The organism is Paraburkholderia caffeinilytica (assembly GCF_046030355.1).
GTDB lineage: Bacteria > Pseudomonadota > Gammaproteobacteria > Burkholderiales > Burkholderiaceae > Paraburkholderia > Paraburkholderia caffeinilytica_B.
In genome coordinates this window covers 402554-460224 of record NZ_JAQQCQ010000001.1, presented here as the reverse complement: position 1 = coordinate 460224, position 57671 = coordinate 402554, and the positions used below count along the sequence as shown (strand labels likewise).

The following is a 57671-nucleotide window of genomic DNA, read 5'->3' as shown; positions in this document are numbered from 1 at the left end:
ATGAGGATCAAGCCCCACCAGAAAATCGGCATCGAATAGCCGGTCAGCGCCGTACCCATCACGCCGTGATCGACCACCGTGCCGCGCCTGAGCGCCGCGAACACGCCCGCCGGCAGGCCGACGATCAGCGCGAACAGCATGGCGCAGATCGACAGTTCGACGGTAGCGGGAAATCGTGCGAGGAATTCGCCCATCACGCTGGTATTGGTGATGATCGAGGTGCCGAGGTCGCCGTGCATGGCGCGACCGATGTAGTGAACGTATTGCATCGGCAAGGATTCGTCGAGCCCGAGGCGGTGCATCGCGGCGGCATGCATGGCGGGATCGACGCCGCGCTCGCCCATCATCACTTCGATGGGGTCGCCCGGAATCAGGTGAATCAGCGCAAACGCGAGGATCGTGATGCCGATGAATGTCGGTATCACCATGCCGATGCGGCGCAAAACAAAGCGGAACATGGTTCGTCCCTATGGTCTTGATGAAGAAAAAACGCAACCGGCGACGAGGGCTTGTGACCCCGGTCGCCGGACCATTTCGACCAGTTTTCTAACCGTGCGAAAAGCTACTGCGTAAGCTTTACTGTATGACTTTTACTTGACGCTAACGCCGTCAAAGCGCGCGTAGCCAAGCGGCTCGATACGCATGTCGACGACCTTCTTGCTGACCGGCTGATAAACAGTCGAGTGCGCAATCGCCGAGAACGGCAGTTGCTGCGCGAAAATCTGCTGCGCCTGCATGTAAGCCGTCGTGCGCGCGCCCTGATCGGACGTGACGCGACCCTTCTGGATCAGATCGTCGAACGGCTTGTAGCACCACTTCGAGAAGTTGTTGCCGTTCACCGCTTCACAGCCGAGCAGCGTGCCGAGCCAGTTGTCCGGATCGCCGTTGTCGCCGGTCCAGCCGATCAGCATCGTGTCGTCTTCCCCTGCGTGAGCGCGCTTGATGTACTCACCCCATTCGTACGTGACGATCTTCGCCTTCACGCCGATCTTGGCCCAGTCGGCTTGGATCATTTCCGCCATCAGACGGGCGTTCGGGTTGTAGGCGCGTTGCACCGGCATCGCCCACAGCGTGATGTCGAAGCCGTTCGGATAACCGGCCTTGGCCAGCAGCGCTTTGGCCTTGTCCGAATCGAAGGATGCGCCCTTCAGATTCTTGTCGTACGACCATTGGGTCGGCGGCATCGGATTCGTCGCGGCCTGGCCTGCGCCTTGATACACCGATTCGATGATCGCCTTCTTGTTGATCGCCATGTCGAGCGCCTGACGCACTTCGACCTTGTCGACCGGCTTGTGGGTCACGTTGTACGCGAGATAGCCGAGGTTGAAGCCCGGCTGCGACGGCATGTCGATATTCGCTTCAGCCTTCAGCGGCGCGATGTCGGCCGGACGCGGGTAGCTCATCACCTGGCATTCGTCACGCTTGATCTTCTGCACGCGCACGCCGGCGTCCGGCGTGATCGAGAAGATCAGCTTCGAGATCTTCACTGCGTTCGGCTTCCAGTAATCCGGATTGCCGTCGAAGCGGATCGTCGCGTCTTTCGTATAGCTGCGGAAGATGAACGGGCCCGTGCCGACCGGATACTGGTTGATGTCGGCGGCCTTGCCGGCCTTCAGCAACTGGTCGCCGTATTCGCCCGACAGAATCGACGCGTATTCCATCGCCAGATTCTGGATGAACGGTGCGTTGACTTCCTTCAGCGTGAACTTGACCGTGTACGGATCGACCTTTTCGACGCTGGTGATCAGCTTGTCGAGACCCATGTCGGTGAAGTACGGGAACTGCACCGGATAGGCCTTATGGAATGCCGAGTTCGGGTCCAGCATGCGCTGGAACGTGAACACGACGTCGTCCGCATTGAATTCGCGCGTCGGCTTGAAGAACGACGTGGTCTGGAACTTCACGCCATGACGCAGGTGGAACGTGTACGTCTTGCCGTCCGCGGAGACTTCCCATTTTTCGGCGAGGCCCGGCTCGACCTTGGTGCCACCGCGCTCGAATTCGACGAGGCGGTTATAGACGGTGAACGTGTTAGCCGTGAAATCGGTGCCAGTCGTGTACTGGGCCGGATCGAAACCCGCAGGGCTGCCTTCTGAGCAGTAAACGAGTGTCTTGTTCGGGATCTCGGCGCGCGCGCTGTTCGCGCCCACCAACGATGCCGCTGCAGCTGCGACGAGCGTCGTAACACGCGCGGCGCGCAACAGGTTGTTTTGCTTCATGTTTCCTCCAGGTTCGGGGCCGGCTTCCGCCGGCGTAGCGCGATCTTACTTGAGCTTGGCTCACAGCAACAAGCGGAGGAAAATACTCCTGTTGACGATCGGAAACCAATCAGGCATAAGGACGGCCGCACGCCGGCGCTGGCCGGAGCGTGCGGCTGTCGCGAGGCGGGCGCCGCAGGAAGGCGGCCCGCTCGCGCTTATTTCAGGCCGACGTTCATGAACTGCGTCGGGCCGAACGGATCGATCTTGAAACCCGTGACGTCTTTGCTGATCGGCTGATACACCGTCGAGTGGGCGATCGGCGTGAACGGAACCTGCTGTTTGAAGATTTCCTGCGCCTCCACATAGGCCTTGGTTCGCTCGGCAAGATCGGTGGTGCCACGGCCTTTCCTGATCAGATCGTCGAAAGGTTTGTAGCACCATTTGGAGAAATTGCTGCCCTTCACCGCGTCGCAGCCGAGCAACACACCAAGCCAATTGTCAGGATCGCCGTAGTCTCCCGTCCAGCCGATCAGGATTGCCTCGTGCTCGCCAGCATGGGCGCGGCGAATGTACTCACCCCACTCGTACGTCGCAATCGTCACCTTGACACCGATCTTCGCCCAGTCGGCCTGCAGCATTTCGGCCATCAGCCGGGCGTTCGGGTTGTAGGGCCGCTGGACAGGCATGGCCCACAGGGTCAGGTCGAAGCCGTCCGGGTAGCCGGCCTCCTTCAGCAACGCCTTGGCCTTGTCGACGTCGTAAGGCGCATCTTTCAGATTTTTGTCGTAGCCCCATTGGGTTGGCGGCATGGGATTCGTCGCAATCTGCCCGGCGCCCTGGTACACCGACTCGATGATCGCCTTCTTATTGACCGACATATCCAGCGCGCGTCGCACCAGCACGTTGTCGAGCGGCTTTTTCGTCGTGTTGTACCCGAGGATGCCCAGATTGAAACCGACCTGGCTCGGCAGCGCCAGCGACGTATCAGTCTTGATCTGCGGAATATCCGCAGGACGCGGGTAGCTCATCACCTGACATTCTCCGCGCTTCAGCTTCTGCAGCCGCACCGCCGGATCCGTGGTGATCGCGAAGATGAGCTTGCCGACCTTCACGACGCCCGGCTTCCAGTAATCCGGATTGCCGTCGAAGCGGATCGTGTCGTCCTTCGTATAGCTGCGGAAAATGAACGGCCCGGTGCCGACGGGAAATTGGTTGATATCAGATGCCTTGCCAGCTTTCAGCAGTTGATCCGTGTACTCCGCCGACAGAATCGACGCGAACGGCATCGCGATCTGCTGCAGGAACGGTGCATCCACCTCCTTTAGCGTGAAACGTACCGTGTACGGATCCAGCTTCTCGACCTTGGCGATGTTCTTTGCCAGTCCGAGATCGACGAAGTAGGGAAACGGCACCGAGTACGCCTTACGGAACGGCTGGTCGGGATCCAGCATTCGCTGGTAAGTGAAGACGACGTCGTCGGCATTGAATTCGCGAGTCGGCTTGAAGAACGAGGTGGTCTGAAACTTCACCCCATGCCGTAGATAGAACGTGTATTGCAGGCCGTCCTGCGACACATCCCACTTCTCAGCGAGACCCGGCTCGATATCGGTACTGCCGTGCGCGAACTCGACAAGCCGGTTATAGACGGTGTACGAGGCGGCGGTGAATTCAACGCTGGTGGTGTACTGCGCAGAATCGAAGCCCGCGGGACTGCCTTCGGAGCAGAACACGAGGGTTTTGTCGGGCAAGGTGGCCGCGCCGGCTGCTGCGGGCGCGACGCCCGCAGCCAGAACAGCGCAGGCGCTCAAGACGGGAAGGCAGGTATGGCGAACTGCAAACAGCAATCGGGATACTGTCATCACGTTCTCCGCACAGCAGCCACGTCAGCTGCGCTTCGATCATAGACAGCACAAAAATCGGGTTCAATGCGGGCTTATACGCCGCAGGGAAACACCTGGCGGCGCATGTCTGCTGCAACGCAGCAAAGGCTTGAAGCGCGGAATGTCCGAGCTCCCCAAACGGTAGACCTCCGGCGAAAAAAAACCGCGCGGCTGGGTAAGCCGCGCGGTTTTTGGACAACGGTGCTGGCCGCTTAAGCGCCCAGCCGTTCGCAGATCGCCTTGGTCGCCGCAGCGCCGTTAAGCGTGTAGAAGTGGAGGCCCGGCACCTTCGCGTCGATGAGACGGCCGCACAGGTCGGTCACCACATCCAGCCCGAACGCGCGAATCGACTCGCGATCGTCGCCGAAGCTTTCCAGACGGCGTGCGACCCAGCGCGGCACTTCCGCGCCGCACATCTCCGAGAAACGCATCAGTTGCGAGAAGTTCGTGATCGGCATGATGCCTGGCACGATCGGCACGTCCACGCCGAGCTTCTTCGCGTCGTCGACAAAACGGAAGTACGCGTCGGCGTTGAAGAAGTACTGCGTGATCGCCGAATTGGCGCCGGCCTTCACCTTGTTGGCGAAGTTTTCCAGATCGTGACGCGGCGAGCGCGACTGCGGGTGGTACTCCGGATAGCCGGCCACCTCGATCCAGAACCAGTCGCCGAATTCGGCGCGGATAAAGCTCACCAGTTCCGACGCATAACGCAGTTCGCCGACTTCGCCCATGCCGGACGGCAGATCGCCGCGTAGCGCGACGATATGACGGATGCCATGTGCGCGGTACTCGTTGAGGATCGCGCGCAGGCTCTCTTTCGAGGAGCCGATGCACGATACGTGGGGCGCCGCTTCGAGCCCTTCCTTCGCCATATCGACGACGGTGTCGAGCGTGCCCTGTTGCGTCGAGCCGCCGGCACCGAACGTGACGGACACGAACTTGGGCTTGAGCGACGCAAGCTGCGCACGGGTGGCGCGCAGCTTGTCGACGCCTTCCTGCGTTTTCGGCGGGAAGAATTCGAATGAAAGTTCGATCGGGTTCATGATTCAGTAGATCAACCGAGACTGCGGTTGCCGAAAATAAGCGCGGACAGCAGCCACGAAACGATGCTGTACAGGATCGAGCCGAAGAACGCCGACCAGAAACCCGATACTTCGAACCCCTTCAGCAGCGACGCGCACAGCCAGAAGCACAGCGCATTGACCACCAGAATGAAGAGTCCGAGCGTGACGATCGTGACGGGCAGCGTCAACAGGATCAGCACCGGGCGCAGGATCGTATTGATCAACCCGAGCACCACCGCGACGATCAAGGCGGTGCCGAAACTGCGGATATGAATCGACGGCACCAGATAGGTGATGATCAGAAGCGCAAGCGCGTTGATCAGCCAGGTCAGCAGCACGGTCATGTAGAGCTCCTTTGGCAGGGTGTCCGATAACGGGAAAAGCGCGGAATGGGGCGGGCATGGCGAACAAAGCGGCGCCTTGCGCGCCGCTTTGTCGTCAAACTGTCATGCGTTAAACCGCCCGCACGCTTGATGCTACCTGGACGCGGTTACTTAGTAGCGGTAGTGGTTCGGCTTGAACGGACCGTTCTTGTCGACACTGATATAGCTCGCCTGGTAGTCCGACAGCACCGTCAGTTCTGCGCCGATACGTCCCAGATGCAGACGCGCGACCTTTTCATCAAGGTGCTTCGGCAAAACATAAACCTTGTTTTCGTACTTGTCGCCGTGCACGAACAACTCGATCTGCGCGATCGTCTGGTTCGTAAACGATGCCGACATCACGAACGACGGGTGGCCCGTTGCGCAACCCAGGTTCACCAGACGCCCTTCAGCCAGCAGAATCACGCGCTTGCCATCCGGGAAAATGATGTGGTCGACTTGCGGCTTGATGTTTTCCCACTGGTACTGGCGGGTCGAGGCAACGTCGATTTCCGAATCGAAGTGACCGATATTGCAGACAATCGCGTTGTTGCGCATGGCCGCCATATGATCGTGGCCGATCACGTGGAAGTTGCCCGTTGCCGTCACGAAGATGTCGGCCTTGTCTGCCGCGTATTCCATCGTCACGACGCGGTAGCCTTCCATCGCTGCTTGCAGCGCGCAGATCGGATCGATTTCCGTGACCCACACCGTGGCGCCCAGACCGCGCAGCGATTGCGCGCAGCCCTTGCCCACGTCGCCGTAACCAGCCACAACCGCGATCTTGCCCGCGATCATCACGTCGGTTGCGCGCTTGATACCGTCGACCAGCGATTCACGGCAGCCATACAGGTTGTCGAATTTCGACTTGGTGACCGAATCGTTCACGTTGATAGCCGGGAACGGCAGGCGCCCTTCCTTTTCCATCTGATACAGACGATGCACGCCCGTCGTGGTTTCTTCCGTCACGCCCTTGATATGCGCGAGACGCGTGGAGTACCACACCGGATCCGCATCCAGATGACGGGCAATCGACTTGTACAGCGCGACTTCTTCTTCGTTTTCCGGCTTCGAGATCACCGAACGGTCTTTCTCAGCCTTCGAGCCGAGGATCAGCAGCAACGTGGCGTCGCCGCCGTCGTCGAGGATCATGTTGGCGAATTCGCCATTCGGCCATTCGAAAATGCGGTGCGAGAACTCCCAGTATTCGTCGAGCGATTCGCCCTTGAATGCGAACACCGGCACGCCGCCTTCCGCAATCGCGGCGGCTGCATGATCCTGCGTCGAGAAGATGTTGCACGATGCCCAGCGAACGTCCGCGCCGAGTGCCGTCAGGGTTTCGATCAGCACGCCGGTTTGAATCGTCATGTGGAGCGAACCCGCAACGCGCGCGCCCTTCAGCGGCTGCGAGCTCTTGTATTCCTCGCGGGTCTGCATGAGGCCGGGCATTTCGGTCTCAGCGATATTCAGTTCCTTGCGGCCCCAGGCTGCAAGCGACATATCGGCGACGAGGAAATCCTGCTTGGAATTTGAATCGAGAACTGCGGCGTTCATCACGCCCTCCTTTCTAAAAAATTGACTAGAAATTTGACGTGAGCGCGGTTCGATGCGGTGGATGGGAGCGCAATGCGCATCCTGGCCCTCCGATTGAAGCCTCCGAGCCTGGCGGGCGGCCGGCGAACATGATGATTCGCGGTACCCGTCGCAACGCTCCTCGAAGACGAACGGCGATTGTAGCAAATCGAGATGGCTTCGGGGTGTGGATCGGATCAGCTGGACGTGATCCGGGAGGGTAGCCGTGGCGGGTTAGGCAGCGACGCTTGCCGCGCGCAATTGTTCGATACCGGCGCGCGCGATGTCGAGAAACTGCCTCGAAAACCGAAATGCGTCAGCCGTATCGGTGGGATCCGGCGCCTCCATGCCCAGTGCGATGCGGAAGTAACGTTCGGCGTGAATGCCCGCGTGATAGTGCATGCGCACGCGTTTGGCGTCGTCCAGGCGCCGGTTGCCAAAAATGTCGCGCAAGGCCCACGAAAACGCGCCGTCTTCGCCGCCGATGCGGCGGAACGCGTCGTCCATCGGAAAGCCGCCGAGCGCGGCATACACCGCGCGGCGGATGATCAGACTGCTCGGCACCGTATTGCTAAGCGTTGCGGCGTGCTGTGCGAAGTCGCTATGACGGGTGAGCTCGGCCGGAAAATCCGTGTAGTCGACGTCGAGCCGCACGGACACTTCATTCGGGTTCTGCGTCAGAAACGCGCTCGCGGCGGCCAGCGCGCCGGGCAGGTATTCGTCGTCGGCGTCGAGGAAAGCAAGCAGACCGTGCGCCGCGTGCATCGCGCCCCAGTTGCGCGCCCGAGCCGGGCCGCCGTTGCACGGCATCCGCAGCAGGCACACGCGAGCGTCGAGATGCCTGTAGTGGGCAACCACGTCGGCGGATGTATCGGTCGAGCCGTCGTCCACCACGATGATCTGCGCCGCTTCCTGCTGAATCAGGCTGCTGTGGAGTGCACGAGCGAGCGTCGTCGCGCTGTTGTAGCAGGGAATGATGATCGAGATGGGTGTCATGGATTGATACGGGCGCTGCGGGCCGAACGGTAGAGAACCGTCGATGGTAGCCCGCTTCTGGCGAGGCCCATCCTGGAAAGGCGCCGGGCGATCAGACTGCGCTGCCATTCTGGCCGCAGGTGCGGCAGCTTCACCAGCATCAGCGATGTCGCCGATCGCCACCCATAGGCAAGTGGCAGCAATATAAATGCAATGACTTACAATCGCTCAGATCATTCCAAATTGGAATTCTGGAGTCCTGGATCGTGGAACTACGTGCGCTGCGGTATTTCGTTGAAGTAGTCCGTCAACAGAGCTTCACCGTCGCCGCCGAGCAGATGTTCGTCACGCAGCCGACTATCAGCAAGATGGTCAAGTCGCTGGAAGACGAAATCGGCTCGCCGCTGCTATTGCGCGACGGGCGTCAAATGGTGCTGACGGACGCCGGCCGGATCGTCTACCAGCGCGGCCAGGACGTGCTGGCCGCCCATGCGCAGTTGCAGGCCGAACTGAACGATCTCGACACGCTCGGCCGAGGCGAGTTGACGATCGGCATTCCGCCGATGGGCGGCTCGCTATTCACGCCGGCCATCGCCGCCTTCCGCCAGCGCTACCCGAAAATCGACCTTAAGCTGTTCGAGCAGGGTTCACGCGCGATCGAAGCCGCGCTGATCCACGGCGAGCTGGAGCTAGGCGGCGTGCTGCAACCAGTCGATCCGGAAAATATCGAAGTGCTGCCGATGACGCGGCAATTGCTGTGGCTGGTCGCGCGCACCGGGTCACGCTGGGATCCTCTGCACGAAGTGCCGCTCGCCGAACTCGCCAACGAGCCGTTCGTGTTCTACGGCGAGAGCCTCGCGCTCAACGACGTCGTGCTGAATGCATGCCGCTCCGCCGGTTTTGCGCCGACCATCGTCGGGCGTAGCGGGCACTGGGATTTCATGGCGGCGCTGGTGCTGGCCGGCGTCGGTATCGCGCTGTTGCCGGCGCCGTACTGCCGACGGCTCGACGCGGCGCAATTCACCTGCCGCCCCGTGGTGGAACCGGAGATTCCGTGGGAGATGGCAATTGGCTGGCGCCGCAACGGCTATCTATCGCATGCGGCGCGCGCGTGGCTCGAGGTGGCCCGCGAAACGCTGCCGGGCCAGGCCGGCGACGATTTCATGCTCGGGCCGGGTATCACCTCCAACGCTCACTGAGCGCCATCATCACTGCTGCGTGACAAACTCGATACGGCGGTTGGCAAAGCGGCCGCTCGCCGTGTCGTTGCTCGCAACCGGATGGACGTCGCCGTAACCTTGCGCGACCAGCGAATCTGCCGGCACACCCGTCTTGACGAGATACGCGCGGACCGCTTCGGCGCGCTTCTTCGACAGTTGCAGATTGGCTTGCGCGCCGCCGACATTGTCCGAATAGCCCGCCACTTCGAGCTTGGCGATCTTGCCATTGCGTGCACAGGCGTTCAGCACTTGCGCCGACTGGTTCAGGTCTTCCATCGCCGAGGCCGGCACGCGAGCGCTGGCGCTGGTGAAGTTAATCACCTGCAGGTTCAGCACCTTCACCACGTCCGCTGCTGCACACGAACTATCCGGTGTGAGCAATCCCTTGATCGCGCCACGGAAGTTCTCGGTTGCATTGGCGACCGCCTGTTCGACGTTGAACGAACCGATCTGATACGACGCGCCGAACAGCGACTTCAGTTTGTCGAGCCAGCCGAGCTTCGCGTTGGCGGCGCTGCCGCTGAGTTCGATGTGCGCGCCATCTACTTTCACTTCCGCGCCCGGCAATGCCATCAGCGGCAGCAAGCCGTCCAGATGAGCGAGCCAGCCGGCCGGCCTGGTGTCCTGATCGACCGTGACATTCGCGACGAAATGCTCGGCACCGAAGCGCTTTGTCAGTGCGTCGATCAGTTGGGTCTTTTCGGCTTCGCTGCCGACCGTCGCGGTGAGCGTCGGCTTGCCGGCGGTGTCGACCGTGAAGCTGAGCGGGCTGTCTTTGGTCGGCGCGGGCGCGGCGGCGGGTTGCGCCGTTTCGGTGGCGGCACTTGCTGCTGCGGCGCTCGCTGCGGGCGTCGAAGCCGCGACTTCGCTGGCCGCGGGCGCTGAAACCCCGGCGGCCGAGGCTTCAGCCGGCGCTGAGGCCGGCTGCACAGTTACCGCGGCTTCCGCACTGCTGCGCTCGCTGCTTTGTTCACCGCGTTGCTCGCTTTGGCAACCGCGCAGGAACAGGAAGGCTAGCACCGCGGCGATTGCCGCGAGCAGCCACCACAGCCACTTGCGCGAACGGCGCTCTTCGCGCACCACTGCGTCGGCGGGCACGCGGATGCTCGACACGGCTTCGGCCACCGGCTTGGCCGCCGGCGTCGGATGGTCGATGTGCGCCGAGACCGCTTTCAGCTGCGACAGAATATTGCCGGTGAACGCGCCGAGTCCGCTCAGGCCGAGGCCGGCCATAAGGCGGTCGTTCAGATACGGCGCAATGGCCGGCAGCTGGTGGCCCAGCAGCGTCGGCAGCTGACCGACGTTCCCTTGGCCTTCGAGAAAATGCCGCTTCAGCAGACCCAGTACCGTGGCGCCGACGATACCCGTCATGGCGTGCGTCGCGTGCGCCGGCACGCCGGTTTGGGCCGCGACTTCGTCGCTGAGCGTGTCGACGCGGCGATCGAGCGCACGCTCGAGCAACTGACGCCCCGTGCCTTCCAGCTGGCTCACCCCGGTCGTGCTGCCGAGCAGTTGCGGCAACTGCTCGGCGATGTGACCGTTCACCTCAGGCGAGAGGACCGTTGCGAATAGCGAACGCGCGCCGTCGAGCGTCGCGCCCTTCTGCATCAGGCCGGCGACCAGAGCCGGGCCGGTTGTTGCAAGCACCTTCTGGGTCGCGTCCGGCGGCAGCCCGAAGCGGGCCGCCAACTGTCGCACGACGCCGTCCGTCAATGCGGACTGAATCAGCTGAATCACATTGATACTCATCGCTTCGCTTCCTTGAGTTCCCGAACGCGCCACCTGACGCGCTCCTTTTCGCGGCGCGATTATAGGTTTGGGGAAATCTCATAAACGAAGCGGCACAATTTATGACGAATTAGCCGACGTTGGCCTAAATATTCTTATATTTACGAGCTAAATTAGGAAGATTGAAGTGCTGCCATCCGGACGGAGGAGGCGAATAGCAGCCAATCGATGGCGACGCGCCATGGTCAGTGGCACGTGCCGATCAAGAAGACTTGCCGCGCCCGCCTCAGGCCGCATTCGCGGTAACGCCGGCGACGCCTGCCCGCGTCATCGCCGGTACCGTTTGCCCCTCCCGGCGGCTAGCCGCGATCAGTTCGGCCGCGCGCTCACCGATCATCACCGTCGGCGAATTGGTGTTGCCGCCAATCAGCGTCGGCATCACGGAGGCATCGACGATCCGCAACCCAGTCACGCCGCGCACCCGCAACTGCGGATCGACCACCGATTGCGCATCGCCGCCCATCCGGCACGTCGCCACCGGGTGATAGATCGTGTCGGCATGCTCGGCGATGGTCTGGCGCAATTCCGCCTCGCTCTGGCCGACATGCGTGTACAACTCCTTGCCGCCATGCAGCGCCAGCGAAGGCGCATCGAGAATGCGCCGCGCCATCTGCGCGCCTTCCACCAGCAGGTCGAGATCGCGCGAGTCGCTGAAAAAACGCGGATCGATCACGGGCGCGGTGCGAGCATCGGCGCTCGCCAGCGTCACCGTGCCGCGGCTGTGCGGCCGCAGCACGCACACGTGCAGCGAATAACCATGGCCCCAGTGCATATGGCGGTTATGGTCGTCGACGATCGCGGCACAGAAATGCAGTTGCAGGTCCGGGCGCTCGAGCGTCGGGCGGCTCTTCAGAAAGCCGCCCGCTTCGGCGACATTGCTCGACAGCATGCCCTTCCCATGCCGCATGAAGGTCACGAACTGCGGCAGCATCCGCGCAATGCCGCGAATCGAAAAGCCGGTCGGCTCGATTGACGACACCCGTTTGTTGATCGTGAAGTCGACGTGATCGATCAGGTTCTGGCCAACCTCGGGCGCATCGTGCAGCACCGGAATGCCGAGCGACTGCAAATGCGCCGCCGGCCCGATGCCCGAGCACATCAGCAGTTGTGGCGAATTGAACGCGCCGGCTGCCAGCACCACTTCGGCGCGCGCTTCCAGCGTTTCGGTACGGCCATTGCGCACGATTTCGACGCCGCTCGCGCGCTTGCCGTCGAAGGTCACGCGCAGCACCGTCGCATCGGCGATCGTATGCAGATTGGGGCGGGCGCGGTCGTAAATGTAGGCGCGCGCGACGCTGCAGCGCCGTCCGTCGCGCTGCGTCACCTGATAGAAGCCGATGCCTTCCTGATCCGCGCCGTTGAAGTCACTGTTCGATTTGTAACCGGCTTCGGTCGCGGCCTGCACGAAGCGCTTCGAAAACGGATTGCGATAGCGCAGGTCGGACACCGTCAGCGGGCCGTCCGCGCCGTGCCATGCATCGGCGCCGCGCTCGTTGCCTTCGGCGCGGCGGAAATACGGCAGCACCTCGGCCCATGACCAACCTTCGCAGCCGAGCTGCGCCCATTCGTCGTAATCGAGCGGATGGCCGCGCGTGTAGATCATTGCGTTGATCGCGCTCGATCCGCCGAAGCCGCGTCCGCGTGGCTGATAGCCCTGACGCCCGCCGAGCCCCGGCTGGGGCGTCGTCAGATAACCGTAGTTGGTCTTGAGTTTGTGCGGCACGACGGCCGCCACGCCCACCGGCATGTTCACGAACAGATTACGGTCCGTATGCGGGCCGGCTTCGATCAGGGCGATCGTCGCGTCGGGGCAGCTATCCGCCAGACGGCTCGCGAGCGAGCAGCCGCCTGAGCCTGCACCGACGATGATGTAGTCGTATTGCATCCGCTCCTCCAATTGGGCCGCGTTGCTCGCGGACCCTGTCTCTGTCGGCCGGAGTTAGCGCTTGAGTGGTCAATCGGCGTTCGCGTTTTAACGCGTTGCCCGATCCCATGCCAAGCTCGTCCTCCGACCCCATGCAAATGATGGGTACACACTTGTCTACGTGTGTTTCCTCGGCATTGTAGGGAGCGTTCGGGCGCGAAAGCGAGTTCATGTCAGAGCGATCCCTCTAAACGAAAGCCCGCCCGCGACCCTATGATGAAAGACGCGCATGTGCCCGCCAGGCCGCCGCGCGCGGCATTCAAACACGGCGCCCGGTGCGCCGTCCTCTGAGCATGCGGCACGACACACCACGATAAAACAGCGCACCGTCGATCAGCGACGGCGCGCATCCGGTCAACGGAGACAGCAGATGGAACCGCACAGTTTCGGCCACACTCACGACGTGACAAATCAGGCGCCTCCGCTCGCGGACTACAACCTGTTTTCGAGCGATGTGGCATTGTCCGCCGCCCTCGAACGCGACGGGGCCGCGTGGCATCGCGAGGCGCTGCAGCGGCACGGCGCGGCGCTCACCACGCCGGAGACACTCGCGCTCGCCGAACTGGCGAACCGCCATACGCCCGAACTTTTCACGCACAACCCGCGCGGCGAACGCATCGACGCGCTCGAGTTTCACCCTTCGTGGCACACGCTGCTGGGGCTGTTGCGCCGCGAAGGTCTGCACGCATTGCCGTTTTCGGACCCGCAGCGCGGCGCGATGGTCGCGCGTTGCGCCGGCTACTTCCTGCACGCGCAACTCGAATCCGGCTCCCTTTGTCCGCTGACGATGACCTTCGCGAGCATCCCGGTGCTGCAACGCGAACCCGCACTGTTCGACACGCTGCGCGACAAGCTTTACGCCCGTGAACACGATTCACGCGACGTGCCGCTCACGCAGAAAACGTCGGCGATGATCGGCATGGGCATGACTGAGAAGCAAGGCGGCTCCGACGTGCGCAGCAACCAGACCCGTGCGTATGCCACGCGCGGCAGCGGCCGTGGCGCGGAATACCGGCTCGTCGGGCACAAGTGGTTTTTCTCCGCGCCGCAATGCGACGCGCATCTGGTGCTCGCCCGCACCGACGATCACGAAGGCCTCTCATGCTTCTTCGTGCCGCGCTTCGCGCCGGACGGCAGTAAGAACGCCGTGCAGATCCAGCGTCTGAAAGACAAGCTCGGCAACCGCTCGAACGCCAGCAGCGAAGTCGAATTCTTCGACGCGTTCGGCATCATGATCGGCGAGGAAGGCCGCGGCGTGCCGACCATCATCGAAATGGCGAACTACACGCGGCTCGATTGCGTGATCGGCAGCGCGGCCTTGATGCGGGCGGCGCTGGTGCAGGCGATTCACCATGCCCGGCACCGCAGCGCCTTCGGCCGTCATCTGGCCGACCAGCCGCTCATGCGCAATGTGCTCGCCGACCTGGCGCTGGAATCGGAAGCCGCGACCGTGCTGTTCATGCGACTCGCGCGCGCGTTCGAGGCGTCCGCCGATGCCTCATCGGCCGCGCCCGCCGAACGCGCATGGCGCCGGATCGTCACCCCGGCGGCGAAGTTCTGGGTTTGCAAGCGCGCACTCGAATTCACCGGTGAGGCCATGGAGGTCTGGGGCGGCAACGGTTATGTCGAAACCGGTCCGATGGCGCGCTTCTATCGTGAAGCGCCCGTCAATTCGATCTGGGAAGGCTCGGGCAACGTGATGTGCCTCGACGTGCTGCGCGCCATGGAGCGCGAACCCGAAGCGGCGCAGGCCCTGTTCGCGGCATGGCAAGCGGATGCGCAGGGGCACCCGGCGTTGAGCACGGCGCTCGGCAAGCTCGCCGCCACGCTCAACGGACCCGCCGAACATCGCGAAGCCTCCGCGCGACGGATCGCGCAGCAAATCGTGCTGATCGCGCAAGCCGCCTTGCTGGTGAAACATGCGCCGCCGGACGTCGCCGAGGCCTTCATCGCGACGCGTCTCGCCGACGGCTGCGGCGAGAGCGGCCGCGTGTACGGCACGCTGCCGGCGACATTCGACCATGCCGCGATCATCGAGCGGGCATTCAACAGCACAACACACCAATAAGCGCGACTCAACGCGCACGTTATCCATCTGGGAGTGGACACACATGAAGAACGATTTGCCCGAAGTCGCCGCGCTCGAAGCGCTGCTGCGCGATCAACGCCATGCGTATTTGCGCGCGCCGTATCCGTCGTGGGATGCGCGTGCCGGCCATCTGAAAGCGCTGCGCAAAGTCATGCTCGACAACCGCGACGCACTTGCCGAAGCGATGAACGCCGACTTCGGCAATCGCGCGAAACAGGAGGTGCTGCTCGCCGAATTCCTGCTCATCAAGGAAGAGATCGATGCCGCGCTCAGGCACGGCAAACGCTGGATGAGAGCGCAACGCCGCAGCACCAGTAAATGGCTGATGCCGGCGCGGGCGAAAGTCGTGCCGCAACCGCTCGGCGTGGTCGGCATCATCGTGCCGTGGAATTATCCGGTGCTGCTCGCCGCCGGCCCGCTGATCAGCGCGCTGACGGCTGGCAACCGCGCCATCATCAAGATGTCGGAGCTGACGCCGCGCACCTCGGCGCTATTCGAGCAGTTGATCGGCCAGACCTTCGCGCGCGACCACGTCGCCGTCGTGAACGGCGATGCCGCATTGGCCGCCGCGTTCAGCGCCCAGCCATTCGACCACTTACTGTTCACCGGCTCGACCAAGGTCGGCCATGAAGTAATGCGCGCCGCCGCCGAACATCTGACGCCGGTCACGCTCGAACTGGGCGGCAAATCGCCGGCCATCATCGGTCAGCATGGGCGCTTCGACAACGCGGTGGATAACCTCGTCGCCGGCAAGACGCTCAACGCGGGCCAAACCTGCGTCGCGCCGGACTACGTGCTGGTGCCGCGCGGCAAGGAGCAGGCGTTCATCGAACGGGCGCGCGCAAGGATGGCGAAGATGTATCCCGACTTTGCGCACAACCTCGACTACACGTCGATCATCTCGGAGCGGCACTTCGCGCGGCTGCAGCGTCTCGCGGACGAAGCGCAGGCCGCCGGCGCACAACTGCACACGCTCACCGACAGCACGCCTGACGAGGCAAGCCGCCGCTTCCCGCTGATCGCCGTCACGGATGCGCCGGATGAAAGCGCGTTGATGCAGGAGGAAATCTTCGGCCCGCTGCTGCCGATCGTCCCCTATGACACGCTCGACGATGCGATCGCATGGATCAACACGCGCCCGCGCCCACTCGCGCTGTATCTCTACGCCGACGACAGCGCGACCATCGAACGCGTTACGCGCGACACCATCGCAGGCGGCATGGCGATCAACGAAACGCTGATGCATCTGGCGTGCGAAAGCCTGCCGTTCGGCGGCGTCGGTGCGAGCGGGATGGGCGCGTATCACGGTTACGAAGGCTTCGTGACCTTCTCGAAGATGAAGCCGGTGCTGACGCAGGCACGCCTGAACGCGCGCGGGTGGATCTCGCCGCCGTACGGCAAGCGGGTGAATGCGCTGCTGAAGCTGATGATGCGGTTTTGATGGGCGACTGACAACGGATCAGATAGTCGGCAACTGAGGCAGAACGGCGTATTGCGACAACGGCCGCGGAGCAAGCGGCCGCGCTCGATATTCAGCGCCTGGGCGCCTCACCAGAAACGTCCGCAACATCCGTAGCGACCACATCGGTAACGTCCAGCGCGGCGCCCGCACCGCCTTCCGGCTCGGGCTCGGCGCCGCTTTCCAGCCGATGCAGCCACGCGAGCAACTCCGCCACCGCCTGATAGAGCTGCGGCGGAATCCGCGTATCGAGGTCGACCTGCATCAGCAACGAGACCATTTCCGGCGCCTCGTGCACATACAGGCCGGCTTCCTTGGCGCGCTGCACGATCATCTCGGCCAGCATGCCGTAGCCTTTGGCGATCACGCGTGGCGCGGGATCGCTGCCTTGTGCGTCGTAGACGAGCGCGGCCGCGCTGCGGCGATGTTTGCGGCTCATCACATATCCCAATCGAAATCTTCGACCGGCGTAGCGCCCGGGCGGCCGACACGCGCCGTGCGACGCCCCGCCGGCGTCTTATCAGCCGCGGAAGCAGCCGACGCCGAACGCGCATAAGCCGATGCCGCCGCCTGCCCGGCCGCCGCAGCCGCCGCAGCGCCCACCGCGCTAGCCGGCATGCCCCCGCCGATCTCGCGAATCGTCAGTCCGTTCAGTTCGATGCCCGCTGCCGCCAGCCGCTGGCGAAAACTCTCACCCTGCGCCGCGAGCCGCGCGGCGCCGGCCGGGCTCGCCTGCACCCGCGCGACCAGCCGCGTGCCGGTCAGCGTCAGGTCCGCATCGACGGTGCCAAGCGTGGGCAGCGACAGCGTCAACCGCGTACGCCACGGCTGATCGTCCTCGCTCGCCGTGCCACCGCCGCTGCGGTCCCATTCGTCGCCTTCCTGTTCGATGGTCCAGTCGAGCTTGGCGCCCGGCCATGCTTCACCGGTCCAGCGGAACTGCCCGGTGGCGAGCAGATCGAGTTGCTGACGCACCAACGGAACGGTCGCGGGATGAACGGCGGCTGCCATCGATTGGGCGTTTTGCGACGACCCGTCGTCGGCCAGTTGCGCCGCGGCGCTATGCGCGCTCGCGTGCGCCGGCTGGCCGTTCAGGTCGGACAGAGAACTCGCCAGCACCTCGCCGGCTACGAAACGCGCGGCCTGCGCGGTCTGGATCGACGGCATCGCGCGGGCGGCTGCATTGCCATCCGGCGCGCCGTTAGCCGGACCGTTAGGCGCTGCGCCCATGCCCTGCCGGTTTGTCCCATTCGCGGAAGAGGCCTGATCGGCATCGCTCGCCCAGTCGAGCGGCAATTGCGCGGCGGCGGCCACCAGCTTGTTTTGCGCCTCGCCGGCCAAGGCGGCGGGCGGCCGTTGGCCGGCCAGCCATTGGGCGAGATGGGATTCGTAGAACAGGCCGCTTTCTCCAACCGTCTGTTCGAGCGCGGCCGCGAGCGCCGCGACCGGCACCTGAGCCGCCGCCACATTGGCGGTGGCCGCGGTCCCTGCGGCAGCGGCGGTATTCGGATTCGCGGATGAAGCAGCAGCAGGCGTGGCAGCCGTATCGAAGAGCGGCAAGTCGCCGGCGTCGACGTCGAGAGCCGGCGCGGCTGGCCAGATCGGCGCCTGGCCAAGTATCGCGGGAGTTGCCTCGCCGCCTGAGTTCACGATTGCATTGAGCGTCAGCGCGACGGCGGACAGCGCGGTTTGCGCGGAAGCCGGCGGTGTCGCGGGAGGCGCGACGGGAGTGGTGTTGAGGATCTCGGTATCGACGCCCGCCGCGCCGGTCTGCGAAGCCGTCGCGCTACCCGGCGCGAGATTGAGCAGACTGTCGACCCGGTTCGCGAGCAGCGAAGTGACGACCGCGTCGATTCCGTTCATACCGATTCCTTGGTCACATTGGCAGCCACGCGCTCAATTCCGTCCGATCGACTCACGCAGCGTCTTGCTCACGGGCAAACTCAGGCAAACTCAGCGCGCCCCGTACAGTTCCTTGAGCACGCGGGTCGGCCGCCCGGCGAACAGCGCCGACAGATTGGCCATGCGCGGATTCGCCAGATCGCGGATCGCAGCGTCGTCCGCCAGGATCTGACGGATCAGCGCGTATTTGCGCAGGCGCTCCGCATCGTCCAGTCTGACGCCGGTTTCCGCGTCTTTCAACGCGTCCACCAGATTCCGATAGTCCTCCTGCAAGTGGACCAGATCGTTCCACAGGGCGCGCCGGGCAGCCGTCAGCATGCGGCGGGAAATCGCTGCAATCGCCTCGTAGCGGGCGAAATATTCTGCGTTCGATGTCATCTCATGCTTTCCGCGGCCGGCTGGGCTGCCATCCGCGCGATCTCCGGGGCAATCCCGATCCATGCCTCTTCGAGCGTCGCCAGCAGGCCGTCGACCTCGACCAGCATCGCCTCGCTCTGTTTTATGTTGGCTTCGAGCAAGCGGCGCGACATATAGCTATATAGCGCGTCCAACCGCTCTGCAATCTCGCCGCCTACCTCAACGTTCAGCGACATTTGCAGCCCGCTTTCGACGATCTGAATCGCCTTGCCGATCGCCTCACCACGCGCCGGCACATTGCCTTGCTGCACATGCATGCGTGCTTGCGCAATCGCTTGCCGGGCGCCCTGATACAACATCACGATCAGACGATGCGGACTCGCGCCCATCACCCCTGTCTCGACGCCCACGCGCGCGTACGCATTGGCTCCAGAGTGTCCTGGGGAAAACATCGGCGCTCCTCCTCTCTTGCACTGCGGTTGGTCGTGGCACTCCATCCGGACACGTTGCCGCACCCCGATTTCCGCCTATACCTGGTTATCGGATAGGCAGCGGGAAAGCTTTAGGCCGCTGTAAGGAGGATTAAGGGACCGATAGCGATATCGCGCTGGGCGCAGCAAGCCCGCCTGCCGCGACGCGCCTCGAGGGCGCGCCGGGTGGACTCTCCTGCCGCGAAGCCATGCGGCGTTGCAGCTGGGTGCATGCGTTCGGACGGGCGGAACCGCCCTGCCGCCCGAATCGCACTTACACCGACATCTGCATGATGTCGTTATAGGCCGACACCAGTTTGTTGCGCACCTGCAGGCCGAACTGGAAGCCGACGTTGGCCTTCTGCATATCGACCATCACGTCGTTCAGCGAAACGTTGGACGCGCCGAGTTCGAACGCCTGCGATTCGCCGATTGCCTTGGTCTGATCGCCGCTGATCTTGTCCAGCGAGGCCTTCAGCGCCGAGGCAAAACCGCCGGCCGTCGCCGCGCCGGACTGGTCGGCCACCGCTGTATTGCTGCCGGCCGCTTGCGCCGCCATCGACTGCATCTGTTGCAGCGCCGACGAGAGCGCGTTCACGGGCAATGTCATGTTCTCTCCAGGGAATGACGACCGGCATGCCGGAAACCGCACCGATCTGGACGAAAGCATAGCAGCGGGTCATCCGGGAAAGCCCCGAAACTAGGGGGGAAACCCGGCTCTATTCAAGCAATCGGGTTGAGCCGCGCTGCGGATAATTTCAAGGGTGAAAGTCTCTGTCCGTACGCCCGCCGACCCTCGGCGCGCGCAAGCGGCAGAACGCAACGGCATCCCGGAGATACCCGACGCATGGATTCGTCAGCCAACTCTTTGATCAACCCCGACGCCCGCATGGGCCTCGCCGGCGCGCAGCCGGGCGCCGGTGCTGCCGGCACCGGCCAGGCCGGCGGTGCCGCGGATCTCGGCGGCCTGGGGAGCAGCCTGGGCGGCAACTTCGGCCAGCGCCTGTCGGGTCTCGCGCAAATGCGCGGCAACCCGCGCGCCCCGCTGATTTTCGCGGTTGCGTTGCTGGTCGCGATCATCGCGGGTTTGTTCCTGTGGTCGCGCGCACCGGACTACAAGGTGCTCTACAGCAATCTGTCCGACCGCGACGGCGGCGCCATCATCACCGCGCTGCAAGCGGCCAATATCCCCTACAAGTTCTCCGACGCCGGTGGCGCGATCCTCGTGCCGGCCGAGCAGGTGCATGAAATGCGTCTGCGTCTGGCTTCGCAAGGGCTGCCCAAGAGCGGCTCGGTCGGCTTCGAGCTGATGGACAACCAGAAGTTCGGCATCAGCCAGTTCGCCGAGCAGATCAATTACCAGCGTGCGCTCGAAGGTGAGCTGGAGCGCACGATCGAGTCGATTTCCTCGGTGAAGTCGGCGCGCGTGCATCTGGCCATTCCGAAGCCTTCCGTGTTCGTGCGCGACAAGGAAGCGCCGTCTGCTTCCGTGCTGGTCAATCTCTACCCGGGCCGCGCGCTCGACGAAGGCCAGGTGCTGGCGATCACCCATATGGTGTCGTCGGCGGTACCGGATATGCCGGTGAAGGGCGTGACCATCCTCGATCAGGACGGCAACCTGCTGACACAGCCGTCCACCGGCAGTGGCCTGGACGCCTCGCAACTCAAGTACCGTCAGCAGATCGAGCGCAACACCCAGCAACGCATCGACGCGATCCTGTCACCGCTGTTCGGCTCCGGCAACGCGCACTCGCAGGTCAGCGCCGATATCGACTTCTCGCGCAGCGAGCAGACCTCGGAAAACTACGGCCCGAACGGCAGCCCGCAGCAGGCGGCGATCCGCAGCCAGCAATCGAGCACTGCTACCGAAATGTCGCAAGCCGGCGCCTCGGGCGTGCCGGGCGCGCTGTCGAATCAGCCGCCGCAGCCCGCTTCCGCGCCGATCACGGCGGGTAACGGCACGCCAGGCGTGACCACGACGCCCGTCAGCGACCGCAAGGATTCGACCACCAATTACGAGCTCAACAAGACCGTGCAGCATCTGGAGCAGCCGATGGGCGGCATCAAGCGTCTGTCGGTCGCGGTGGTGGTCAACTATCTGCGGGTGGTCGACGCCAAGGGCCACGCGACGATGCAACCGGTCACCGCCGACAAGCTCGCGCAGGTCAATCAGCTGGTGAAGGACGCGATGGGCTTCGACGCCGCGCGCGGCGACTCGGTCAACGTGGTCAACAGTCCGTTCACGGCCGACATCGACCCGGACGCCGACCTGCCGTGGTGGCGCACGCCGGACATGATCGCGCTCGCCAAGCAGATCGCGACCTACCTCGGCATCGGCGCCGTCGCCCTGTTCCTCTACTTCGTGATGGTGAAGCCGGCGCTGCGCCGCGCTTTCCCGCCGCCGGAGCCGGTCGCGGCCGCAGCGCTGCCGTCGCCGGACGAGCCGGTCCTGCTCGACGGCATCCCTGCCGCCGAGCGCGCCGGTGCGGCCGCCGTCGCCGAACTGGAAGGCGACAGCGAATTGCTCGCGCTGGAAAGCTCGAAACACAAATACGAACGGAATCTGGAATTCGCGCGCAACATCGCGCGCCAGGATCCGAAGATCGTTGCAACCGTCGTGAAAAACTGGGTGTCCGATGAGCGCTGAAGGCGTAATGAAGAGCGCGCTCCTGCTGATGTCGATCGGCGAGGAAGAAGCCGCGCAGGTGTTCAAATTCCTCGGGCCGCGCGAGGTGCAGAAGATCGGCGTGGCGATGGCCGCGCTGAAGAACATCACGCGCGAGCAGGTCGACGAGGTCTTGCAGGAGTTCGTGCGTGAAGCCGAACAGCACACGGCGCTTTCGCTGGATTCGAGCGACTACATCCGCTCGGTGCTGACCAAGGCGCTCGGCGACGACAAGGCCGGCGCGATCATCGACCGGATTCTGCAGGGCAGCGATACCAGCGGTATCGAAGGCCTCAAGTGGATGGACTCCGCGGCGGTGGCCGAGCTCATCAAGAACGAACACCCGCAGATCATTGCGACCATCCTCGTTCACCTGGACCGCGATCAGGCTTCGGAAATCGTCGCCTGCTTCACCGAGCGTCTGCGTAACGACGTGCTGTTGCGGATCGCCACGCTCGACGGCATCCAGCCGGCCGCGCTGCGCGAACTCGACGATGTGCTGACGGGCCTCCTGTCCGGCAGCGACAACTTGAAGCGCAGCCCGATGGGCGGCATCCGCACGGCGGCCGAAATTCTCAACTTCATGTCGAGCAACCATGAAGAAGGCGTCATCGAGAACGTTCGCCAATACGACGCGGAACTCGCACAGAAGATCATCGATCAGATGTTCGTGTTCGAGAACCTGCTCGATCTGGAAGACCGCGCGATCCAGCTGTTGCTGAAGGAAGTCGAGTCCGAGGCGTTGATCATCTCGCTGAAGGGCGCGCCGCCCGCGCTGCGCCAGAAGTTCCTGTCGAACATGTCGCAGCGTGCTGCCGAACTGCTCGCCGAAGACCTCGATGCGCGCGGCCCGGTCCGCGTCTCCGAAGTCGAGACGCAGCAGCGCCGCATCCTGCAGATCGTGCGCAATCTGGCGGAAAGCGGCCAGATCGTGCTAGGCGGCAAGGCGGAAGATGCATATGTCTGATCAGAACTCCTCGGCGAAGGAAAGCCTCTCGGCCTACCAGCGCTGGGAGATGGCCTCGTTCGACCCGGTGCCCCCGCCGCCGCCCGAACCCGAAGTCGACGACGGCGCGTTCGAAGCCGAACTCGAACGCCTGCGCGACGCCGCGCACGCGCAGGGCATCGCGACGGGCCACGTGGCCGGGCAGGCGCTCGGTTATCAGGCCGGTTACGAACAAGGCCACGCGCAGGGTTTCGAGCAGGGCCAGGCCGAAGCGCGTGAAGAAGCGGCGCGTCTTGCCGCATTGGCCGAAACCTTCAAGGCGGCACTCGACGGCACGCAAGGCGCGATCTCCGAAACGCTGGTCGCACTCGCGCTGGACATCGCCCAACAGGTGGTGCGCCAGCACGTGCAGCACGATCCGACCGCGCTGATTGCCGCCGCCCGCGAGGTGCTGGCCACGGAACCGGCGCTGGTCGGTGCACCCGCGCTGATCGTCAGCCCCGCCGACCTGCCGGTCGTCGAAGCCTATCTGATGGAAGAACTGCAAACGCGCGGCTGGACCGTGCGCACCGATCCGGCGATCGAACGCGGCGGCTGCCGTGCGCAAGCCGGCACCGGTGAAGTCGACGCCGGCATCGATACGCGCTGGGAGCGCGTCGCCGCCGCACTCGGCAAGGTGAGCACATGGTGAAGCCGACGCTCGAAGAGATCCGCGCCAGCGATCTGACGCCGCTCGAACGCGAACTGGCGCTGGCATCGTTCGGCGCCGAGGCGCTGGCGGATGAACCAGCCACAGTGACGCCCGCCGCTGCCGCGGTCGCGGCCATCGACGCCGCGTTGCGCGATCCCGCTCACGGGCTGCCGGACACGGGGCACTCTGGCGCCGGGCGTCCGGCGAAGGGCGTGGCGGCGAGCCGCGAATCCGCTACGGCGAGCCATGAGTCTGCCGTTTCTTCGAGTCACGCTTCACTCCCTCCCGCCCCCCTCCCCGCCTCGTACGATCCCGCGCTCGACAGCAATCCGCACATGCAAGCCTGGCGCGGCCGGCTCGACGCGCTGCGCGCGCGCAACGCAATTGCCAAGCCGATGCGCGCCTGCGGACGTTTGACGCGCGCCGCCGGTCTGGTGCTCGAAGCCGTCGGTCTGCGCCTGTCGGTGGGCGCCGAAGTGATGATCGAACTGCCGTTCGGCAGTTCTCTCGCGATGGCCGAAGCCGAAGTCGTCGGCTTCTCCGGCGACAAACTGTTTCTGATGCCGACCACCGAAGTGATCGGCCTGCTGCCTGGCGCTCGCGTGTACCCGCTCGAAAGCGCGCCGATCGCCGATCCGATGGCGGGCGCGAAACGCCTGCCGGTCGGCTGGGAATTGCTCGGCCGCGTGCTGGACGCGTCCGGCCGCCCGCTCGACGGCCTCGGTCCGCTCGGCGCGCATGCCGATGCGCCGCTGTCCTCGCCGGTCATCAATCCGCTGAACCGCGAGCCGATTCACAAGGTGCTCGACGTCGGCGTGCGCGCGATCAACGCGCTCCTGACCGTAGGCCGCGGCCAGCGCATGGGCTTGTTCGCCGGTTCGGGCGTCGGTAAATCGGTGCTGCTCGGCACAATGGCGCGCTACACCAGCGCCGAGGTGATCGTGATCGGCCTGATCGGCGAACGCGGTCGCGAAGTGAAGGAATTCATCGAACAGATTCTCGGCGAGGAAGGCCTCGCGCGCTCGGTGGTGATCGCCGCGCCCGCCGACGTCTCGCCGCTGTTGCGGATGCAGGCCGCGTCGTACTCGACCTCGCTCGCCGAATATTTCCGCGACCAGGGCAAGCACGTGCTGCTGCTGATGGATTCGCTGACCCGCTACGCGATGGCGCAGCGCGAAATCGCGCTCGCCGTGGGCGAACCGCCCGCCACGAAGGGTTATCCGCCTTCGGTGTTCGCCAAACTGCCGGCGCTCGTCGAGCGAACCGGCAACGGCCCGGCAGGCGGCGGTTCGATCACCGCGTTCTACACCGTGCTGACCGAAGGCGACGACCAGCAAGACCCGATCGCCGACTCCGCGCGCGCGATTCTCGACGGCCACATCGTGCTGTCGCGCTCGCTCGCCGAGGCCGGCCACTATCCGGCAATCGACATCGAAGCGTCGATTAGCCGGGCAATGACCGCGCTGATCGACGATAACCATCTCGAGAAGACGCGTATGTTCAAGCAGATGCTGTCGCGCTATCAGCGCAACCGCGATCTGATCAACGTCGGCGCCTATTCGAGCGGGCGCGACGCGTTGCTCGACCGTGCGATTGCGCTGTATCCACGGATGGAAGCGTTTTTGCAACAAGGTTTTCGCGAGTGCGCGAACTTTGAACCGAGTCTCGAGATGCTGGACGCTCTGTTTGCCCAAGGAGGCTGACGATGGCGAAACACTTTCCGATCAAGACGCTCATCGGCCTGGCCCAGGACGATGTGGACGCCGCCGCACAACGCCTGGGCCGCGCGCAGCGCGAGCGCAACGACGTACAGGCGCAGCTCGATTCGCTGGTGCAGTATCGCGACGAATATCACGCGCGTTTCACAGCGACCGCTCAGACTGGCATGCCTGCGGGCAACATGCGCAATTTCCAGGCATTCATCGACACGCTCGACGCCGCCATCGAACAGCAACGCAACCTGCTGGTGACGGCCAATGCGCGCGTCGAGGCTGCCAAGCCCGACTGGCAACGTCAGAAACAGAAGCTCGGTTCATATGAAGTGCTGCAGGCGCGGGGCAACGCCGCCGAAGCGAAAACCATGGCGCGGCGCGACCAGCGCGACGCCGACGAACACGCCGCGCGCATTCTGAGGATGCGCGCAGAGGGCGTCTGACACGCTCGAGCGCCGCCTCGATTGACTGAATACCCCGTTTGACGGATTGACAGGATTCCCTATGTCGCTTCTTTCACAGATCGGCTCACTGCTCGGCTCGGCCAGCAGCGCATCCACCAACGCGGCGATGGCCGCTGCGGCGAACGCCAAGCCGTTCTCGCAAACCTTGCAGCAGAGTATCGACCTGCAAAACAACTCGGCTGCGCAGAGTGCGAGTAAGCCGGTGGTTTCGCCGTCGTCCTCGTCAGCGTCCGCTGCGTCGTCCTCGGCAGCTTCGTCGAGCGTGCATGACGCGCCGCCGGCGCCCGATCCTTCGACGAAGAGCCCGGACGCCACGAGCAGCAACACGAACAATAGCAATTCGACGAACGCGTCTTCATCCGGTTCGTCGTCGGCTTCGTCGTCCACTTCGTCTGCCAATACGCAGCAGGCTTCGGCCGACAAGACCACCACGACGCCTGCGAAGTCCGGCAACACGGCCACGCAGACTGACGCGGGCACGGCAGCGGCGGCGGCCGCCGCTCAGGCGCAAGCACAAGCTCAAGCCGACGCGAATAGCGCCACCGACCCCGCAACCGCGGATCCCGCCACGGCGCTGACTGACGCCGCGACCACGCTGCCCGGCACGGGCACGGACACCACGACGGGCGGCACCACGGGCAAGAAGACGAGCACAACCGATCCGAAGTCGGTGCAGGATGCCTTGCAAGCGGCGCTGGCCGCGCTGGCGAGCGGCCAGGGCGTGGTGCCGGCGCAGGCCCTGGCGAGCGGCGCGGCAAATGCGGCGACGGCGGCAAGCGGTCTGGGTGCTGGCGTGAACAATGGACTCAACGGATCGGCGGACGGCAAGACGTCGGCGGCCGGTTTGTTCGGCGACGGCAAGGGATCGAGCGCGGGCAAGACCGCGTTGACGGCGACGACTACGGTGGCGGATCCCTCCGCGGCAGCGAAGGCAGCGGCTGACGCGCTGAGCGCGACGGCGGCCGGTGGTGCGCAGGGTGACGATCTGGCGTCGTTCAAGAGTGCGGCCGATGCCGCGACGGCAGCGCTGGCAGCCGGCCAGGCCGCGGCGAGCGCCGCGAGTACGACGGCAGCCGTGCAGACGACGGGTAACGCCGGTGCTGCGGAAGTGGCGAATACGTTGTCGCCGCAGGTGGGCACGACGGACTGGGAAGACGCGTTGAGTCAGAAGGTAGTGTTCTTGTCGAATGCGCATTCGCAGAGCGCCGAGCTGACTTTGAATCCGAAGGATCTTGGGCCGCTACAGGTTGTGTTGCAGGTTGCCGATAACCATGCACATGCGTTGTTCGTTTCGCAGCACCAGCAGGTTCGGGAGGCTGTCGAGGCGGCGTTGCCGAAGCTTCGCGAAGCGATGGAGTCCAATGGGATTGGGCTGGGGAGCGCTAGTGTTAGCGATGGGTTTGCCCGGCAGGGCGGGCAGCAGCAGAGTGCTGATTCGGGGCGGTCTGGGGCGCGGGGGAGTGGTGCTGGTGGGTTTGCCGGCGGCGCTGGGGGGGAGTCTGATTCTGTTTCTGGTAGTGGTGCCGTGCGGCGGACTGTGGGGTTGGTGGATACGTTTGCTTGATGGTGTTGGTGGTTGCCCGGTCGGGCTGGGGGTTTTGCCTTTGGTGGGTTGCCTCGTCGGCGATTGCTTGTTTTTTTGCTTGGGGCTTTGGCCTTTGCTTGATTTGCTAATGGTCTATTAGCGTTGCCCCTGTGCGGGGCGGCACTTACTTTCTTTGCCGCCGCAAAGAAAGATAAGCAAAGAAAGCGGCTCACACCGCCAGCTCATAAGCGGGTCCCTCGCACAGTCACGATAGTGGTGCATCTGGAATCCGCTCCCTCGCACCCCCAGTCGTTAGTGACAAAGGTGTCGTCAGCTCCCACTCCGCACTACGTGCGTCGCGGATGGGTCTGCATAGGAAACCAAGGGCTTCGATTGATCTCCGTGGGGCCATCGGCTTCGCCTCGGCGACGCACCCCCGCACTCATCCGTGCCCCCCGCTTTAAATGGTATGTCAGTGCCCTGCAGTCACGATTACGGCTCCAATCACAGTAGCAGGAGCAGGAGCACAGCACAGCACAGCACAGACGGTGGCAGAGGCGATCGCGATTGCAATGGTGGCAGTGGCAGTGGCAGTGGCAGTGGCAGTGGCAGTGGCAGTGGCAGTGGCGATGATGAGCCACGAACGGGTGGTGAGATGCGAATGATGAGACGTAGCGGGTGGTTTTATGAAATGCGTTTCGGCGCGCGCAGCGTCGCTGGAAGAATGAGTCCTTTGTCACTAACGTTGAATGTGCGAGGACACGGATTCCAGATGGGCCACTACCGCGGCTGTGCGAGGGACCCGCTTATGAGCTGGCGGTGTGAGCCGCTTTCTTTGCTTATCTTTCTTTGCGGCGGCAAAGAAAGTAAGTGCCGCCCCGCACAGGGGCAACACTAATAGACCATTAGCAAATCAAGCAAAGGCCAAAGAGCCAGGCAAAAAAACCCGAACGCCGTAGGCAACCAGGCAACCACACAAACAAACAAAACCCACCCACCAACCACCACCCCCCAAAAAACCAAAAACCACACCAAAAACCACCCCCCGCCTGAAAGGCAAAAACCAGAGATAACCCTCAATAACCCTTCTTTTCGACCCATCGCGCCGCAGGCAAATCAACAACAATCACCATCACCAGCACTAAAGGCAAGCAAAGCAAACCTCATGGCAACCACGACCGCAAACCAGCAAGCCGTGCCCGCTTCCCCGGGCCCCTTGAAGCGCATCATCCTGATCGTCCTCATCGCGATCATCGCCGCAGGCGCTGCCGGCGCGGGTGTGTGGTTCTACATGTCCAAACGCGGACCAGTCCCCGCCGCAGCGGAAACCGCCAGCGCACCGGCGCCACTCGCCGCGCCGCTCTTCTTCCCGCTCGAATCGATGACGGTCAACCTGCAATCGGACGACGGTCAGCAACACTTCCTGCGGATCGGCCTGACGCTCAAGCTCAACGACCCGAAAACCCAGCAGGAACTCTCCGACCATATGCCGGAAGTGCGCAGCCGCATCCTCCTCGCACTGTCGAACAAACACCCGGAAGAACTCGCGCCGCTCGAAGGCAAACGCGCGCTGGCCACCGAACTCCAGACGCTGATCGAACAGCCAACCGATAAGGGCGCCGCGCCAATCCACGTCCAGGACGTGCTGTTCACCGAATTCGTCGTGCAGTGACGTTCTCAGTGACGTTAATCAGCGCTGCCATCATCAACCGCCACGGGACGCACGAGGAATAAGGAATGGGCCACGAAGAGTTCATGTCCCAGGAGGAGGTCGATGCCCTCCTCAAGGGCGTCACCGGTGAGTCCGATTCGGAAGCCGAGCAGACTGACCGCTCAGGCGTACGGCCGTACAACATCGCGACGCAGGAACGCATCGTCCGCGGCCGGATGCCCGGTCTGGAAATCATCAACGACCGCTTCGCGCGTCTGTTGCGCGTCGGTATCTTCAACTTCATGCGGCGCTCGGCGGAAATCTCCGTCGGTCCGGTGAAGGTGCTGAAGTACAGCGAGTTCACCCGCAATCTGCCGATCCCGACCAACCTGAACCTGGTCCATGTGAAGCCGTTGCGCGGCACGTCGCTGTTCGTGTTCGACCCGAACCTGGTGTTCTTCGTGGTCGACAACCTGTTCGGCGGCGACGGGCGTTTCCATACCCGCGTCGAAGGCCGCGATTTCACGGCAACCGAGCAGCGCATCATCATGAAGCTGCTCAATCTGACGTTCGAGCACTACGCGGCGTCGTGGAAAAGTGTGCGTCCGCTGCAGTTCGAATACGTGCGCTCGGAAATGCACACGCAGTTCGCCAACGTGGCGACGCCGAACGAAATCGTCATCGTCACACAGTTCTCGATCGAGTTCGGCACGACGGGCGGCACGCTGCACATCTGCATGCCGTATTCGATGATCGAGCCGATCCGCGACATTCTCTCGTCGCCGATCCAGGGCGAGGCGCTCGAAGTCGACCGCCGCTGGGTCCGCGTGCTGTCGCAACAGGTGCAGGCAGCCGAAGTGGAACTGACCGCCGACTTAGCCCAGGTACCGGTCACGTTCGAACAGATCCTGAACATGCGCAAAGGCGATGTTCTGCCGATCAACATCCCCGAACACATCACGGCGAAAGTCGATGGCGTGCCGGTGATGGAGTGCGGCTACGGAATTTTCAATGGTCAGTACGCGTTGCGGGTCCAGAAAATGATCAGCGCAGCCGACACGATGAAGGATGGTGGATATGAGTGACCTGAACGCAAAGACTGAGGCCGAACTGGCCGCTGGCGAGCCGCAACTGGCCGCCGACGCAACCAGCGCCGAAGACGACGCGGCGATGGCCGACTGGGCCAGCGCGCTGGCCGAGCAGAACGACAACACGGAAGTCAGCGCGGCCACGGCAGGCGTGTTCCAGCCGCTCTCGAAGGTCGAACCGACCTCGACGCGCAACGACATCGACATGATCCTGGACATCCCCGTCCAGATGACCGTCGAACTCGGCCGCACCAAGATCGCGATCCGCAACCTGCTGCAACTCGCGCAGGGCTCGGTCGTGGAACTGGACGGCATGGCGGGTGAGCCGATGGACGTGCTGGTCAACGGCTGCCTGATCGCCCAAGGCGAAGTGGTGGTCGTGAACGACAAGTTCGGTATCCGTCTGACGGACATCATCACACCGTCCGAACGTATCCGGAAACTGAATCGATGAAATGCGTTGCCGGACGCGCCGCGTTGCGCAGGTCATCGCATGCGTCACGTGTGTCACGCCGCGCTCTCCATCACGCCGGACTCGCTGCGACCATAGCAACGACGGTGGCGACTTCAACGCTGATGTTCGCGCTGACCTCCGTGGCGGCATTCGCCCCCTCCACCGCGCACGCGGCCGACATGAACGCGGTCAATAACGCCGCGAAGATCGCGTCGGGTGTGGGTGCGGGCACGGCCGTTCCGGCGCTCGGCGTCGGCGCGGTGCTGCAAACCATCGTTGGTCTGCTGGTCGTGATCGGTCTGGTGTTCGCCTGCGCATGGCTCGCGCGCCGTTTCGGCTTGCAACCCGCCAATCGCGGCGGCCTCGTGAAGACGATCGGCGGCGCTTCGCTCGGTGGCAAGGAGCGGGTCGCGGTGGTGGAGATCGGCGATACGTGGCTCGTACTCGGCACGGCGCCGGGTAATGTGCGTCTGCTGCATACGATGCCAGCAGGTTCGGCCGCGGTCGATCCGGTCGCCGGCACGCAACCGGCCACACCAGGCTCATCGGTTTCATCGGGTTCAGCCGCAGCGTTGCCCGGCACCTTCGGTCAACGCTTTCGCGATGCTCTGAAAGGCGAAGTGGGCAAACGTTTCAATGCGCAAGGCAGCGGGGATCGGTAATGCAGTTCAGTCTTCTATCAGCGCGGCCCGTGCAATCCGACCATCAGGCGCGCACCACTCGCCTGTCCTGGGCCGCCTCGAAAGTCATTCCCGTCCTGCGCCGGGTTGCACCGGTCGTGTTGCCGGCGCTGATGCTCGCGCTGCCGACGCTGTCGTTCGCACAAGCCGCCGGCTTGCCGGCATTCAATACGAGTCCGGGCCCGAACGGCGGCACGACCTACTCGCTGAGCGTGCAGACGATGCTGCTGCTCACGATGCTGTCGTTCCTGCCGGCAATGGTACTGATGATGACAAGCTTCACGCGCATCATCATCGTGTTGTCGCTGCTGCGTCAGGCGCTCGGCACCACCACCACGCCGCCGAACCAGGTGCTGGTCGGTCTCGCGCTGTTCCTCACGCTGTTCGTGATGTCGCCGGTGCTCGACAAGGCCTATAACGACGGCTACAAACCGTTCTCCGAAGGCTCGATGCCGATGGAGACGGCCGTCAGCCGCGGCCTCGCGCCGTTCAAGACTTTCATGTTGCGCCAGACCCGCGAAAGCGATCTCGCGCTGTTCGCCCGCATCTCGCACGCCGCGCCCATGCAAGGTCCGGAAGACGTGCCGCTGTCGTTACTGGTGCCGGCGTTCGTGACGAGCGAACTGAAAACGGGTTTCCAGATCGGCTTCACGATTTTCATTCCGTTCCTCATCATCGACATGGTGGTGGCGAGCGTGCTGATGTCGATGGGGATGATGATGGTGTCGCCCGCCACCATCTCGCTGCCGTTCAAGCTGATGCTGTTCGTGCTGGTAGACGGTTGGCAATTGCTGCTCGGCTCGCTCGCACAGAGTTTTGTTTAACCGGCGCATTTATTCGGCACGTTTAACCGCCTCACTCAGTTGCGTCACTCAACCCCTCACGCTTCCGGTACTCCGCCATGAATCAGGAATCCGTCATGACGCTCGCGCACCAGGCCATGTATGTCGGCCTGCTGCTTGCCGCGCCGTTGCTGCTGGTCGCGCTGGTGGTCGGTCTGGTGGTGAGCCTGTTCCAGGCCGCCACGCAGATCAACGAGACCACGCTGTCGTTCATTCCGAAGCTGCTCGCGATCGCCATCACGATGGTGATCGCCGGTCCGTGGATGTTGACGACCATGCTCGACTACCTGCGTCAGACGCTCACCAACATCCCGTCGCTCGTCAACTGAGCGCGGCCCCGGCCTCCGCCTGGCGCGTCCGCCCTTCCCCACCGTCATGTTTTCCGTCACCTACGCCCAACTGAACGCCTGGCTCACGGCGTTCCTGTGGCCGTTCGTGCGAATTCTCGCGCTGGTGGCGACCGCGCCGGTGCTCGGCCACCGCTCGCTGCCCACGCGCGTGAAAATCGGCCTCGCGGCCTTCATCACGATCATCGTCGCACCCACGTTGGGCGCACTGCCGCAAGTCACGGTGTTTTCCGCTGAAGGCGTGTGGATCATCGTCAACCAGTTCCTGATCGGCATCGCGCTCGGCATGACGATGCAGATCGTGTTTCAGGCGATTGGCGCCACCGGCGATTTTGTCGGCCTGGGCATGGGCCTCGGTTTCGCGACATTTTTCGACGCGCAGGCGAGCAGTTCGAGCCAGGTGCTGTCGAGCTATATGAACACCATCGCGATGCTGGTGTTTCTGGTGATCGACGGCCATCTGCAAATGATCAGCGCCCTGCTGACGACGTTCCAGTCCGTGCCGGTGTCGGCGAACATTCTGGGCGCACCCGGCTGGCGCACGCTGGCGAATTTCGGCAGCACGGTGTTTTCGGCGGGCCTGCTGCTGTCGCTGCCGGTGGTCGTCGCGCTGCTGATCACCAATATCTCGCTCGGTATTCTGAACCGCGCAGCGCCACAAATCGGCGTATTCCAGATCGGCTTTCCGCTGACGATGCTGATCGGCATGCTGCTCCTGCAACTGATGATCCCGAACATGATTCCGTTCTTCATGCGCCTGTTCGACGTCGGCCTCGATCAGATGGGACGCGTGGCGGCGGGATTCAAGTAACGCCGCCTCCGGGCCGCCGCCTGCCTTCGCGTGAGCCACGCCTCGCGCGTGCATCGCGCAGCCACTTTGGCCACGCATCCGTCACCCAAATGCCACCCCAATCAAAAAGGGCGGAGCCGGTTCACACCGGCTTCCGCCCTTCTGCATGTCAGACTACGCGCCCGCTCAGTTCAGGTACTGGAACAGCGACACGCTCTGAATCTTCACAAACGCCTGCTGCGCCGCCTGCAGCGCATTTTGCGTCATCGTGTACTGGCCGATCGTCTTGGCCATGTCGGTCTGCGTCAGATCCGCGAGGTTGCTAGCCGTCTGCAACGTGTTGGTTTGCGTGACCGTCTGCAACGCCTGCACTTCCTGCTCGCGGCCACCCACTGCCGCCTGCGCGGTCACGACGTTGTTCATCGTGTTTTCGAGCTGGGTCATGCTGGTGGTCAGCGCGCTCTGGAAGCTGGCCGTCGAAGCGCCGCCCGACACCGGCGTCTGCAACGTGGTGATCAACTGGCTCAGGTTGGCGAACACATCCGTGCTGCCTTGCGTGGCCGGCGTCACCGTGAAACTGTCGCCCGCATTCGGCGCGCCGGTGACGTTCACCGTCTGACCGCCGACCGTAATCGCGGAGCCGGCCGTGAACGGTTGCGGCCCACTCGTGGTCGGCGTGCCGCCCGGCGGGGTCTGCGTCACCGTATAGGTGGTCGCCGACGTGAAGTTGATCTTGTACGTATCCGCATTGGTCGGATCGGTCGGGTTCGTCAGGCTGACCGTGCTGATCACGCCCGTGCCGGTGTTGCCGGCCGTCGCCGCCGGCACCGAGCTGGTGCCGATCGCCGCCACGCTGCCGAAGATCGCGACGCCGTTGTCACCGGTCTGGATGGTGTGCGAGGAGGTGATCTGCATGCTGGGTGTGCCGGCATCACCCGAATAGGTCACTACACCAGCCGAGTTGGTGGTGTACGGCTGCGCGGTGCTTTGATAGCCGCCGAACAACGCATTGCCCTGCGGGTCGGTTGCATTGGCGAGCGTCAGCAACTGGCTGCGCAGGCTTTCCAATTGCGTCGCGAGCGAACCGCGGTCGCCGTCGTTCAGCGAACCGTCGCCGGCGCGCAGCACCAGCGTGTGAATGCTCTGCAACACGGTGTTGACGCTGCCGAGCGTCGAATCTTCCTGTTGCAGCGAAGAGAGCGCAGCACCCTGGTTGGTCGTGTACTGCGACAGACTCGTCGCCGTCGAGCTCAACAGCACCGCCTGCGCCGCGCCGAGCGGATTGTCCGACGGCGTGGAGAGGCTTACGCCGCTCGCGATCTCTTGATACAACTGCGACAATTGAGCTTGCTGATCGCTCATCGTCGCCACGTTCATGTTGAAGTACTGCGTACTGGAGATGCGCATGTTCAACGCCTCACTGGAAGATGCCGAGTATCGTCTGGAACAGGGTCTGCGCGGTCTGGATGACCTTGCTGTTCGCCTGATAGAGCTGCTGATACTGAAGCAGGTTGGCTGCTTCTTCGTTGATGTTCACGCCCGAAACCGACTGCTGCGCGGTGGTGATCTGGGTCACCAGCGAGGTCTGTGCCGTGCTCGAGGTCTGAATCTGGTTGGTCTGGTTGCCGACCTGGTTGACGTAGTTCGCATACGCACCCGTCAACGTGACCGTGCCGCCGCCCAATGCCTTCGCCGTGGACAGGTTCGACAACGCCAGCGCATTGCGGCCGTCGTTGTTCGCGCCCGTGTTCGGTCCGATGGTGAAGGTGTCGCCGTTAGCCGGTGCGCCGCTGATCGTCACCGTCACGCCGTTCATGCTGCCGGCTGTCGTGTTGTTGATCGTCAGCGTCGCGCCGGAGGCCGCCGAATACGGGATGACGGGCGTCGTGGCGGTGTCGTACGTAGTCGTGGTCGGCGGCGTGCCGGCCGTGACCGTCACCGTCGAGTTCGCCGGGAAGCCCGTCAGGCCGGTGCCGTTGTACGACAGCGTGGTGGTCGCATTCGGCATGGTGTAGCCGGCTGTCACCGTGCCCTGCGTGATCGTGCCCGTGCCGGTATTGCTCGCCGTCGCGGCGCCGAGCACCGGTGCGGCAGCCGCGATCGCAGAAGGATCCGTGGTCGCGGTATTGAAGCTGTTCAGCGCGCCGCGGGTCGGTTCGACCGTGAACGAGTCGCCGGCGTTCATCGTGCCGGTGGTCGAGAAATTCAGGCCGTTGATCGGCTGGCTCAGATTGGTCGCCGAGCCCACTACGGCGCCGCTCGAATTGTCGGTCAGCGTGTAGGTGGTGCCGTTAAAGGCCAGCGTGTAATCGCCGGTGGTCGGCTGCGCGGGATTCGCGAATGAAACGTTCAGCGACGCGTTGCCGGTGTTCTGCGTATTCGCGTAGACGGTCGGGCCGCCCACCGAAAACAGCGCGCCGCCCTGAGCGCCGGCGAGCGTGATGCCGAGGCCGTTCTGTGCGTTGACCTGCGCGGAGAAGCTCACCGCAATCGCGCCGAGCTGCGCTTCGGCCGGATCGAGCGTCTGGCTGCGGAACGCGAGCAGGCCACCGAGCGCGCCGCCCGTGATTTTGCTGTCCGGCAGGTTTTGCGGCGCAGCGGCCGGGTTCGCGCCGGCCTGGCCGAGATACTGCACCGAGAGTTCGCTGGTGTCGCCCGTCGACGGCGCCGTGCCCAGGTTATAGCTATTGGTCGACGACACGAGCGGCTGGCCGTTGCTCATGAACACGCTGTAGCTGCCGTTGCTGTTCACGACGTTCACGCCGATCAGTTGCGACAGGTTCGACACGGCCTGATCGCGTTGATCCATCAGCTGGTTCGGCGGCTGGCCTTGCGAGCTGGCCGCGGAGATCTGCCCGTTCAGCTGGGCGATCTGCTGCGTGTAGCTGTTGATCTGCGAAACGGTGCTGCTGAGCTGCGTGTTGACGCTCTGGCGCAGCGCGTCGTATTGCTGACCCGCGGCATTGATCTGGTTCACGAGCGTCTGCGCGCCGCTCATCGCGGTCTGGCGGGTGGCCAGACTGGAAGCGTTGTTCGAGACGTTCTGCAAGCCGGTGAAATAGCTGGTGATCGCGCTCGCAATGCCGGCGGTAGGGCTGCCGATCAGATTGTTCAGCTGCGAGATCATCGTGTTGTATGCCGACAGCGAACTGCTCGACGACTGCGCATTGTTCAGCTCAGTGGTCAGATACTGGCTGTACTGGCGCGTCACGGTAACGGTCGAGACGCCCTGCGGCAGATAGCCGGAACCCGTGTACTGGCCGCCGGCTTCGGCGTAGACCGGTGTTTCGATCGTATAGCCCGGCGTCGACGCGTTGCTGATGTTCTGACCGGTCGTCGTGAGTCCCCACTGGGCTGCGTTCAGTCCACTGAGTCCGAGATTGATGAGGTTGCTCGACATGCGTCATCCTGAAGGGCGACACCGACCACTTGCCGCCACGTTGCTTGAACATCTTGTTTAACGGCCCTCACGCGGAAAAATTGAGGGCCATTCCGATGCTTGTCCGAAGTTTGTTTCAACGTTTGCGAGGCGCGTGCAGCAAGGCTCTTTCGCCGTTCAGCGCACCAGTGAGCGGCGCTTCATTTCAAGTTGCGTAATCAGACGTTGCAGCGTGTTTTCGGCACTGCCCGGCAACGTCAGAAAACGGAAGCCAAGCTGATAACGCTGTGTGCCGTTCGGCAACGCGGTGGAGCGGTGCGACACCAGTTGCAGATCCAGCGAAAGCCGGCCGAGCGAGCCGAGCGACAGTTCGCAATCCTGCAGCTGCGTGCCCATCGGCAATTCGGCCACGCGTTCGTCCGCCGTGCGCATGCCGACGCCGCCGAGCGACAGATCGTGCACTTCGAAGCGGAACGTATCGCCTTCGGGCAAACGGCCGGTGCACATATACGGGTCGAGAATCGGCGCATCGACGCGGAAATACTCGCGGCGCTGCACGTAGAACAGCACGTCGGGGAAGTCCGACTCGAATGCGGGCAGTCCCTCGTAGCGGGTTTCGCGCGGGGTGCCGGTGGCGAACTCGACACGCACGCCGTCAGGCGAGGCGTGGAACTGGCAACGCGACGCGCCCAGCAAGCCTTTGTTCTGTTCGGAGAGCGCGCCCCAGTCGAACGTGAAGGTGCGCCCGCGCACGTCGACGTCGAGCAGGCGCGTCACGAGCTGACCGCCCGCATATTCAACGGTGAGGAAATCGCCTCGATTGACGAGGTTGCGTAACTGAACGCCAATCTCCAGCGGATTGCGACGGCCGAAATCGGGTGCGCTTTCGTCTAGCGTGGCGTGCGACTGGCCGGGTGCGTCGGTCTGGCCGTGCGACTGGGTAGTATCCATGGGCTTGCCGGTATGCATGTTCTTGCGGGCGCGTGCCAGGGCTCCTGCCGGGGCTTTTGCGCGGTCTTCATCGAAGCCGCAGCACGCGCATTCAACCGGACATTACAACGATTTCCGGTATCGGGTCTATCTAACTGATTAGCGGCAGCATTCAGCCAAAATTTAGGGGCGTGTAATGAAATATTTGCCGCAAACGTTAAATGCCGGTATGCCACCCGTGAAATCTGCGTGCCTTGAATACCGGCGGCAATCACGCCGGTTATGCGGGTAGACCGGCCGCCCATAGGCAGCCGGCCTCGTCCGTCTTGTTATGCACCTGGCCCCGTCGCGTGCATACTTTATTCGAGAAAATCAGACTGCATAAACCGATCTACCGCGTAGCCGGGTGCGGCCACCCACTTGCATTAACGGCAGGTCAGCCCATTTTCTGCATGATTGACATCAGCTTTTTAGCGTAATGCGGGTCGGTCGCATAACCCGCGCGCTGCATGCCGTTGGCAAATCCATTCACGTCATGCGCGGAATTGATCACCTGGGCATAACGCGGGTTGCCCTTGAGCAGGCTCGCGTAGTCGGTCATCGCTTCCTGGTATGAGTCGTACGCACGGAATTTTTCGACGGTGCGCTGCGGCTTGCCGTTCACATATTCGGTCGTTACCGTCGAGACGGTCTTGCCGGTCCAGTCCTTGGTCGCCTTGATGCCGAACACGTTGTGGCTGGTCGAACCGTCCGACTTCCTGATCTCGCTCTTGCCCCAGCCCGATTCGAGCGCGGCCTGGCCGATAATGAAGCGCGCCGGAATGCCGGTTGCCGCGCTGGCGGCTTGCGCCGGCTCAGCGAGCTTGTCGACGAAAGCGTCGACCTTCGGCGAGCTGCCGTCGCCTTTAATCGGCGGAGTCAGCGCGCTATTGGCCGAGTAGCCTTTGCCCATCGCCAGCTGACCGTTCGCCTGCGCGTTGCCGTAAGCCTTCGCGAGCGCGTTCAGCGCCGCAGTCTGGCCTTCGTCGCCGCCGCTGCCGCCACCCAGTGCGTTGGCCATGCCGGCGAGACCGCCGCCTGCGCCATTCGCGCCGCCCACCTGCATGCCCTGATTGCGCATCATCTGCTTGAGCATCGCGTCAGCGACACCAATGCCCTTCTGCGACAGCTGTTGCGACAACTGCTGATCCATCATCGACGTGAAGGTGGCGCTGTCGTGCGAATCGAACGGACCGTCCTGTGGCGTCGCGTCGCGCATGCTCTTCAGCATCATCTGCGTGAACACCGCGTCGAACTGCTGCGCGGCCATCTTCATGCCGGCTTGCGGCGATGCCTTGGCCTGTGCGCTCAGCTTGCCGAAGCCCTGCACGTCGAGTGCGAAGCGCTGGGTCAGGTCGTTCGCCGCATTGGCGGCGTTGGTCGTATCCGAATTCATCCTGTGTCTTCCTTAGATGATTTCCAGGTCGGCGCGCAACGCGCCCGCCGCTTTCATGGCCTGCAGGATCGACATCAGATCCGCGGGCGTGGCACCGAGTGCGTTGAGCGCCTTCACCACTTCGGCGAGGTTGGCGCCGGCGGTCACCAGTTTTAGTGCGCCGTTGTCCTGCTTCATCTGAATCTGCGACTGCTTGGCCACCACGGTCTGGCCGTTCGAGAACGCACCTGGCTGACTCACCACGGGTTGCGTATTGATCACCACCGAGAGATTGCCGTGCGCCACCGCGCAGTTCTGCAGGGTGACCATCTGGTTCATCACGATCGAGCCGGTGCGCGCGTTCAGGATCACCTTCGCAGCGGCTTGCGCCGGCTTGACGTCGAGGTTCTGCAATTGCGCCATGAAGGCGACCTGCTGCTCCGGATCGGACGGCGCGCGCAGTTGAATCGTGCGGCCGTCGAGCGCCGTGGCGGTGCCGCTGCCGAACGCGTTGTTCACCGCGGCCACGACGCGCTGCGTGGTGTCGTAGTCCATCTCGTTCAGATCGAGCTGCATCGTGCCCGCTTGCGATACCGAGGTCGGCACCGCGCGTTCGACGATCGCGCCACCGGCGATGCGGCCCGCGGCCAGCGTATTCACCTGCACCTTGCTGCCGTTCGCGCTCGCGCCGGCGCCGCCGACCGCGAGGTTGCCCTGGCCGAGCGCATACACCTGCCCGTCAGCGCCCTTGAGCGGCGTGAGCAGCAGCGTGCCGCCGCGCAGGCTCTTCGCGTTACCGAGCGAGGACACCGTCACGTCGATCGCTTCGCCGGGACGCGCGAATGGCGGCAACACCGCCGTCACCATCACGGCGGCCACGTTCTTCAACTGGATGTTCGATAGCGACGACTGCTGGTTGGTCGAACCCGCTGCCTGGTTGTTGATCGAGATGCCGAGGTTCGCCAGCATGTTGGCGAGGGTCTGCGTGGTGAACGGCGTCTGCGTGGTCTGGTCGCCCGTGCCGTCGAGACCGACCACGAGGCCGTAGCCGATCAGCGGGTTGTCGCGCACGCCCTGGATCTGCACGAGGTCCTTCAGGCGTTCGGCATGCGCGGGCGTCGCCACCGGCAAGGCCGCGCAGGCGAGTGCGAACAGCGCCACAGCACGGCCGAGCTGAACGAGTCGCGTGAAGCGGCTGAGGTGGCCGGAGCGAAAGAAGACGGTACGCATGATCACCACGGCGACACGTTGAGGAAAAACCGCTGCAACCAGCCCATGTTCTCGGCTTCGTTGAGATAGCCCTTCGCGGAGTATTCGATCTTCGCGTCGGCCACCTGGGTCGAGTAGACGGCGTTCAGGTTGGAGATCGTGTTCGGATTCACCACGCCGGAGAAGCGCACGAATTCATCGCCCTGGTTGATCAGCATCTGCTTTTCGCCGCTCACCATCAGGTTGCCGTTCGGCAGCACGCCCGTTACCGTCACGGTGATCGTGCCGTTGAAGGTATTCGACGCGTTCGCGCCGCCGGTGCCCTGGAAGGCATTGCCGCCGGTCGCGGCCAGATTGGTCTTGCCGAACAGGCCGCCGAGGAAGCCTGCGGTCGGCACGCTGAAGTTGGTGTTGCCCGAGCGATTCGCGTTGGCGCCCGACGACTTCGTCGCGTTGACGTTTTCCTGAATCACGATCGTCAGGATGTCGCCCACATTGCGCGGCCGCTGATCTTCGAACAGCGGCCGGCCCGCGTAACCCGGGTTGAAGATCGAGCCCGGCGACTGCGCTTGCGGCGGCATCGGCGGCTGTGCCGTCATCGGCTGCTGGGTGATCGGCTGCTTCGGCACGAGGCCGCAGCCGCCCAGCGCCGCGAGCAGCGTGAGCTGCACGAGCGCCTGAGCGGTGCGCGAATGAACCGGATTACGAGTGAAGTGCGACATCTTGATTACCGCCTGATCTTAATTCCCCAGTCCCTTAAGCCTTAAACCTGCATCTGGCTGAGGGTCTGCAGCATCTGGTCGGAAGTCGTCACGGCCTTGCTGTTGATTTCGTAAGCGCGCTGCGTCTGGATCATGTTCACCAGTTCCTGCACCACGTTCACGTTCGATGCTTCCACATAGCCCTGATTCAGCGTGCCGGCGCCGTTCAGGCCCGGTTGCGCGACGTTCGGCGCGCCCGACGAAGCCGTTTCCGCGAACAGGTTTTCACCCTTCGCATCCAGACCGGCCGGGTTGATGAAGGTGGCGACCTGCATCGAGCCGAGCTGCTGGCTATTGGTCGAACCGGCAACGGTGATCGATACCACGCCGTCGCTGCCGATGGTCAACGAGGTTGCGTTGTTCGGGATCGTGATCGCCGGAATCACCTGATAGCCGCTCGACGTGACGAGCTGGCCTTGCGCGTTGGTCTGGAACGAACCGTCGCGCGTATAGGCGGTCGTGCCGTCGGGCATCTGCACCTGGAAAAAGCCCTGACCATTGATGGCGATGTCTTTCGAGTTGCCGGTCTGCTGCAGGTTGCCCTGCGTGTAGAGGCGTTCGGTCGCGACCTGTTGCACACCGGTACCCAACTGGATGCCGGACGGCAGTTCGGTGTTTTGCGTCGAGTTCGCACCCGGCTGGCGGATGGTCTGATACAGCAGATCCTCGAACACCGCGCGCGAGCCCTTGAAGCCGTTGGTGCTGACGTTCGCGAGGTTATTCGAAATCACGTCCATCTGCGCCTGTTGCGCGTTCATGCCGGTAGCGGCGATGTAAAGCGAGCGATTCACAATTCTTCTCCTGTGTCGACCGGAGTTAGCGCTTTAGCGCTTACTCCGGTCCCATGCAAAGCGGTCGACTGGAGTTAGCGCTTCAGCGCTTACTCTCATCCCATGCAAAGCGGTCGACCGGAGTTAGCGCTTCAGCGCCTACTCCAGTCCGATCCCATTAGCTAAAGCTGAGCAACTGGTTGGCGGACTGGTCGTTCTTATCCGCGTTTTCCAGCAGCTTGGTTTGCATCTGGAACTGGCGGGCGTTGGTGATCATCGCGACCATTGCGCTGACCGGATTCACGTTGCTGCCTTCAAGCGAAGCCGGCGCCAGCGTGACGGTCGGATCGGCGTCGGCGGCATTGCCGTCGGCGGTGCGAAACAGGCCGTCGTCGCCGCGCGTCATGGTTTGCGGATCCGGATTCACCAGCTTCAACTGATCGACGGTCACCACCGCAGTCGGCGGATCGCCCGGCGTCAGCGCGGACACCGTGCCGTCCTTGCCGATGGTGATTTCCGCACCCGGCGGCACCGATACCGGGCCGCCGTTGCCAAGCACCGTCTGGTTCATGGCGTTCACCAGTTGGCCGTTCTCGTCGACGTGCAGATTGCCGGCGCGCGTGTAGGCCTCGTTGCCGTCGGCGGTTTGCACCGCCAGCCAGCCCGGACCCTGAATCGCCACGTCGAGCGGGTTGCCGGTCTGCTGGATCGGCCCTGGCGTGTAATCGGCGCCCGGCGTCGACGACAGCACAAAGGTGCGCGTGGTGTTGTCGTTGATCGAGCTGCCGTCGCCGAACGCCATCGGCACGGCGCGGAAAGTCGCAAGCTGCGCGCGAAAGCCGGTGGTCGAGGCGTTCGCCAGATTGTTGGCAACGATAGCCTGCTGTTCGAGCGCTTGCGTGCTGCCCGACATCGCGGTGTAGATCAGCCGATCCATGATGGGAAGTCCCGGTCGCTTACAGGTTGATCAGGGTCTGGTCGACGGTCTGCTGCGTCTTGATCGTCTGCGCGTTCGCCTGATAGTTGCGTTGCGCGGTGATCAGGTTCACCAGTTCGCTCGTCAGATCGACGTTGGAGTTTTCCACCGCGCCACCCTGCAGCACGCCGTGGTTGGTCGCGCCCGGCGCCGAAATCTGCGCGACGCCCGATTGCGAGGTCTGCTGGAATTCGTTGTTGCCCAGGTTCACGAGACCGTTCTGGTTCGAGAAGTTCGCGAGCACGATCTGGCCGAGCGCCGCGGTTTGCTGGTTCGAGTAGTTGCCGGTCAGCGTGCCGTCGGCGCCGATCGTGAAGCTCGTCAGCGTGCCGGCTGCGTAGCCGTCGGGCTGCAGCGAGTTCACGCCGTCCTTGCCGCCGTACTGCGTCGTCCCGCCGATGTTCAGCGTCAGGTTCTGCGGCGTCGACGAACCGTCGGTGGTCGGAATGCCGAAGTTGAAGACGAACGGGGTGGTGGTGGCGACAAACGTCGGGGGCGTGGTGGCCGGGACGGCAGGCTGGGTCGTGCCGAGCAGCGTGCCCGACGAATTGAAGTTAGCCTGGCCGACCAGGTTCGCCGTGCCGGTAGACGTACCGGCGTACACGTTCCACGTACCGGCTGACGTCTTGGCAAAGTACATGTTGACCGTCTGCGAGCCGCCGAGCGAATCGTAGACCGTCGTGCTGGTCGAGTAGTTGTACGTCGACGAGCTGTTCTGGTTGAACGCAACCGGAGTCGGCGCGATCGTGTAGCTGTCGCCGGCGAGCGGCGTGCCGTTGAAGGTGATCGTCTGGCCGTTACCGAGCGAGATCGCCGTGCCCGCCGTATAAGGCGTGGCGGCGGAGGTCGTGCCGAGCGTGCTGTCCGTCACCTTGTAGGTCGGCGGGGTGGTCGTGGTGTCGAAGGCGACCGTGTACGTATCGTTGTTCGTGCCCGAAGCGGTGTTCGTGATGGTCGCGCCGGGCGTCGTGAGCCCGCTGGTCGTGAGTGCGGAGGTCACCGTCGGCGTGCCGAGCATCAGCGGGTCCTGCGCATTCAGGTTCAAACCGGCGACGATCTTGGTGGTTGCTTGCGGCGCGATGTTCGCGGTCGGCACGCTGAGCGGCACGGTCTGCGCGGTGTTGATGATGCCCGCGGCGTTCGCGGCGTAGCCCATCAACTGCAGGCCTTGTGCGTTGGTGATGTTGCCGTTCTTGTCGAGCTGGAACACGCCGTTGCGCGAGTACACCAGCGAGCCGTTGTTCGACAGCTGGAAGAAGCCGTTGCCGTTGATCGCGACGTCGAGCGCCTGGTTGGTGCTGGTGATCGTGCCTTGCGAGAACTGCTGCTGCACTTCGGAGAGCTTGGTGCCGATGCCGACCTGGTTGCCCACCGCGGTCGCCACCGAATTGGCGTACATGTCGGCGAATTGCGCCGCGCCGCTCTTGAAACCAACCGTGTTCGCGTTGGCGATATTGTTGCCAATCACATCGAGGTCGCTCGACGACGCGGACAAACCACTCAAACCTTGTTGATAACCCATGACGGTCTCCGTATCTGGAAAGTCGTAACTGACAGAATCTGAATCAGAGGATGGCGGCGACGCTGGTCAGCCCCACGGTCGTGCCGTTCGACAGCACGAGGCCCGGCGTACCGGTGCTCTGCATGACGACGCTTTGCACCGTCGCGCCCGTGAGCGTCGTGGCCGTGGCCTGCTGGCCGTTGATCGTGCCGACCGCGGTGATCGTGTAGTTGCCGTCGGGCAGCGCGTTGCCGGCCGAATCGGTCGGCGTCCAGCCCACCGGAATCGTGCCCGCCGACTGCTTGCCGAGATCGAGCGTGCTGACGATCTGGCCCGCCGAGTTCTTCACGACCACCTGCAGATCGCTCACCGAGTTGGCGAGCTGCACCCCGAACGCGCCGGCCTTGCCGCTTGCCACGGCCACCGAACTGCCCGGCGCGAGCACGGTCGAGCCGATCAGCAGCGCGGCTTGCGACTGCTGGCCTGCCGACATCTGCGTGGCGAGCGAAGTGAGCGTCGTGTTCAACTGGCTGATGCCCGACACCGTGTTGATCTGCGCCAGCTGCGAGGTCATCTGCGAGCTGTCCATTGGATTGGTCGGATCCTGATTCTTCAACTGCGCGACGAGCAGTTGAAGAAAAGTGTTCTGCAGATCGGTCGCCGAGGTGCCCGACGTACTGCCGGTCGAGCTGGTGGAGCTGCTCGCGCTCGAGGCACTGTTCGTGCCGTTCATCGTATCGAGCAGCGTTGGCGACACGGTCGTGCCGTTGCTGCCGATGGTGGTGTTTGTGGTCAAGGAATTCTCCTCAGGTTCCGATCGTGAGCGTTTTCAGCATCAATGTTTTGGCGGTGTTCAGCGTCTCGACGTTGGCCTGGTACGAGCGCGAGGCCGAGATCATGTTGACCATTTCCTGCACCGGGTCGACGTTGGGCAGCGTGACATAGCCGTCCGGATTGGCCGCCGGGTTGCCAGGGTCGTAGGCGGTCTTCATCGGCGTCGGGTCGTCGACCACGCCGGTGACCTGCACGCCGCCGATCTGCTGGCCGGAGCCCGTGCGCGCGCCGCCGATCGGGCTGACCGCGAACACGACCTGCTTGGCCTTGTACGGCTGGCCGTCCGGGCCGGTCGTGCTGTCCGCGTTGGCGAGATTCGACGCCGTCACGTTGAGCCGCTGCGACTGCGCTGACATCGCGGAGCCTGCAACACCGAAAATGTTCATTAAAGATGGCATGTTTCCTGACCTCTCCTGTCGACCGGTGTTAGCGCTTCAGCGCTTACTCCGGTCCCATGCAACGCTGTCGACCGGAGTTGGCGCTTTAGCGCTTACTCCAGTCCCATGCAACGCTGTCGACTGAAGCTAGCGTTTCAGCGCTAGCTCCGGCTTCACGTTAATCCCGTAGCGATTGTTCCTGCGTACTGCGTATCTGGTGCTGCGCCGGTCGTCATGCCGGCTATTTACGACCCCGACGTGATCGCCGCGAGCATCGTCTTGATCTGGCTCGACAGCACGGTCATGCCCGATTCGAAGTGCAACGTGTTGTCCGCGAACTGCACGCGCTCCGTATCGATGTCGACCGTGTTGCCGTCGAGCGCGGGCTGCGTCGGAATGCGGTACTGCAGATTGCCGTAATCGTCAGGCGCGCCGCCGGTCGGCGTCAGCGTCGTCTTGCCGGCCATGTGGCCCGGCGCGGTCGACACCATCGACATGCCGCTCGACACGCCTGCGGGCTGCGTCATGGCGAGCGTCGAGTTGTTCGAGGCGCCCGTGCCCGCACCGCCGCCGGTCTTCTTCAGCGCGCCGGCCAGCGACGAGGCGAAGTCGACGTCGCGCGCCTTGTACCCGGGGGTATCGGCGTTGGCGATATTCGACGACAGCAGTTCCTGCCGGTAAGCGCGCACATCGAGCGCCTGGCGGCCAAAGGCGAATTCGGCATCGAGTTTGTCCAGCATAGAAATCTCCGGAGAACGTTCCCGAGGCTTCCCGTTCGTGCCGCGCGGTGCCTCGCGAGAGGCCTGCGTCGGCCGGGAAGACCTTTTTGCATGAAGTGCATCTTATGGGCCGAACGCAAGCGGCAATCGGACGAATAACCGGGAAAGGGGGCTTCTATTCAACGTTTGCGCAATGGGGGCGCTCACTAGAATGCAAGGCGTACCGATGCATTCGATGGAGAAACACGATGGACCAGCCCACCTTCGACCCGACGCACCGCGCAAGCTACGCGGCGGCGCATCGCGTGGGGGCGGGCGCGGCGCGACGTGCGTCGCGTGGTGCATCCCATCTCCTGACTCGTCTCATCGTGAACCTGGCGGTATGGGTCGCCGGCGGCATTGTGCTGCTGCCGGCCACTACACAGGCTCAACAGACCCAGCAGGCTCAGGACGCCGGTGGCCCGATCGTGATTCCCGGCCCGGGCGAAAAGAATCCGGCCGCGCTCAACGATCTGGCTGCGCAGATGCAGGCAACGCCCGCGAAACGCACGGGGTTCGCTGCGACGCTCGCCGCCGCTACCGCGCAGTCGCTGACGCCGGGGCCGGTCGCGCGCGACGCCGATCCATTCACGCGCGCTGCCAATGCAAGCGGCTCGATCGTCATTCCAGGCACGGACGAACCGCCTGCCGCGCCGCAGATGATCCGTACCAGTTTCAAGCCCGACGCGAACGGGGTCGTGACGATTCCCGCGCCGGGAAGCACCAATGTTGCTGCGGCTGCAACCAATCCGGCGTCCGGGATTGCGCGCGTCAATGTGGCGCCGGGTGCACGTCAGGTCGTGCCGGTCGTGGTGACGCCGGCGCCTGCGCTTAATGCCGGCCGACAAGCCACCGGCGTGCAGTCCGTCATCGCCAATGCGCCTAACGGCGTGGCCGCCAGCGCGCCCACCGCCGGCGGCTTCGACAGTCTTTCCTCGCGCGGCGAGCCGCCGCAACTGGGCGCGAACGGCAAACCCGTCGTGACCACCGCGGTGGCCGCGCCGACCCCCGTGCCCATGCCCACACCGCCTGCCACCATCGCCCGCACGCCGGCGATGCGCCAGGTGGCGCCGGCTGTCGCGCAACAGAATCTGCGACCCACAGCGGTCGCGCAACCTGTCACGCTGGCCGGTCAGCAAGACGCCGAGGCGATCCGCACTGCGGCGCTCGCCTTTCTGCAACAGCAATCGGCGGGCTTGCCCGGCAAGGTCGAAATCACCGTCGCGCCGGCGTTTCCGCGCGGGCTCGCGGCCTGCACGATGCTGGAGCCCTTCATGCCTAGCGGCGCGCGCCTGTGGGGCCGCATGACTGTCGGCGTGCGCTGCGCCGGCGAACGGCCGTGGACCATCTATCTGCAAGCACGCATTTCGCTGCGCGCCACCTACTATCTGGCCGCCCGCGCAATGGCGCCGGGCGAAGTGTTCACCGCCGCCGACCTCGTCGCACGCGACGGCGACCTGACCGGTTTGCCCCAGGCGATCGTCACGGACCCGTCACAGGTGGTCGGCTCGGTATCGCTCGTGCGCGTTGCCGGTGGCATGCCGCTGCGCCGCGACATGCTGAAAAGCGCATCGTCGGTGTCGATCGGACAAACGGTGCGGGTCGTCGCGGCGGGCGAAGGTTTTGCGATTTCGGCCGAAGGCAGCGCGATGAACAATGCGTCGCCAGGCCAGCAGGTGCGGGTGAAGACGGCGAATGGCCAGATCATCTCCGGCATCGTCAAGGATGGCTCGACGGTGGAGATCCAGTTGTGAAGCGTCCCGGCGACAAGCCCGGCAGCCCATCCGCCGGCGTGGACTTAGCCCCGGCGGCCGATACAGCCGGCGCAGCGGGTGTCGAACGCGTCGCGGGGCGGGGCGGGGCGGGGCCGGATCGTATTGAAACGCAAGGTAAAACCTGGAGCGATTGCGCTAAAGTTTTGATCAGCAGTTGCCGTTATCAGGATCAAATCGTTCAGGAAGCCAATCGTGAAAGTCGATTCCACAACCAATTCGAATCTGCCGACGTTGAAAGACGCCCTGTCCCGCTCGCAGCAAGGCGACGCGGCGACCGCGAACAGCAACGCGCAGAGTGCGGGCACGACCTCGCAAACCACTACCGGCAGCGGGTCGGGCGACGCCAGCGTCAGCCTCTCGGGTCTGTCGCAGCATTTGCGCAGCCTCGCGGCCTCCGGTTCGGCCGATATCGACACGGCGCACGTCGAGTCGATCAAGGCAGCCATCAAGGACGGCTCGCTGAAGATCGATTCCAGCAAGATCGCCGACGGCGTGCTGAATACCGCGCGCGAACTGTTGCAAAGCAAAACCTCGTCGACCGGCAACTAATCGACGCATCGAAGTACGGTGAGTTGCCGGGCGGCATTCGACAAACCCGGCTCGCGACTCATGCGCGAGCCGTCGTGTTCAGCGAGTTGTTGAGATGAAAGACGCCCTGCTTGCCACCCTCATCGAAGAATATTCGGCCGTCGAGGCATTCGCCTCGATTCTGACGCTCGAGACCAAGGCGCTGACCGCCTTGTCGCCGCTGGAACTGCTGCCGCCGATCGTCGAGAAGAAAACCGAGTTGATCGGCCTGCTCGCCAAGCTCGAAGCCACGCGCGACGCGCTGCTCGCTGAAATGGGTCTGCCGGCCGGCTGGCCAGGCATGGAGCTCGCGGCCAGTGCGGATGCGCGACTCGCCGAGCAATGGGCACTACTGCAAAAAGCCGCCGAGCGGGCGCGGCGCTTCAATACGAGTAACGGTGAACTGATCCGTGTCCGCATGGACTACAACCAGCGCGCGCTGACAGCGCTGCAGGTGGCCGTGCCGCAGAACGCCGGTTTCTACGGACCGGATGGCCGGATTCCCGCGCGTCCCGCGGCCTGAAGATTTCGCTGGAACGGCGCGTGTCACGCGCCGACGCAATTGAGTAGATTGCTTTGAACAGAAGGGCTCGTCTTTGACGAGCCCTTCTTGTTTTCACGTCTCCGCACAGGGCACCCAAGCCCGCCTCCCACACGCGTTAGCCATCCGGCCAGGTAGCGCGAAAATCCTCCGCCACGTTGAAATCACGGCTCCCCCCACTGGGCTTATCCGCCGTCACCCGCAGCTTTCGAGGCTGCCTGCGACGAACCAGGCGGAGCGTTACCCACTAGCGAGGTTGTGTAATCGTGTGTATGATTCGAGGAGTGCAGTATGAACAGTGCCGAAGTCGTCAAAGTGATTCAAGCCGATGGTTGGCGGCTGATCCGCATATCGGGCAGCCACCACCATTTCCGGCACGCGGTAAAAGCCGGTCTCGTGACCATCCCGCATCCAAAGAAAGATCTTCCGCCCGGCACACTGAACAGCATCTTGAAACAGGCAGGCCTGAAATGAAGAACCTGATTTTCCCGATCGCGATCGAGCCGGGTGACACGCATCAAGCGTTCGGTGTGGTCGTTCCCGACATTCCGGGTTGCCATTCGGCGGGGGATTCGCTGGAAGAAGCCTATGCGAACGCGAAGGAAGCGATCGAGGCGCATCTGGATACGCTGCTCGACGAAGGTTTGCCGATTCCCGAACGGCTGACGCTGGATGAGCATCGGCGCAATCCGGACTACGCGGGTTTCACGTGGGGTTTCGTAACAACGCGGAATATTCCGGCGTTGAAGAAGGCGGTGCGCATCAATATCTCACTGCCCGAAGCGTTGGTTCAGGATATCGACACCTACGCCCAGGCGCGCGGCATGTCGCGTTCGGCGTTTCTGGCGCTGGCCGCGGAACATGAGATGGCGGACGCGTAACAGGAGAAGGAGAGAACACCAGGCGGACGTTTCCGCGCACCGCCGGTCAGCCGTCCCGGCTCAAGTCGCCTCGGCGTTCGCCCAGGCCATTTCGCGCAGGCGCGTGCGCAAGCGCGCCACGGCTTGGCTGTGCAGTTGGCACACCCGCGATTCACTGACTTCCATCACCGCGCCGATTTCGCGCAGATTCATGCCGCGTTCGTAGTACAGCGACATCAGCAGCTTCTCGCGTTCCGGCAGGCGGTCGATCGCCTCGACCAGCGCCGAGCGCAGGCTGTCGTCCAGCAGCGCCGACAGCGGGTCCGAATGATCGACGCAGTAACGGTCGAGAAACGGTTCGTCGTCCGCGGAACGGTCGAAGTCTTCGTAATAGATCAGCTGGCTGCCGTGCAGATCCTGGAGCATCGATTGATACTCGTCGAGCGGCATTTGCAGATGCTCGGCGATTTCCGTTTCGCTCGCCGAGCGGCCCAGATTCTGTTCGACCTTGTGCACGGCAGATTCGACTTCGCGCGACGTGCGCCGCAAGCTGCGCGGCAACCAGTCGTTGCTGCGTAACTCGTCGAGCATCGCGCCACGAATCCGTTGGCTGGCATAAGTCTCGAACTGCGCGCCCTGGTCTTCCTTGTAGCGGCTCGCCGCGTCCAGCAGTCCGATCATGCCGGCCTGGATGAGGTCGTCGAGATCGACGCTTGCCGGCATCTTGGCAACGAGCTGCAAGCCGAGGCGACGCACCAGCGGCGCGTACTTCGTCAGAACTTCGGCTTGGGAAATCTTTCCCTGAGCGTTATACATCGTGCTCCCCTTGTCCTTGTGCCGCCTCTCAGGCGTGCTGCGCGGACGGTTGGTCGGCGTGTTGCGCCGCTGTAACTGTCGCAGGCGCCATCCAGGGCGTTTGCGACGACATCGCTGGCCGCATCGGCCAGTACTGCAATTCGGCGGCAAGGTGCCGGAAGTCGCGCGCAGCCGGTGTCGATGGGAACGCATCGACGACACACCGCGACAACTCCAGGGCTCGCGCCATCCGCGCATCGGCGGCAATGCAACCGGCGTCTTCCAGCGCCACCGTCAGGTAGCGCCCTGCCACGCCGGCCAGGTTGACAAAGGCGGTATGCGCGTCTTCCACGCTCTGCACGTGGTTCACCAGCACGCGAAACTGCGCGGTGGCGTGCGCGTAGTGCAGACGCTTCATGCACGCGTACGCCTCGGTGATCGCTTGCGCGGCTACCCTTGTCACGATCATCAGGTCGTGCGCCTGCATCGCGAGGGGCGACAGGTGGCCGTGTTGGTCGAGTTGCGCATCGATCAGCACGATGTCGGCGGAACCGCGCAGCAGCACGTCGAATTGCGCGGCCGTGCGGCCTTCGCGGTTGTTGCGCGAAGCGGCCAGCACGGAGAAACCCAGCGCGTGGCGCGCGGCGGCATCGTCGAGTGTCATCTCGCCGCGCATCACCGCCGCAAAATTACCGGCGCCGCGCACGCCGCCCAGCATCGCGCTCACCGATTTCTCGCCGAGGCACTCGTCGATCACCAGCACGTCTTTACCCTGCTGCGCGAGCGCCGCGGCGAGGTTCACCACCGTCGTCGTACAGCCGACGCTGGCCGAGCCGCCTGTCACCGCAATCACGCGCGAGCCGCTACGGGCCAACAGCCGCCGCAGTCCTTCTGCCTGATCGGAGATGAGCTTATCCAAAGCGGACCTCGTGCAGCTCGGCCGTCGAACGCGCCGACAGCGCGGACAGCAACGCCGGAATGTCGTCTTCGTGCGGCACGAACGGGGAGTTGTCGCGCGGAATGCAGAACGTGCTCTTGATCAGGAATTTCTTCGTTGCGACATACAGGTTTTCCGGCACCTTCTGACCGGTCGACACGTAGTGCACCGGCAACTTGTAGCGGATCACCGTATCGAGCACGCCGCCCAGATTGGTGGCTTCGTCGAGCTTGGTCAGAATGCAGCCGGCGAGCGGCTGTTGATCCGGCGCGCGCTGATAGGCCTGCACGACTTCGTTCAGCGTATCGCCGTGACTCGTCGCATTGAGCAGCAGCAGACGCTGCACCGGTTGACCGGCGCGGCACAGCATCGCGATCTGGTCGGAGACCAGGCGATCGCGCTGGCTCATGCCGATCGTGTCGATCAGCACGATGTGCTTGTTGCGCAATTCGGAGAGCGCGAGTTGCAGATCGCCGCCGTCTTTCACCGCGTGAACCGACACGCCGAGAATCTTGCCGAAGATGCGCAGTTGTTCGTGACCGCCGATCCGGTAGCTGTCGGTAGTGAGGAGCGCCACCTTGCTCGCGCCGAAGCGCATCACGCAGCGTGCGGCGAGCTTCGCGGTGGTCGTGGTCTTGCCGACGCCCGTCGGGCCCATCAGCGCGAACACGCCGCCGCGTTCCATCAGCGCGTCTTCGTCTTCCATCACCGGCAGGTTCGATTCGAGCACCGAACGCACCCACTCCATGCCGCCTTCCATGCTGTCGACGTCGTCGGGCAGGTTGTCGACCATCATCTGCACGAGCTGCGCGGAGAAGCCGGCGGCGAACAGGTGCTTGGTGAGCGCGGCGCGCGCCGGATTGCGGCGCTGGCGATCGCCCCACAAGAGGCCGGCGAAGTGTTCTTCCATCATCCCGCGCATCGACGACAGCTCGTGCATCACGGTGTCGTTGACGACCTGCTCCATGCGCGCCTTGATCGCTTCGGCGACCGACGCGGGCGTGCGGACGTCGTCGCCGGCAGACAGCGACGGCGCCACTTTCTGAGCAGCGCGGCGCGCGGCGAGTTGCGCGGCTTCACGAGCCCATTCGGGCGTATCGGTGACTTGCTGCGCGGCCGGTTGTTGTGACGCGGAGGCCGCCTGGGCGGCAGCGGGTTCCACTGCGGCGCCGAGACCCTTGGCCATGGCGGCAGCGGGTGTCATCGCTGCGGGGCGCGCGCTGTATGCGCCCTGCTGTTGCTGTTCGGCGGCGATGCGGCGAGCGTGGTCGATCAGCCAGGGATTCGATTCGGCCATCGTGCGCGGCGTCTTGGCTTCAGCGGTGGGCGCGGACGGCACGCCGGCGGCTTTGAGCAGATCGGCACGGATATCTTCGGTGAGACGCGTTGCCGCCGCGCGGGCGCTGGGTTGCTCGGTGCTGACCGGTTGCGGCAGCGGCGCTGCAGCGGGTGCGGCCAACGCCGCTTTCGGGGCGTTCGGCGCGGCAGGGACGGCCGCGGACTGTGCGGCTGAGCCGGAAGCCGCATTGGCGGTGTGAGCGCTATTCGCCGTCATGTTCTCGGCGCCCGCTTCCGGGCTTGCGCCGAACACCGACGAGAACACATCGGGCATGCCGCTCGCATACGGATTCGCCTGCATCATCGGATTGGCGCGCGGAGCGGTGAGCGTGGGTTGTTGTCCGGCTGATGCATTCGTCGGCGAGGCCAGCGCTGCGCCTGCGCTGCCGCGCGGCGCTTTCGGCGTGATGGCGGCGAGGTCGCTGTCGGCGAGGGCGACGATCTCGACGCTGCCGTCGTCCATCGTGCGATTGGACAAAACGACGGCATCCGGGCCCAAGGCTTCGCGCACGAGACGCAGAGCATCGCGACTGGTAGCACCGACAAATTTACGAATGTTCAAGCTGGACCCCCGATGAGGTATTCGGACTTACGGACTAACGGACCGGCAACATACCGCTTCCCATTGAGACCATTATTGCGAAACCCGTCGAGTGACGATCGATGGATAAAGACCGTTAAAGGCAGGCAATTCGGGCGATGGAAACGCGCCGCAAGTCACGCGCAGGGCGGTTTTAAACGGGCTCGCCGCGCTCGCCCGGTGGCGCTTCCGCAGAAGCTGCATGACCTCCGCCCCCCGCTTGCGGCATGAAAAGTTAGGCGCCGAAATGAAAACCGGCGCTCGAGGAGCGCCGGCGGAAACCATCGGTCTGGAACGACTGGATTGCGGCTATCTGCGAGGTCTAACGCGGGGTTCAGCCATGCGCGCCAATCAGATTCACCACCTTGATATTGCGCGTATCCGGCACTTCCGCATAAGACAGCACCTTCAGCTGCGGCAGGCTGCGGCGCAGGAAGCGCGCGAGCATGGGTCGTAACGCATGCTGCACCAGCAACACCGGTGCGAGCCCCAGGTTCTGCTGACGCGTCATCGCCTTCTGCGTTTCGTTCAGCAGCGTATGCGCGAGGCCCGGTTCGAGGCCCGGATTGGCGCCGGTGGAAAGCGCCTGCGACAACACCCGCTCCAGATTCGAATCGAGGCCCATCACCTGCATGTCGCCCACGCCCGGGAACCACTGCTGCGTAATCGCACGACCCAGCGCGAGGCGCACGGCGGCGGTGAGTTCGTGCGCGTCGGTGACCTTCGGCGCGTGTTCGGACAGGGCTTCGAGAATCGTGCGCATGTCGCGGATCGGCACACCTTCTTCCAGCAGGTTTTGCAGCACCTTTTGCAGCGTGGTGAGCGGCAGCGACTTCGGCACCAGATCGTCGACGAGCGACGGCGTGTCCTTCTGCATCCGCTCCAGCAGCGCCTGCACCTCGCGGCGGCCGAGCAATTCGGACGCGTGCGTGACCACCAGGTGATTCAGGTGCGTGGCCACCACCGTGCTCGAATCGACCACCGTGTAGCCGTACACCTGCGCCTGCTCGCGCAGATTCGTATCGATCCAGATGGCCGGCAAACCGAACGCCGGATCTTGCGTCGGCGTGCCCGGCAGCGCGGCGGATACCTGCCCCGGGTTGATCGCCAGCCATTGCCCCGGGTACGCTTCGCCGACGCCTACCTCGACGCCCTTCAGCGCAATCCGGTAGCCGTTCGGCCGCAATTCGAGGTTGTCGCGGATATGGATCACCGGCGGCAGGAAACCGATTTCCTGCGCGAACTTCTTGCGGATGCTCTTGATCCGCTTGAGCAGTTCGCCGTCCGAGTTCTTATCGACGAGCGGAATCAGCCGGTAGCCGACTTCGAGACCGAGCGTGTCGATCATCGTCACGTCGTCCCAGCTGGCTTCGGTATTCTCGACCGGCGCGAGCGTGGCTGGTGCGACGTCGACCAGGGTTGCGCTGTTCTTGCGCGCTTCGCTGCGCTTTTTCATCGTGCGGCCGAGTTGGATCAGACCACCGCCGAGAATGAGAAACGCGAAGTGCGGCATGCCCGGAATCAGGCCCATCAACACCAGAATGCAGCCCGTGATCACGAGCACGCGCGGGTTTGTGAAGAGCTGGCCGGTCAGTTGCGTACCGATATCTTCATTCGTCGCGACGCGCGAGACGATCACACCGGCCGCCGTCGAAATCACCAGCGACGGGATCTGCGCGACGAGGCCGTCACCGATCGTCAGCAGCGTGTAGGTCTTGCCGGCCGACGCGAAGTCCATGCCGTGCTGCACCATCCCGACGATCAGCCCGCCGACGATGTTGATCACCATGATCAGCAGGCCGGCAATCGCATCGCCGCGCACGAACTTGCTGGCGCCGTCCATCGACCCGTAGAACTCAGCTTCCTGGGAGACTTCCAGCCGGCGCTTACGGGCTTGATCTTCGTTGATGAGGCCGGCGTTCAGATCGGCGTCGATCGCCATCTGCTTGCCGGGCATCGCATCGAGCGTGAAGCGCGCGGACACTTCCGCGATCCGCCCCGCACCCTTGGTGATCACCATGAAGTTGATCACCATCAAAATGACAAAGACGACGATACCGACCGCGAAGTTGCCGCCCACGAGGAAGTGGCCAAACGACTCGATCACCTGGCCCGCCGCATCCGGGCCGGTATGGCCTTCGAGCAGCACGACGCGGGTGGACGCCACGTTCAGCGACAGACGCAGCAAGGTCGAGAACAGCAGCACGCTTGGGAAAGCGGCGAAGTCGAGCGGCTTCATCGTGTACATGCTGACGAGCAGCACCATCACGGAAAGCGCGATATTGAAGGTGAACAGCAGATCCAGCAGAAACGGCGGCAACGGCAGAATCATCATGCCGAGGATCATGCAGATCAGCACCGGCCCGGCGAGGGCGCGCAAATTGGTGCCGCTCAAGGCATCCGGCCGTCGGGACAGGAATCCGGCGCGAGCGTTCATGCGGAGGCTCCTGAAGCGTTGTCGTTATTTGGCTTATTGGTGGAATCGAGCACGTCGGCGGCTTCCTGCTCGGCTTCATCGTCCGGCACGCCGCCCTTGTCGAGATCCGCCGGCACGTCGAACTCGGTCGGGGCGACCGGCGCGACGCCGCCTTCGGTGTTGAAACGCCGCAACTGGTACACCCACGCAAGCACCTCGGCGACCGCGCCATAGAGCGGACCGGGAATCTCACGGTTCAGTTCGACGTTGTGATACAGCGCACGCGCGAGCGGCGGCGCTTCCAGCAGCGGCACGTTGTTTTCGGCGGCGATTTCGCGAATCCGCGCGGCCACCAGGTTCACGCCCTTGGCGACCACCTTCGGCGCGCGCATCTCACCATCGGTGTACTGCAGCGCGACCGCGAAGTGCGTCGGGTTGGTCACCACCACATCGGCCTTCGGCACCTGGGTCATCATGCGGCGGCGGGCAATGGCGCGCTGTTGCTGGCGAATCCGGCCTTTGACGTGCGGATCGCCTTCGCTTTCGCGATGTTCGCGCTTCACTTCTTCCTTCGTCATGCGCAGTTTCTTGTGGAACTGCCAGAGCTGATACGGCACATCCAACGCGGCCACTACGAACATGCCCGCCACCGTCATGCCGCAGCACACCGCGATCAGATGCACGGTGTTGGCGAGCGCCAATTGCAACGGCTGGGTCGCCAGCGCGAGAATGTCCTCGCGGCGATTCCAGGTCGCCATGCCGCCAATGCAGCCCACCACGAGCGTCTTCACAAGCGACAGGCCGAGTTGAACCGGGCCGTTGATCGAGAATATTTTGCCGAGCCCTTCGATCGGATTGAGCCGGTTGAACTTGGGCTCGAGTCCTTTCGACGACAACTGCCAGCCGCCCAGCGCCATCGGCGCGAGCAGGGCGGCAGCGCCGGTGAAGGCCAGAACCGGCAGCAGCGCGTACAGACCTTCGCGGCTCGCGGCGCCCGCGCCGATCAGCATGCGGCGGGTTTCGAACACGGTAGCGTGGTCGAACGTGAAGGACGCCCGCAGCATGCCCTGCAAATGCTCGCCGATGCTGTCGGACATGCCCCATACGCCAAAGAACCCCGCTGCCAGCAGCGCAAACGTCGACAGCTCCCGCGAACGCACGATCTGCCCTTCCTCGCGCGCCTTTTGCAGGCGCCGGGGGGTGGCTGATTCGGTTTTTTCGAGGTCGCTATCCTCTGCCACAAACGCTCTCCAGTCAGCCGAGGCACGGCGCCTCTTTCCAGTGAGAGCGATTATTCCCGCTCGACGCAAGCGATGATCGGCGGATAAGGGCGGGGAAAGGGGGGTATTTCGAGAGATGGAGCAGCCGGCAAGCAGCGCGGCGGGGCTTGCTGGTTGGGCCGGGCGGGCTCCGCCCAAGCGATGGCACGCGAGCCAAAAATTGAGGCGTCTCGTAACAAACCAGCGCGGCTCTCAGGGGCTGACCGGCTAGCCGTGGCAAGCAGCTCCGCTTAGGGCCGGTGAACACCCCGCGCGGTTTCGCGCGGGGTGTTCTGCCAGTTCCGGTCCTTGCCTCAGAATCCGACGTAAGGCGCCTGACCGCCGGTCAACGTCTGATCGATGCCGTAGTAAACATGACGGCCATAAAAGAACGGCAAACCCAGATCGAAGCTGCTGCTGCCGCCAATCTGCCCGGCCAGATCGTTGAACGCATAGTTGCTGCTGTTGCCGAACAGCGTCGACGCGCTCAGGATGCCGATGCTGACGCTCGCTCTCGTACTGCTCAGGCCGCCCAGCGTGATCGACCTTGTTTGCGCGGACGACGGGCAATAGAAC

At 63.8% G+C, this 57671-nt stretch carries 53 protein-coding genes and 1 riboswitch (2 of these 54 running past the window's edge); of the genes, 21 read left to right on the top strand and 32 right to left on the bottom strand.

All coding sequences use genetic code 11. The features are described 5' to 3' along the window. The 7 genes from PQQ95_RS02015 to PQQ95_RS01985 form a co-directional block, all read right to left on the bottom strand. Positions 1–458 carry the beginning of an ABC transporter permease subunit gene (locus PQQ95_RS02015; RefSeq protein ID WP_200565234.1) on the bottom strand. The gene continues 553 nt to the left of window position 1, outside the view, so the window shows 458 of its 1011 coding nt (coding positions 1–458); it begins with the start codon at positions 456–458; the stop codon falls past the left edge of the window. A 132-nt stretch (positions 459–590) separates the two neighbouring features. Further along, positions 591–2219: an ABC transporter substrate-binding protein gene (locus PQQ95_RS02010; protein ID WP_408434309.1), complete on the bottom strand. Its 1629-nt coding sequence runs from the start codon at positions 2217–2219 to the stop codon at positions 591–593. Between the two features lie 197 nt (positions 2220–2416). Next, entirely contained in the window at positions 2417–4060 is a 1644-nt protein-coding gene (locus PQQ95_RS02005) for an ABC transporter substrate-binding protein (RefSeq protein ID WP_408434306.1), read from the bottom strand. A gap of 233 nt (positions 4061–4293) precedes the next feature. Next, positions 4294–5124 carry a methylenetetrahydrofolate reductase [NAD(P)H] gene (metF, locus tag PQQ95_RS02000; RefSeq protein WP_408434303.1) on the bottom strand — a complete coding sequence of 277 codons (831 nt, stop codon included), beginning with the start codon at positions 5122–5124 and terminating at the stop codon, positions 4294–4296. Positions 5125–5135: 11 nt separating this feature from the next. Next, on the bottom strand, positions 5136–5489 hold the full coding sequence (locus PQQ95_RS01995) for a phage holin family protein (protein ID WP_054040830.1): 354 nt from the start codon (positions 5487–5489) through the stop codon (positions 5136–5138). Between the two features lie 150 nt (positions 5490–5639). After that, entirely contained in the window at positions 5640–7061 is a 1422-nt protein-coding gene (ahcY, locus tag PQQ95_RS01990; protein WP_408434300.1) for an adenosylhomocysteinase, read from the bottom strand. Between the two features lie 33 nt (positions 7062–7094). Then, positions 7095–7229, bottom strand: a riboswitch (S-adenosyl-L-homocysteine riboswitch). Between the two features lie 84 nt (positions 7230–7313). Then, a complete protein-coding gene (locus PQQ95_RS01985; protein WP_408434297.1) occupies positions 7314–8075 on the bottom strand; it encodes a glycosyltransferase family 2 protein in 762 nt (253 codons plus the stop codon). Between the two features lie 245 nt (positions 8076–8320). Between PQQ95_RS01985 and PQQ95_RS01980 the strand changes: the two genes are divergently transcribed. Further along, a complete protein-coding gene (locus PQQ95_RS01980) occupies positions 8321–9253 on the top strand; it encodes a LysR family transcriptional regulator (protein WP_408434295.1) in 933 nt (310 codons plus the stop codon). Between the two features lie 9 nt (positions 9254–9262). On the opposite strand, the gene PQQ95_RS01975 is transcribed toward PQQ95_RS01980, so the two are convergent. Continuing rightward, complete coding sequence (locus PQQ95_RS01975; RefSeq protein WP_408434292.1) at positions 9263–11023, bottom strand: OmpA family protein; 1761 nt, start codon at positions 11021–11023, stop codon at positions 9263–9265. Between the two features lie 265 nt (positions 11024–11288). Next, positions 11289–12947 (bottom strand): GMC family oxidoreductase, encoded by a 1659-nt coding sequence (locus PQQ95_RS01970; protein WP_408434289.1) that lies wholly within the window; start codon positions 12945–12947, stop codon positions 11289–11291. 409 nt (positions 12948–13356) lie between these two features. Here PQQ95_RS01970 and PQQ95_RS01965 point away from each other — a divergent pair, with 409 nt between their 5' ends. Beyond that, entirely contained in the window at positions 13357–15054 is a 1698-nt protein-coding gene (locus PQQ95_RS01965) for an isovaleryl-CoA dehydrogenase (protein ID WP_408434287.1), read from the top strand. 43 nt (positions 15055–15097) lie between these two features. Next, a complete protein-coding gene (locus PQQ95_RS01960) occupies positions 15098–16516 on the top strand; it encodes a coniferyl aldehyde dehydrogenase (RefSeq protein ID WP_408434284.1) in 1419 nt (472 codons plus the stop codon). A gap of 91 nt (positions 16517–16607) precedes the next feature. Here PQQ95_RS01960 and PQQ95_RS01955 read toward each other — a convergent pair whose 3' ends face one another. From PQQ95_RS01955 to fliE, 5 genes are all read right to left on the bottom strand, one after another. Beyond that, the gene (locus tag PQQ95_RS01955; protein WP_408434283.1) at positions 16608–16973 is read right to left on the bottom strand and encodes an EscU/YscU/HrcU family type III secretion system export apparatus switch protein; all 366 of its coding nucleotides are present in this window, start codon (positions 16971–16973) and stop codon (positions 16608–16610) included. Further along, positions 16973–18397, bottom strand: coding sequence for a flagellar hook-length control protein FliK (fliK, locus tag PQQ95_RS01950; protein ID WP_408434280.1), 1425 nt, complete (start codon positions 18395–18397; stop codon positions 16973–16975). The genes PQQ95_RS01955 and fliK overlap by 1 nt, the downstream gene beginning before the upstream one ends. 90 nt (positions 18398–18487) lie before the next feature. Then, positions 18488–18814: a flagellar protein FliT gene (locus PQQ95_RS01945; protein ID WP_408434277.1), complete on the bottom strand. Its 327-nt coding sequence runs from the start codon at positions 18812–18814 to the stop codon at positions 18488–18490. Beyond that, positions 18811–19245, bottom strand: a complete 435-nt coding sequence (gene fliS / locus PQQ95_RS01940) for a flagellar export chaperone FliS (RefSeq protein WP_408434275.1) — start codon at positions 19243–19245, stop codon at positions 18811–18813. The genes PQQ95_RS01945 and fliS overlap by 4 nt, the downstream gene beginning before the upstream one ends. 292 nt (positions 19246–19537) lie before the next feature. Beyond that, complete coding sequence (fliE, locus tag PQQ95_RS01935; RefSeq protein WP_408434272.1) at positions 19538–19873, bottom strand: flagellar hook-basal body complex protein FliE; 336 nt, start codon at positions 19871–19873, stop codon at positions 19538–19540. Positions 19874–20110: 237 nt separating this feature from the next. Between fliE and fliF the strand changes: the two genes are divergently transcribed. From fliF to fliR, 13 genes are all read left to right on the top strand, one after another. After that, positions 20111–21910, top strand: coding sequence for a flagellar basal-body MS-ring/collar protein FliF (gene fliF / locus PQQ95_RS01930; RefSeq protein WP_408434269.1), 1800 nt, complete (start codon positions 20111–20113; stop codon positions 21908–21910). Further along, the gene (fliG, locus tag PQQ95_RS01925) at positions 21900–22895 is read left to right on the top strand and encodes a flagellar motor switch protein FliG (RefSeq protein ID WP_408434266.1); all 996 of its coding nucleotides are present in this window, start codon (positions 21900–21902) and stop codon (positions 22893–22895) included. The genes fliF and fliG overlap by 11 nt, the downstream gene beginning before the upstream one ends. Beyond that, entirely contained in the window at positions 22882–23565 is a 684-nt protein-coding gene (gene fliH / locus PQQ95_RS01920; protein ID WP_408434263.1) for a flagellar assembly protein FliH, read from the top strand. The genes fliG and fliH overlap by 14 nt, the downstream gene beginning before the upstream one ends. After that, a complete protein-coding gene (gene fliI / locus PQQ95_RS01915) occupies positions 23559–25268 on the top strand; it encodes a flagellar protein export ATPase FliI (protein ID WP_408434260.1) in 1710 nt (569 codons plus the stop codon). Before fliH ends, fliI begins: the two co-directional genes overlap by 7 nt. Positions 25269–25270: 2 nt before the next feature. Continuing rightward, complete coding sequence (gene fliJ / locus PQQ95_RS01910) at positions 25271–25720, top strand: flagellar export protein FliJ (RefSeq protein ID WP_408434257.1); 450 nt, start codon at positions 25271–25273, stop codon at positions 25718–25720. 61 nt (positions 25721–25781) lie between these two features. Next, positions 25782–27305, top strand: a complete 1524-nt coding sequence (locus PQQ95_RS01905) for a flagellar hook-length control protein FliK (RefSeq protein ID WP_408434254.1) — start codon at positions 25782–25784, stop codon at positions 27303–27305. 1126 nt (positions 27306–28431) lie between these two features. After that, the gene (gene fliL, locus PQQ95_RS01900) at positions 28432–28938 is read left to right on the top strand and encodes a flagellar basal body-associated protein FliL (protein ID WP_408434251.1); all 507 of its coding nucleotides are present in this window, start codon (positions 28432–28434) and stop codon (positions 28936–28938) included. 65 nt (positions 28939–29003) lie between these two features. Further along, the gene (gene fliM / locus PQQ95_RS01895) at positions 29004–30002 is read left to right on the top strand and encodes a flagellar motor switch protein FliM (protein ID WP_408434248.1); all 999 of its coding nucleotides are present in this window, start codon (positions 29004–29006) and stop codon (positions 30000–30002) included. Then, positions 29995–30459: a flagellar motor switch protein FliN gene (gene fliN, locus PQQ95_RS01890; RefSeq protein ID WP_408434245.1), complete on the top strand. Its 465-nt coding sequence runs from the start codon at positions 29995–29997 to the stop codon at positions 30457–30459. Before fliM ends, fliN begins: the two co-directional genes overlap by 8 nt. A 122-nt stretch (positions 30460–30581) precedes the next feature. Beyond that, entirely contained in the window at positions 30582–31121 is a 540-nt protein-coding gene (gene fliO / locus PQQ95_RS01885; protein WP_408434545.1) for a flagellar biosynthetic protein FliO, read from the top strand. Continuing rightward, on the top strand, positions 31121–31963 hold the full coding sequence (gene fliP, locus PQQ95_RS01880) for a flagellar type III secretion system pore protein FliP (protein WP_408434242.1): 843 nt from the start codon (positions 31121–31123) through the stop codon (positions 31961–31963). Before fliO ends, fliP begins: the two co-directional genes overlap by 1 nt. A gap of 77 nt (positions 31964–32040) precedes the next feature. Continuing rightward, positions 32041–32310: a flagellar biosynthesis protein FliQ gene (gene fliQ / locus PQQ95_RS01875; protein WP_028198519.1), complete on the top strand. Its 270-nt coding sequence runs from the start codon at positions 32041–32043 to the stop codon at positions 32308–32310. A 46-nt stretch (positions 32311–32356) separates the two neighbouring features. Next, positions 32357–33139 (top strand): flagellar biosynthetic protein FliR, encoded by a 783-nt coding sequence (fliR, locus tag PQQ95_RS01870; protein WP_408434239.1) that lies wholly within the window; start codon positions 32357–32359, stop codon positions 33137–33139. Positions 33140–33304: 165 nt separating this feature from the next. Here fliR and flgL read toward each other — a convergent pair whose 3' ends face one another. The 12 genes from flgL to flgB all read right to left on the bottom strand — a co-directional run bounded on the left by flgL (position 33305) and on the right by flgB (position 46009). After that, complete coding sequence (gene flgL / locus PQQ95_RS01865) at positions 33305–34525, bottom strand: flagellar hook-associated protein FlgL (RefSeq protein ID WP_408434236.1); 1221 nt, start codon at positions 34523–34525, stop codon at positions 33305–33307. 10 nt (positions 34526–34535) lie between these two features. Further along, entirely contained in the window at positions 34536–36518 is a 1983-nt protein-coding gene (gene flgK / locus PQQ95_RS01860) for a flagellar hook-associated protein FlgK (protein ID WP_408434234.1), read from the bottom strand. 156 nt (positions 36519–36674) lie between these two features. Continuing rightward, positions 36675–37448, bottom strand: a complete 774-nt coding sequence (locus tag PQQ95_RS01855; protein ID WP_408434232.1) for a flagellar brake protein — start codon at positions 37446–37448, stop codon at positions 36675–36677. 415 nt (positions 37449–37863) lie between these two features. Beyond that, positions 37864–38862, bottom strand: coding sequence for a flagellar assembly peptidoglycan hydrolase FlgJ (gene flgJ / locus PQQ95_RS01850; RefSeq protein WP_408434229.1), 999 nt, complete (start codon positions 38860–38862; stop codon positions 37864–37866). Positions 38863–38874: 12 nt separating this feature from the next. Then, entirely contained in the window at positions 38875–40071 is a 1197-nt protein-coding gene (locus PQQ95_RS01845; RefSeq protein WP_408434226.1) for a flagellar basal body P-ring protein FlgI, read from the bottom strand. Positions 40072–40073: 2 nt separating this feature from the next. Next, a complete protein-coding gene (flgH, locus tag PQQ95_RS01840; protein ID WP_408434225.1) occupies positions 40074–40772 on the bottom strand; it encodes a flagellar basal body L-ring protein FlgH in 699 nt (232 codons plus the stop codon). Between the two features lie 41 nt (positions 40773–40813). After that, entirely contained in the window at positions 40814–41602 is a 789-nt protein-coding gene (gene flgG / locus PQQ95_RS01835) for a flagellar basal-body rod protein FlgG (RefSeq protein ID WP_408434223.1), read from the bottom strand. 157 nt (positions 41603–41759) lie between these two features. Continuing rightward, complete coding sequence (flgF, locus tag PQQ95_RS01830) at positions 41760–42518, bottom strand: flagellar basal-body rod protein FlgF (RefSeq protein ID WP_408434221.1); 759 nt, start codon at positions 42516–42518, stop codon at positions 41760–41762. A 19-nt stretch (positions 42519–42537) separates the two neighbouring features. After that, complete coding sequence (locus PQQ95_RS01825) at positions 42538–44079, bottom strand: flagellar hook-basal body complex protein (RefSeq protein ID WP_408434218.1); 1542 nt, start codon at positions 44077–44079, stop codon at positions 42538–42540. Positions 44080–44122: 43 nt separating this feature from the next. After that, positions 44123–44854, bottom strand: a complete 732-nt coding sequence (locus PQQ95_RS01820) for a flagellar hook assembly protein FlgD (RefSeq protein WP_408434217.1) — start codon at positions 44852–44854, stop codon at positions 44123–44125. Between the two features lie 10 nt (positions 44855–44864). Beyond that, the gene (gene flgC / locus PQQ95_RS01815; protein ID WP_054038463.1) at positions 44865–45290 is read right to left on the bottom strand and encodes a flagellar basal body rod protein FlgC; all 426 of its coding nucleotides are present in this window, start codon (positions 45288–45290) and stop codon (positions 44865–44867) included. 224 nt (positions 45291–45514) lie between these two features. After that, positions 45515–46009 (bottom strand): flagellar basal body rod protein FlgB, encoded by a 495-nt coding sequence (gene flgB / locus PQQ95_RS01810; RefSeq protein WP_408434214.1) that lies wholly within the window; start codon positions 46007–46009, stop codon positions 45515–45517. 227 nt (positions 46010–46236) lie between these two features. Between flgB and flgA the strand changes: the two genes are divergently transcribed. From flgA to PQQ95_RS01785, 5 genes are all read left to right on the top strand, one after another. Continuing rightward, entirely contained in the window at positions 46237–47781 is a 1545-nt protein-coding gene (gene flgA / locus PQQ95_RS01805) for a flagellar basal body P-ring formation chaperone FlgA (RefSeq protein ID WP_408434211.1), read from the top strand. Positions 47782–47994: 213 nt separating this feature from the next. Beyond that, on the top strand, positions 47995–48351 hold the full coding sequence (gene flgM / locus PQQ95_RS01800; RefSeq protein WP_408434208.1) for a flagellar biosynthesis anti-sigma factor FlgM: 357 nt from the start codon (positions 47995–47997) through the stop codon (positions 48349–48351). Between the two features lie 94 nt (positions 48352–48445). After that, positions 48446–48892, top strand: coding sequence for a flagella synthesis protein FlgN (locus tag PQQ95_RS01795; RefSeq protein WP_408434205.1), 447 nt, complete (start codon positions 48446–48448; stop codon positions 48890–48892). A gap of 309 nt (positions 48893–49201) precedes the next feature. Continuing rightward, positions 49202–49384 (top strand): type II toxin-antitoxin system HicA family toxin, encoded by a 183-nt coding sequence (locus PQQ95_RS01790; RefSeq protein ID WP_028198502.1) that lies wholly within the window; start codon positions 49202–49204, stop codon positions 49382–49384. Continuing rightward, a complete protein-coding gene (locus PQQ95_RS01785) occupies positions 49381–49791 on the top strand; it encodes a type II toxin-antitoxin system HicB family antitoxin (protein WP_266212323.1) in 411 nt (136 codons plus the stop codon). The genes PQQ95_RS01790 and PQQ95_RS01785 overlap by 4 nt, the downstream gene beginning before the upstream one ends. A gap of 60 nt (positions 49792–49851) precedes the next feature. Here the strand turns inward: PQQ95_RS01785 and PQQ95_RS01780 are convergent, their stop codons facing one another. The 6 genes from PQQ95_RS01780 to PQQ95_RS01755 form a co-directional block, all read right to left on the bottom strand. Further along, positions 49852–50586 carry an RNA polymerase sigma factor FliA gene (locus PQQ95_RS01780; RefSeq protein ID WP_054038479.1) on the bottom strand — a complete coding sequence of 245 codons (735 nt, stop codon included), beginning with the start codon at positions 50584–50586 and terminating at the stop codon, positions 49852–49854. 28 nt (positions 50587–50614) lie between these two features. Further along, positions 50615–51484: a nucleotide-binding protein gene (locus PQQ95_RS01775; protein WP_408434202.1), complete on the bottom strand. Its 870-nt coding sequence runs from the start codon at positions 51482–51484 to the stop codon at positions 50615–50617. Then, positions 51477–53402 (bottom strand): flagellar biosynthesis GTPase FlhF, encoded by a 1926-nt coding sequence (gene flhF / locus PQQ95_RS01770; protein WP_408434199.1) that lies wholly within the window; start codon positions 53400–53402, stop codon positions 51477–51479. The genes PQQ95_RS01775 and flhF overlap by 8 nt, the downstream gene beginning before the upstream one ends. A 352-nt stretch (positions 53403–53754) precedes the next feature. After that, entirely contained in the window at positions 53755–55857 is a 2103-nt protein-coding gene (gene flhA / locus PQQ95_RS01765) for a flagellar biosynthesis protein FlhA (protein WP_408434196.1), read from the bottom strand. Continuing rightward, positions 55854–57077 carry a flagellar biosynthesis protein FlhB gene (gene flhB, locus PQQ95_RS01760; RefSeq protein ID WP_408434193.1) on the bottom strand — a complete coding sequence of 408 codons (1224 nt, stop codon included), beginning with the start codon at positions 57075–57077 and terminating at the stop codon, positions 55854–55856. Before flhB ends, flhA begins: the two co-directional genes overlap by 4 nt. A gap of 332 nt (positions 57078–57409) precedes the next feature. Continuing rightward, positions 57410–57671, bottom strand: partial view of a DUF3443 domain-containing protein gene (locus tag PQQ95_RS01755; RefSeq protein WP_408434190.1) — the 3' end only. 1055 nt of this gene lie beyond the right edge of the window; only the last 262 of its 1317 coding nucleotides appear in the window; the start codon falls outside the window, past its right edge; its stop codon occupies positions 57410–57412.

Coding starts and splice junctions, on each gene's coding strand:
- PQQ95_RS01905 (WP_408434254.1), top strand. CDS start 25,782: ATGTCGCTTCTTTCACAGATCGGCTCACTGCTCGGCTCGGCCAGCAGC.
- PQQ95_RS01825 (WP_408434218.1), bottom strand. CDS start 44,079: ATGGGTTATCAACAAGGTTTGAGTGGTTTGTCCGCGTCGTCGAGCGAC.
- PQQ95_RS01785 (WP_266212323.1), top strand. CDS start 49,381: ATGAAGAACCTGATTTTCCCGATCGCGATCGAGCCGGGTGACACGCAT.
- fliE (WP_408434272.1), bottom strand. CDS start 19,873: ATGACATTGCCCGTGAACGCGCTCTCGTCGGCGCTGCAACAGATGCAG.
- metF (WP_408434303.1), bottom strand. CDS start 5,124: ATGAACCCGATCGAACTTTCATTCGAATTCTTCCCGCCGAAAACGCAG.
- PQQ95_RS01845 (WP_408434226.1), bottom strand. CDS start 40,071: ATGCGTACCGTCTTCTTTCGCTCCGGCCACCTCAGCCGCTTCACGCGA.
- PQQ95_RS01960 (WP_408434284.1), top strand. CDS start 15,098: ATGAAGAACGATTTGCCCGAAGTCGCCGCGCTCGAAGCGCTGCTGCGC.
- PQQ95_RS01790 (WP_028198502.1), top strand. CDS start 49,202: ATGAACAGTGCCGAAGTCGTCAAAGTGATTCAAGCCGATGGTTGGCGG.
- flgC (WP_054038463.1), bottom strand. CDS start 45,290: ATGCCATCTTTAATGAACATTTTCGGTGTTGCAGGCTCCGCGATGTCA.
- PQQ95_RS01975 (WP_408434292.1), bottom strand. CDS start 11,023: ATGAGTATCAATGTGATTCAGCTGATTCAGTCCGCATTGACGGACGGC.
- fliK (WP_408434280.1), bottom strand. CDS start 18,397: ATGAACGGAATCGACGCGGTCGTCACTTCGCTGCTCGCGAACCGGGTC.
- flgA (WP_408434211.1), top strand. CDS start 46,237: ATGGACCAGCCCACCTTCGACCCGACGCACCGCGCAAGCTACGCGGCG.
- flgH (WP_408434225.1), bottom strand. CDS start 40,772: ATGTCGCACTTCACTCGTAATCCGGTTCATTCGCGCACCGCTCAGGCG.
- flgJ (WP_408434229.1), bottom strand. CDS start 38,862: ATGAATTCGGATACGACCAACGCCGCCAATGCGGCGAACGACCTGACC.
- PQQ95_RS02005 (WP_408434306.1), bottom strand. CDS start 4,060: ATGACAGTATCCCGATTGCTGTTTGCAGTTCGCCATACCTGCCTTCCC.
- fliF (WP_408434269.1), top strand. CDS start 20,111: ATGGATTCGTCAGCCAACTCTTTGATCAACCCCGACGCCCGCATGGGC.
- PQQ95_RS01955 (WP_408434283.1), bottom strand. CDS start 16,973: ATGAGCCGCAAACATCGCCGCAGCGCGGCCGCGCTCGTCTACGACGCA.
- fliL (WP_408434251.1), top strand. CDS start 28,432: ATGGCAACCACGACCGCAAACCAGCAAGCCGTGCCCGCTTCCCCGGGC.
- PQQ95_RS01970 (WP_408434289.1), bottom strand. CDS start 12,947: ATGCAATACGACTACATCATCGTCGGTGCAGGCTCAGGCGGCTGCTCG.
- fliO (WP_408434545.1), top strand. CDS start 30,582: ATGTTCGCGCTGACCTCCGTGGCGGCATTCGCCCCCTCCACCGCGCAC.
- PQQ95_RS01985 (WP_408434297.1), bottom strand. CDS start 8,075: ATGACACCCATCTCGATCATCATTCCCTGCTACAACAGCGCGACGACG.
- PQQ95_RS01995 (WP_054040830.1), bottom strand. CDS start 5,489: ATGACCGTGCTGCTGACCTGGCTGATCAACGCGCTTGCGCTTCTGATC.
- PQQ95_RS01855 (WP_408434232.1), bottom strand. CDS start 37,448: ATGGATACTACCCAGTCGCACGGCCAGACCGACGCACCCGGCCAGTCG.
- fliH (WP_408434263.1), top strand. CDS start 22,882: ATGCATATGTCTGATCAGAACTCCTCGGCGAAGGAAAGCCTCTCGGCC.
- fliR (WP_408434239.1), top strand. CDS start 32,357: ATGTTTTCCGTCACCTACGCCCAACTGAACGCCTGGCTCACGGCGTTC.
- PQQ95_RS01795 (WP_408434205.1), top strand. CDS start 48,446: ATGAAAGACGCCCTGCTTGCCACCCTCATCGAAGAATATTCGGCCGTC.
- fliM (WP_408434248.1), top strand. CDS start 29,004: ATGGGCCACGAAGAGTTCATGTCCCAGGAGGAGGTCGATGCCCTCCTC.
- flgF (WP_408434221.1), bottom strand. CDS start 42,518: ATGGATCGGCTGATCTACACCGCGATGTCGGGCAGCACGCAAGCGCTC.
- flgK (WP_408434234.1), bottom strand. CDS start 36,518: ATGTCGAGCAACCTCATCAATCTCGGACTCAGTGGACTGAACGCAGCC.
- fliS (WP_408434275.1), bottom strand. CDS start 19,245: ATGTTTTCCCCAGGACACTCTGGAGCCAATGCGTACGCGCGCGTGGGC.
- fliJ (WP_408434257.1), top strand. CDS start 25,271: ATGGCGAAACACTTTCCGATCAAGACGCTCATCGGCCTGGCCCAGGAC.
- fliG (WP_408434266.1), top strand. CDS start 21,900: ATGAGCGCTGAAGGCGTAATGAAGAGCGCGCTCCTGCTGATGTCGATC.
- PQQ95_RS02010 (WP_408434309.1), bottom strand. CDS start 2,219: ATGAAGCAAAACAACCTGTTGCGCGCCGCGCGTGTTACGACGCTCGTC.
- flgL (WP_408434236.1), bottom strand. CDS start 34,525: ATGCGCATCTCCAGTACGCAGTACTTCAACATGAACGTGGCGACGATG.
- ahcY (WP_408434300.1), bottom strand. CDS start 7,061: ATGAACGCCGCAGTTCTCGATTCAAATTCCAAGCAGGATTTCCTCGTC.
- PQQ95_RS01780 (WP_054038479.1), bottom strand. CDS start 50,586: ATGTATAACGCTCAGGGAAAGATTTCCCAAGCCGAAGTTCTGACGAAG.
- PQQ95_RS01965 (WP_408434287.1), top strand. CDS start 13,357: ATGGAACCGCACAGTTTCGGCCACACTCACGACGTGACAAATCAGGCG.
- flhA (WP_408434196.1), bottom strand. CDS start 55,857: ATGAACGCTCGCGCCGGATTCCTGTCCCGACGGCCGGATGCCTTGAGC.
- PQQ95_RS01945 (WP_408434277.1), bottom strand. CDS start 18,814: ATGACATCGAACGCAGAATATTTCGCCCGCTACGAGGCGATTGCAGCG.
- flgB (WP_408434214.1), bottom strand. CDS start 46,009: ATGCTGGACAAACTCGATGCCGAATTCGCCTTTGGCCGCCAGGCGCTC.
- fliQ (WP_028198519.1), top strand. CDS start 32,041: ATGAATCAGGAATCCGTCATGACGCTCGCGCACCAGGCCATGTATGTC.
- fliP (WP_408434242.1), top strand. CDS start 31,121: ATGCAGTTCAGTCTTCTATCAGCGCGGCCCGTGCAATCCGACCATCAG.
- fliN (WP_408434245.1), top strand. CDS start 29,995: ATGAGTGACCTGAACGCAAAGACTGAGGCCGAACTGGCCGCTGGCGAG.
- fliI (WP_408434260.1), top strand. CDS start 23,559: ATGGTGAAGCCGACGCTCGAAGAGATCCGCGCCAGCGATCTGACGCCG.